59 protein-coding genes (2 of these 59 cut by a window edge) are annotated in these 56116 nt (G+C 65.7%); 33 read left to right on the top strand and 26 right to left on the bottom strand.

Translation table 11 applies throughout. From position 1 onward, the window contains the following. Together lnt and AWC12_RS04710 are read left to right on the top strand one after the other, a co-directional pair. Window positions 1-30 carry the final stretch of an apolipoprotein N-acyltransferase gene (gene lnt / locus AWC12_RS04705; protein WP_024445843.1) on the top strand. Its footprint begins 1644 nt before the window's first position, so only the last 30 of its 1674 coding nucleotides appear in the window; the start codon falls outside the window, past its left edge; the stop codon is at window positions 28-30. Continuing rightward, window positions 27-812, top strand: coding sequence for a polyprenol monophosphomannose synthase (locus AWC12_RS04710; protein ID WP_024445844.1), 786 nt, complete (start codon window positions 27-29; stop codon window positions 810-812). The genes lnt and AWC12_RS04710 overlap by 4 nt, the downstream gene beginning before the upstream one ends. 84 nt (window positions 813-896) lie before the next feature. Here the strand turns inward: AWC12_RS04710 and AWC12_RS04715 are convergent, their stop codons facing one another. Beyond that, complete coding sequence (locus AWC12_RS04715) at window positions 897-1232, bottom strand: RNA polymerase-binding protein RbpA (protein WP_024445845.1); 336 nt, start codon at window positions 1230-1232, stop codon at window positions 897-899. 149 nt (window positions 1233-1381) lie between these two features. Between AWC12_RS04715 and AWC12_RS04720 the strand changes: the two genes are divergently transcribed. From AWC12_RS04720 to AWC12_RS04735, 4 genes are all read left to right on the top strand, one after another. Continuing rightward, window positions 1382-1732, top strand: coding sequence for a hypothetical protein (locus tag AWC12_RS04720; protein ID WP_024445846.1), 351 nt, complete (start codon window positions 1382-1384; stop codon window positions 1730-1732). 38 nt (window positions 1733-1770) lie between these two features. After that, window positions 1771-3000: an alpha/beta hydrolase gene (locus tag AWC12_RS04725; RefSeq protein ID WP_024445847.1), complete on the top strand. Its 1230-nt coding sequence runs from the start codon at window positions 1771-1773 to the stop codon at window positions 2998-3000. 78 nt (window positions 3001-3078) lie between these two features. Continuing rightward, on the top strand, window positions 3079-3792 hold the full coding sequence (locus tag AWC12_RS04730) for a hypothetical protein (protein WP_024445848.1): 714 nt from the start codon (window positions 3079-3081) through the stop codon (window positions 3790-3792). 168 nt (window positions 3793-3960) lie between these two features. Further along, window positions 3961-4542 carry a DUF3159 domain-containing protein gene (locus AWC12_RS04735; RefSeq protein ID WP_024445849.1) on the top strand — a complete coding sequence of 194 codons (582 nt, stop codon included), beginning with the start codon at window positions 3961-3963 and terminating at the stop codon, window positions 4540-4542. Between the two features lie 6 nt (window positions 4543-4548). On the opposite strand, the gene AWC12_RS04740 is transcribed toward AWC12_RS04735, so the two are convergent. After that, complete coding sequence (locus AWC12_RS04740; RefSeq protein ID WP_024445850.1) at window positions 4549-5244, bottom strand: hypothetical protein; 696 nt, start codon at window positions 5242-5244, stop codon at window positions 4549-4551. Between the two features lie 73 nt (window positions 5245-5317). On the opposite strand from AWC12_RS04740, the gene AWC12_RS04745 reads away from it, so the two are divergent. The 3 genes from AWC12_RS04745 (at window position 5318) to AWC12_RS04755 (ending at window position 9309) form a co-directional block, all read left to right on the top strand. Then, a complete protein-coding gene (locus tag AWC12_RS04745; protein ID WP_024445851.1) occupies window positions 5318-6835 on the top strand; it encodes a carboxylesterase/lipase family protein in 1518 nt (505 codons plus the stop codon). 59 nt (window positions 6836-6894) lie between these two features. Continuing rightward, window positions 6895-8898, top strand: a complete 2004-nt coding sequence (locus tag AWC12_RS04750; protein ID WP_085172609.1) for a primary-amine oxidase — start codon at window positions 6895-6897, stop codon at window positions 8896-8898. Between the two features lie 84 nt (window positions 8899-8982). Further along, the gene (locus AWC12_RS04755) at window positions 8983-9309 is read left to right on the top strand and encodes a YnfA family protein (RefSeq protein ID WP_024445853.1); all 327 of its coding nucleotides are present in this window, start codon (window positions 8983-8985) and stop codon (window positions 9307-9309) included. A gap of 3 nt (window positions 9310-9312) precedes the next feature. Here the strand turns inward: AWC12_RS04755 and AWC12_RS04760 are convergent, their stop codons facing one another. Beyond that, window positions 9313-10197 carry an SCO6745 family protein gene (locus AWC12_RS04760; RefSeq protein ID WP_024445854.1) on the bottom strand — a complete coding sequence of 295 codons (885 nt, stop codon included), beginning with the start codon at window positions 10195-10197 and terminating at the stop codon, window positions 9313-9315. A gap of 76 nt (window positions 10198-10273) precedes the next feature. On the opposite strand from AWC12_RS04760, the gene AWC12_RS04765 reads away from it, so the two are divergent. Further along, entirely contained in the window at window positions 10274-11011 is a 738-nt protein-coding gene (locus AWC12_RS04765) for a DUF4333 domain-containing protein (RefSeq protein WP_024445855.1), read from the top strand. Window positions 11012-11063: 52 nt separating this feature from the next. Here AWC12_RS04765 and AWC12_RS04770 read toward each other — a convergent pair whose 3' ends face one another. Then, window positions 11064-12038, bottom strand: coding sequence for a DoxX family protein (locus AWC12_RS04770; RefSeq protein ID WP_024445856.1), 975 nt, complete (start codon window positions 12036-12038; stop codon window positions 11064-11066). A gap of 105 nt (window positions 12039-12143) precedes the next feature. Beyond that, the gene (locus AWC12_RS04775; RefSeq protein WP_085172611.1) at window positions 12144-13058 is read right to left on the bottom strand and encodes a LysR family transcriptional regulator; all 915 of its coding nucleotides are present in this window, start codon (window positions 13056-13058) and stop codon (window positions 12144-12146) included. 48 nt (window positions 13059-13106) lie between these two features. Between AWC12_RS04775 and AWC12_RS04780 the strand changes: the two genes are divergently transcribed. The 3 genes from AWC12_RS04780 (at window position 13107) to AWC12_RS04790 (ending at window position 15274) form a co-directional block, all read left to right on the top strand. Further along, a complete protein-coding gene (locus AWC12_RS04780) occupies window positions 13107-13922 on the top strand; it encodes an enoyl-CoA hydratase/isomerase family protein (RefSeq protein ID WP_085172613.1) in 816 nt (271 codons plus the stop codon). 105 nt (window positions 13923-14027) lie between these two features. Then, window positions 14028-14894 carry an EamA family transporter gene (locus tag AWC12_RS04785; protein ID WP_085172615.1) on the top strand — a complete coding sequence of 289 codons (867 nt, stop codon included), beginning with the start codon at window positions 14028-14030 and terminating at the stop codon, window positions 14892-14894. Window positions 14895-14923: 29 nt separating this feature from the next. Continuing rightward, window positions 14924-15274 (top strand): hypothetical protein, encoded by a 351-nt coding sequence (locus AWC12_RS04790; RefSeq protein WP_085172617.1) that lies wholly within the window; start codon window positions 14924-14926, stop codon window positions 15272-15274. Between the two features lie 72 nt (window positions 15275-15346). On the opposite strand, the gene AWC12_RS04795 is transcribed toward AWC12_RS04790, so the two are convergent. The 4 genes from AWC12_RS04795 to AWC12_RS04810 all read right to left on the bottom strand — a co-directional run bounded on the left by AWC12_RS04795 (window position 15347) and on the right by AWC12_RS04810 (window position 19474). Then, a complete protein-coding gene (locus tag AWC12_RS04795; RefSeq protein ID WP_085172619.1) occupies window positions 15347-16204 on the bottom strand; it encodes an ABC transporter permease in 858 nt (285 codons plus the stop codon). After that, window positions 16201-17076, bottom strand: coding sequence for an ABC transporter permease (locus AWC12_RS04800; RefSeq protein ID WP_024445862.1), 876 nt, complete (start codon window positions 17074-17076; stop codon window positions 16201-16203). The genes AWC12_RS04795 and AWC12_RS04800 overlap by 4 nt, the downstream gene beginning before the upstream one ends. A gap of 30 nt (window positions 17077-17106) precedes the next feature. After that, window positions 17107-18288, bottom strand: a complete 1182-nt coding sequence (locus AWC12_RS04805; protein WP_024445863.1) for a polyamine ABC transporter substrate-binding protein — start codon at window positions 18286-18288, stop codon at window positions 17107-17109. 73 nt (window positions 18289-18361) lie between these two features. Beyond that, window positions 18362-19474, bottom strand: coding sequence for an ABC transporter ATP-binding protein (locus tag AWC12_RS04810; protein ID WP_085172621.1), 1113 nt, complete (start codon window positions 19472-19474; stop codon window positions 18362-18364). A 364-nt stretch (window positions 19475-19838) separates the two neighbouring features. Between AWC12_RS04810 and AWC12_RS04815 the strand changes: the two genes are divergently transcribed. Further along, complete coding sequence (locus AWC12_RS04815; protein WP_024445865.1) at window positions 19839-20270, top strand: type II toxin-antitoxin system Rv0910 family toxin; 432 nt, start codon at window positions 19839-19841, stop codon at window positions 20268-20270. 7 nt (window positions 20271-20277) lie between these two features. On the opposite strand, the gene AWC12_RS04820 is transcribed toward AWC12_RS04815, so the two are convergent. Next, on the bottom strand, window positions 20278-21717 hold the full coding sequence (locus AWC12_RS04820) for an MFS transporter (RefSeq protein ID WP_085172623.1): 1440 nt from the start codon (window positions 21715-21717) through the stop codon (window positions 20278-20280). A 56-nt stretch (window positions 21718-21773) separates the two neighbouring features. After that, entirely contained in the window at window positions 21774-22958 is a 1185-nt protein-coding gene (locus tag AWC12_RS04825) for a DmpA family aminopeptidase (protein ID WP_085172625.1), read from the bottom strand. 46 nt (window positions 22959-23004) lie between these two features. On the opposite strand from AWC12_RS04825, the gene AWC12_RS04830 reads away from it, so the two are divergent. The 4 genes from AWC12_RS04830 (at window position 23005) to AWC12_RS04845 (ending at window position 26345) form a co-directional block, all read left to right on the top strand. Then, the gene (locus tag AWC12_RS04830) at window positions 23005-24393 is read left to right on the top strand and encodes a purine-cytosine permease family protein (RefSeq protein ID WP_085172727.1); all 1389 of its coding nucleotides are present in this window, start codon (window positions 23005-23007) and stop codon (window positions 24391-24393) included. Window positions 24394-24454: 61 nt separating this feature from the next. Further along, complete coding sequence (locus tag AWC12_RS04835) at window positions 24455-24937, top strand: TspO/MBR family protein (RefSeq protein ID WP_085172627.1); 483 nt, start codon at window positions 24455-24457, stop codon at window positions 24935-24937. Window positions 24938-24948: 11 nt separating this feature from the next. Continuing rightward, window positions 24949-25467, top strand: coding sequence for a phosphate-starvation-inducible PsiE family protein (locus tag AWC12_RS04840; RefSeq protein ID WP_085172729.1), 519 nt, complete (start codon window positions 24949-24951; stop codon window positions 25465-25467). A gap of 32 nt (window positions 25468-25499) precedes the next feature. Next, a complete protein-coding gene (locus AWC12_RS04845; protein ID WP_085172731.1) occupies window positions 25500-26345 on the top strand; it encodes an acyl-CoA thioesterase domain-containing protein in 846 nt (281 codons plus the stop codon). A gap of 19 nt (window positions 26346-26364) precedes the next feature. Here the strand turns inward: AWC12_RS04845 and AWC12_RS04850 are convergent, their stop codons facing one another. Both AWC12_RS04850 and AWC12_RS04855 read right to left on the bottom strand, forming a co-directional pair. After that, window positions 26365-27177 carry a siderophore-interacting protein gene (locus tag AWC12_RS04850; protein WP_085172629.1) on the bottom strand — a complete coding sequence of 271 codons (813 nt, stop codon included), beginning with the start codon at window positions 27175-27177 and terminating at the stop codon, window positions 26365-26367. 15 nt (window positions 27178-27192) lie between these two features. Beyond that, complete coding sequence (locus AWC12_RS04855) at window positions 27193-27492, bottom strand: hypothetical protein (protein ID WP_085172631.1); 300 nt, start codon at window positions 27490-27492, stop codon at window positions 27193-27195. Between the two features lie 216 nt (window positions 27493-27708). Between AWC12_RS04855 and AWC12_RS04860 the strand changes: the two genes are divergently transcribed. Then, window positions 27709-28923 (top strand): ankyrin repeat domain-containing protein, encoded by a 1215-nt coding sequence (locus tag AWC12_RS04860; protein WP_085172633.1) that lies wholly within the window; start codon window positions 27709-27711, stop codon window positions 28921-28923. Here the strand turns inward: AWC12_RS04860 and AWC12_RS04865 are convergent. Genes AWC12_RS04865 through AWC12_RS04875 form a run of 3 tightly spaced genes read right to left on the bottom strand, consistent with a single transcriptional unit; the run spans window position 28901 to window position 32386 of the window. Continuing rightward, the gene (locus AWC12_RS04865; protein WP_085172635.1) at window positions 28901-29875 is read right to left on the bottom strand and encodes an SIS domain-containing protein; all 975 of its coding nucleotides are present in this window, start codon (window positions 29873-29875) and stop codon (window positions 28901-28903) included. The genes AWC12_RS04860 and AWC12_RS04865 overlap by 23 nt on opposite strands. Beyond that, window positions 29872-31074, bottom strand: a complete 1203-nt coding sequence (locus AWC12_RS04870; protein ID WP_085172637.1) for a glucosamine kinase — start codon at window positions 31072-31074, stop codon at window positions 29872-29874. The genes AWC12_RS04865 and AWC12_RS04870 overlap by 4 nt, the downstream gene beginning before the upstream one ends. Beyond that, window positions 31067-32386 (bottom strand): glycosyltransferase, encoded by a 1320-nt coding sequence (locus AWC12_RS04875; protein WP_234813825.1) that lies wholly within the window; start codon window positions 32384-32386, stop codon window positions 31067-31069. Before AWC12_RS04875 ends, AWC12_RS04870 begins: the two co-directional genes overlap by 8 nt. A gap of 73 nt (window positions 32387-32459) precedes the next feature. Between AWC12_RS04875 and AWC12_RS04880 the strand changes: the two genes are divergently transcribed. From AWC12_RS04880 to AWC12_RS04890, 3 genes are all read left to right on the top strand, one after another. Next, window positions 32460-33284 carry an alpha/beta fold hydrolase gene (locus tag AWC12_RS04880; RefSeq protein WP_024447159.1) on the top strand — a complete coding sequence of 275 codons (825 nt, stop codon included), beginning with the start codon at window positions 32460-32462 and terminating at the stop codon, window positions 33282-33284. Window positions 33285-33403: 119 nt separating this feature from the next. Next, window positions 33404-34858, top strand: coding sequence for an HNH endonuclease signature motif containing protein (locus tag AWC12_RS04885; protein ID WP_085172639.1), 1455 nt, complete (start codon window positions 33404-33406; stop codon window positions 34856-34858). Between the two features lie 122 nt (window positions 34859-34980). Further along, complete coding sequence (locus AWC12_RS04890) at window positions 34981-36288, top strand: ICP22 family protein (protein ID WP_133057305.1); 1308 nt, start codon at window positions 34981-34983, stop codon at window positions 36286-36288. An 8-nt stretch (window positions 36289-36296) separates the two neighbouring features. Here the strand turns inward: AWC12_RS04890 and AWC12_RS04895 are convergent, their stop codons facing one another. Continuing rightward, window positions 36297-36695, bottom strand: coding sequence for a nuclear transport factor 2 family protein (locus AWC12_RS04895; protein WP_085172643.1), 399 nt, complete (start codon window positions 36693-36695; stop codon window positions 36297-36299). Between the two features lie 295 nt (window positions 36696-36990). Between AWC12_RS04895 and AWC12_RS04900 the strand changes: the two genes are divergently transcribed. From AWC12_RS04900 to AWC12_RS04910, 3 genes are all read left to right on the top strand, one after another. Beyond that, window positions 36991-37467: a DoxX family protein gene (locus AWC12_RS04900; protein ID WP_085172645.1), complete on the top strand. Its 477-nt coding sequence runs from the start codon at window positions 36991-36993 to the stop codon at window positions 37465-37467. 176 nt (window positions 37468-37643) lie between these two features. After that, window positions 37644-37895: a hypothetical protein gene (locus tag AWC12_RS04905; RefSeq protein WP_110808564.1), complete on the top strand. Its 252-nt coding sequence runs from the start codon at window positions 37644-37646 to the stop codon at window positions 37893-37895. 16 nt (window positions 37896-37911) lie between these two features. After that, window positions 37912-38247, top strand: a complete 336-nt coding sequence (locus AWC12_RS04910; RefSeq protein WP_024445181.1) for a DUF8129 domain-containing protein — start codon at window positions 37912-37914, stop codon at window positions 38245-38247. Window positions 38248-38293: 46 nt separating this feature from the next. On the opposite strand, the gene AWC12_RS04915 is transcribed toward AWC12_RS04910, so the two are convergent. Continuing rightward, a complete protein-coding gene (locus tag AWC12_RS04915; RefSeq protein WP_085172647.1) occupies window positions 38294-38779 on the bottom strand; it encodes an SRPBCC family protein in 486 nt (161 codons plus the stop codon). A 95-nt stretch (window positions 38780-38874) separates the two neighbouring features. Between AWC12_RS04915 and AWC12_RS04920 the strand changes: the two genes are divergently transcribed. Beyond that, the gene (locus AWC12_RS04920) at window positions 38875-39720 is read left to right on the top strand and encodes a peptidoglycan recognition protein family protein (RefSeq protein WP_085172649.1); all 846 of its coding nucleotides are present in this window, start codon (window positions 38875-38877) and stop codon (window positions 39718-39720) included. Here AWC12_RS04920 and AWC12_RS04925 read toward each other — a convergent pair. Then, window positions 39717-41975, bottom strand: a complete 2259-nt coding sequence (locus AWC12_RS04925) for a molybdopterin-dependent oxidoreductase (RefSeq protein ID WP_085172651.1) — start codon at window positions 41973-41975, stop codon at window positions 39717-39719. The genes AWC12_RS04920 and AWC12_RS04925 overlap by 4 nt on opposite strands. 84 nt (window positions 41976-42059) lie before the next feature. Between AWC12_RS04925 and AWC12_RS04930 the strand changes: the two genes are divergently transcribed. After that, the gene (locus AWC12_RS04930) at window positions 42060-42662 is read left to right on the top strand and encodes a TetR/AcrR family transcriptional regulator (protein ID WP_024445185.1); all 603 of its coding nucleotides are present in this window, start codon (window positions 42060-42062) and stop codon (window positions 42660-42662) included. On the opposite strand, the gene AWC12_RS04935 is transcribed toward AWC12_RS04930, so the two are convergent. Then, complete coding sequence (locus tag AWC12_RS04935; protein ID WP_085172653.1) at window positions 42659-43648, bottom strand: SDR family NAD(P)-dependent oxidoreductase; 990 nt, start codon at window positions 43646-43648, stop codon at window positions 42659-42661. The two genes, AWC12_RS04930 and AWC12_RS04935, sit on opposite strands and share 4 nt — an antisense overlap. A gap of 138 nt (window positions 43649-43786) precedes the next feature. Here AWC12_RS04935 and AWC12_RS04940 point away from each other — a divergent pair, with 138 nt between their 5' ends. The 4 genes from AWC12_RS04940 to AWC12_RS04955 all read left to right on the top strand — a co-directional run bounded on the left by AWC12_RS04940 (window position 43787) and on the right by AWC12_RS04955 (window position 47796). After that, window positions 43787-45784 (top strand): DUF7064 domain-containing protein, encoded by a 1998-nt coding sequence (locus AWC12_RS04940; protein ID WP_085172655.1) that lies wholly within the window; start codon window positions 43787-43789, stop codon window positions 45782-45784. Between the two features lie 150 nt (window positions 45785-45934). Beyond that, on the top strand, window positions 45935-46216 hold the full coding sequence (locus tag AWC12_RS04945; RefSeq protein WP_133057306.1) for a hypothetical protein: 282 nt from the start codon (window positions 45935-45937) through the stop codon (window positions 46214-46216). Between the two features lie 148 nt (window positions 46217-46364). Next, a complete protein-coding gene (locus AWC12_RS04950) occupies window positions 46365-46742 on the top strand; it encodes a hypothetical protein (protein WP_085172659.1) in 378 nt (125 codons plus the stop codon). 256 nt (window positions 46743-46998) lie between these two features. Continuing rightward, window positions 46999-47796, top strand: a complete 798-nt coding sequence (locus tag AWC12_RS04955; protein WP_085172661.1) for a lysophospholipid acyltransferase family protein — start codon at window positions 46999-47001, stop codon at window positions 47794-47796. A gap of 2 nt (window positions 47797-47798) precedes the next feature. Here the strand turns inward: AWC12_RS04955 and AWC12_RS04960 are convergent, their stop codons facing one another. The 5 genes from AWC12_RS04960 to AWC12_RS04980 all read right to left on the bottom strand — a co-directional run bounded on the left by AWC12_RS04960 (window position 47799) and on the right by AWC12_RS04980 (window position 53492). Beyond that, window positions 47799-49214: a WS/DGAT/MGAT family O-acyltransferase gene (locus AWC12_RS04960; RefSeq protein ID WP_085172663.1), complete on the bottom strand. Its 1416-nt coding sequence runs from the start codon at window positions 49212-49214 to the stop codon at window positions 47799-47801. 27 nt (window positions 49215-49241) lie between these two features. Next, complete coding sequence (locus AWC12_RS04965; protein ID WP_085172735.1) at window positions 49242-50405, bottom strand: NDMA-dependent alcohol dehydrogenase; 1164 nt, start codon at window positions 50403-50405, stop codon at window positions 49242-49244. After that, window positions 50402-51874, bottom strand: coding sequence for an aldehyde dehydrogenase family protein (locus AWC12_RS04970; protein ID WP_085172665.1), 1473 nt, complete (start codon window positions 51872-51874; stop codon window positions 50402-50404). Before AWC12_RS04970 ends, AWC12_RS04965 begins: the two co-directional genes overlap by 4 nt. Further along, on the bottom strand, window positions 51868-52656 hold the full coding sequence (locus tag AWC12_RS04975) for an SDR family oxidoreductase (protein WP_085172667.1): 789 nt from the start codon (window positions 52654-52656) through the stop codon (window positions 51868-51870). The genes AWC12_RS04970 and AWC12_RS04975 overlap by 7 nt, the downstream gene beginning before the upstream one ends. Window positions 52657-52859: 203 nt before the next feature. After that, the gene (locus AWC12_RS04980; protein WP_085172669.1) at window positions 52860-53492 is read right to left on the bottom strand and encodes a TetR/AcrR family transcriptional regulator; all 633 of its coding nucleotides are present in this window, start codon (window positions 53490-53492) and stop codon (window positions 52860-52862) included. Between the two features lie 39 nt (window positions 53493-53531). Here AWC12_RS04980 and AWC12_RS04985 point away from each other — a divergent pair, with 39 nt between their 5' ends. Continuing rightward, window positions 53532-54677 carry an ABC transporter substrate-binding protein gene (locus AWC12_RS04985; RefSeq protein ID WP_085172670.1) on the top strand — a complete coding sequence of 382 codons (1146 nt, stop codon included), beginning with the start codon at window positions 53532-53534 and terminating at the stop codon, window positions 54675-54677. Here the strand turns inward: AWC12_RS04985 and AWC12_RS04990 are convergent. Beyond that, window positions 54669-55742, bottom strand: coding sequence for an NAD(P)H-dependent amine dehydrogenase family protein (locus AWC12_RS04990; RefSeq protein WP_085172672.1), 1074 nt, complete (start codon window positions 55740-55742; stop codon window positions 54669-54671). The two genes, AWC12_RS04985 and AWC12_RS04990, sit on opposite strands and share 9 nt — an antisense overlap. Before the next feature lie 194 nt (window positions 55743-55936). Here AWC12_RS04990 and AWC12_RS04995 point away from each other — a divergent pair, with 194 nt between their 5' ends. Then, window positions 55937-56116, top strand: partial view of a cytochrome P450 gene (locus AWC12_RS04995; RefSeq protein ID WP_420087682.1) — the beginning only. 987 nt of this gene lie beyond the right edge of the window; only the first 180 of its 1167 coding nucleotides appear in the window; the start codon lies at window positions 55937-55939; the stop codon falls past the right edge of the window.

The following is a 56116-nucleotide window of genomic DNA, read 5'->3' on the forward strand; positions in this document are numbered from 1 at the left end:
ACCGCCGACGACGACAAAGGAGCCAGATGAGCGTCCCCGGTGGCATCGACGACGGCGCCAAATCGGCTGACCGTCCCAGTGCGCGAACCCTCGTCATCATCCCGACGTACAACGAGCGCGACAACCTGATGACGATCGTGTCGAGGGTCAACGACTCGGCGCCCGACGTACACGTGCTGATCGTCGACGACGGCAGCCCCGACGGCACCGGTGAGCTGGCCGATGAACTCGCGATGGCCGACCCGGACCGCGTCCACGTCATGCATCGCACCTCCAAGGACGGGCTTGGCGCCGCGTATCTCGCCGGTTTTGCGTGGGGACTCAGCCGCCAGTACACCGTGCTGGTGGAGATGGACGCCGACGGCAGCCACGCGCCCGAGGAGCTGTACCGCCTCCTGGACAAGATCGACGCGGGAGCGGACCTGGTGATCGGGTCGCGCTATGTCGATGGAGGTCGGGTGCGCAACTGGCCCCGGCGCCGCCTGGTGCTCTCGCGCACCGCGAACACGTACTCGCGACTGCTGCTCGGGGTGGACATCCACGACATCACCGCCGGCTACCGGGCCTACCGGCGGGAGGTGCTCGAGAAGATCGACCTCGCCGCCGTCGACTCGAAGGGCTACGGCTTCCAGGTGGACCTCACGTGGCGCTCCATCAACGCCGGGTTCAGGGTCGTCGAGGTGCCGATCACCTTCACCGAGCGCGAGCACGGCGTGTCCAAGATGGACGGGTCGACCATCAGGGAGGCCATCGTCAAAGTGGCGCAGTGGGGCGTCCGCGCACGCATCGACCGCGCGCGCGGAAACGCCTGACCTTCGCAGTTGCCGCCCGAGCGTGGGGCCTGTGTACGGAAAGTTCGTCTCGACCGTGCACGAGGCCCACGGTCGAGGCTGTTGCTAGCCGCGGCGCCGCGTCTTGACGATCTCGAGGCGCTCCTTGAGCAGTTCTTCGAGCTCCTCGATCGAGCGACGCTCCAGCAGCATGTCCCAGTGTGTACGCGGCGGCTTGACCTTCTTGGGCTCCGGCACGTCACCTTCGACGAGCGTGCCCTCCAGGCCGTTGCGGCACAGCCACGTGCCGGGGATCTCGGCATCGTCGGCGAACGGAACGTCGAATTCCTCGCCGTTGTCGGTGCGATAGCGGGCGACCTGACGCGGCGCCAGGTCGTGGTTGCGGTCCGTCTCGTAGCTCACAGCTCCGAGGCGGCTACCCCTCAATACACGATCAGCCATCGTCAACTCCTCTGCTAGTGCTCTTGTTCCGGGACTTCGCCGGAGGCGAATCGGCAACCTAAGTTCAACGCAGATACCCGGCGTAGAGTTCCCGACTCGACCGACGATGATACCGGGATTTCGAGTTCGTCCCGTCTACAGTCGGGCTCGTGACCTCGCTGAGCCCCGCGACCACCACCCGTCGGCGTCCTGCGACCTGCCGGTGGTGCGGGCGGGAAGTGGCCGACGCCGGCATGGGGAGGCGCCGCCAATACTGCCGTCAGTCCTGCCGTCAGCGGGCGTACGAGCAGCGGGCCCTGGTCAAGGGCACTTCGGTGCCTGCCGACGCGGTGGTGCTGTCGGCCGAAGAGGCCTCTGTGCTCTCCGATCGCGTCTATGAGGTGCGATGCGCCGCCGAGGACATGGCGACGGCCCTGGAGGAAGGTGCGGGCGTCGCGGAACTGCGCGAGTTGTGCGACGCCGTCATGAGGGCGGCGCGCGCCGCCGACGGCTGGCGCTAGACCCCACCGCGGCGCCTGATCGCCGGTACCCTTAGCGCGTGACCAGCGCCGATCCTGCGATTACCCCGCCTCCGCGGGTGTGGCGCTTCGACGAATTCGTGCTCGACGCGGGCCGCTACGAGCTTCGCTCCGGTGAGTCGGTGATCAAGGTCGAACCGCAGGTGTTCGACGTGCTCACCCAACTGGTGAGCAACCACGAACGCTTCGTCACCAAAGAAGAACTCTTCGACAGCGTCTGGGGCGGGCGATTCGTCGGCGAGGCCGCGCTGACAAGTCGCATCAAGGCCGCGCGGCGTGCCCTGGGCGACGACGGCGAATCGCAGCGCTACATCCGCACCGTGCGAGGGCGCGGCTACCAGTTCGTCGGCCGGTTGCGCGTCGAGGCGCCCGTGGCCGCCCCGAACGCAGAGCCCGAACCGGAGGTGCCGCGCCAGCACATCGCGTTCACCCGAGCCGCCGACGGGGTCAGGCTTGCCTATGCGGTCTCCGGTGACGGGCCGCCGCTGGTGCGCGCTGCGAACTGGATGACCCACCTTGGCTATGACATCGAAAGCCCGGTATGGCGGCATTGGGTGCGCGATATGTCGTTGCGGCACAAGTTCATCCGCTACGACGAGCGTGGTTGCGGGTTGTCGGACTGGGAGGTCGACGGTTTCACCTTCGACGACTGGGTGACCGATCTGGAGTCGGTTGTCGAAGCGCTCGGGCTGGAACGCTTCCCCCTGCTGGGGGTGTCACAAGGGGGAGCGGTGGCCGTCGCTTACGCGGCGCGCCATCCCGACAAGGTGAGCAAGCTGGTGCTGTGCGGCGCTTACGCGCGGGGCCGTGCCGTGCGCGCCCTGAGTGAGGATGAAAAGCGCGCTGCCGCATTGGATCTCGACCTCGCCAGGGTGGGCTGGGGACGTGACGATCCGGCTTTTCGTCAGGTCTTCGCGGCGCAGTTCCTGCCGGACGGGACACGAGCGGACTGGGCCGCGTTTGACCAGCTGCAACGCCGCACGACCTCACCGGAAAACGCCGTGCACTTTCTGGAGGAATTCGCCCGCATCGATGTCCGAGACCTTTGCACCCAGGTGCAATGCCCGACGCTGATCCTGCACTCGCGCGACGACCACAGGGTGCCGATGCGTTACGGCGAGGAGCTCGCGGCCCTGATCCCGGACTCCCGGCTGGTCGCTCTGTCGAGCAACAACCATCTGCTCACCGGACCGGAGCCGGCCTGGCGGGTCTTTTGTGACGAAGTGCAGGCCTTCCTCGCCGCCGCCTGACCGCCGGCCGCCCAGATCTCCACGTGATCTCCACACAATCTTCATGTACGCGGTCCGGCTGCCGACCATGCTGAGGACATGAGAAAACACACCCGCACACTGCTCGCCGGGGTCAGCGCGCTCATCGCCTTTGGGACTTTGTCGGCGTGCTCGAGCTCTTCGAACACCGCCGAGGCGACGTCGCCGTCGCAGCCCGCGCCCGAGACCTCCACCGCGGCCCCGTTCCCTGCATCGGCCCGCTACATGGCCGACATGACCGCCGCCGACGGCAAGACGATGACCATCGGCATCAGTGTCGACGGGTCCTCCGTCGCGGCCTACGCCTGCAACGGAACCGACGACGAGGCATGGTTCTTCGGCAATCAGACCGACGGCGCCATCGATCTCAAGTCCCGCTTTCGTGACACCCTCACCGCCGACTTCGACGGCACCGATGTCACCGGGGAAGTGACGATGAACGGCGTCGAATACACCTTCAGCGCCGCGTCGGTCTCCGGCGTGGCCGGCATGTACACCGCCGAGTCCGACGGCGTGCGGGCCTCATGGGTGGTGCGTCCCGACCGGTCCGCGGTCGGCGTGCAGTTCAGCGGTTTCCAGGAGGGCGACCGCAACTTCGATGTCTTCAACCTCGACGAGCTCAGCGATTTCGACGTCCGCAACGACGTCCGCAACAAGCGCAAACTGAGCCCGGCAGGTCCGATCGAGTTTCCGCCGGGTGCCAATCCACGCGCGACGATCAACGGAGTCAGCGTGTCGCCGACCCTGGTCACCGGCACCTTCCGCTTGAACTGACCGAACCTGCGCCGTCTCACGCAGAGTCACACCCTTGCCGCCGGGTCGGCGGGACGTCATGTCGCCTCACCGTGACGCGTCCCACCGACCCCGCGGCTGCGCGTGTGCAGGCCGATCCTGGCGCGCCGAGGTGTTGCCTGACGGCCTCACTCTGGTATCTCTGACCTCGTGGACGAATGGTTCGAACGCAGTCCGTTCATCGGATTCGTCCCGTGGATCATCTACTGGGTAGTGGCCGACGGCCCGAGCACCTGGATGTTCGGCGCAATTTGCGCGGTCATCGCGGCGCTGATCATGGGAATGTCGGCAGGCTTCGCAGGGGTACGGCTACTCGACATCGTCACCGTGCTGTTCTTCACGGGCGTGACCGTTGCCGGACTGATTCTCGGGGCCGAGGACCGCGACTGGATGGACACGTACGCGACGGCGCTCTCCAGCGGAGTGCTCGCGGTGATGGCATTGGGTTCGTTGGCCTTCGAGCCGTTCACCGCCCAGTACGCTCCTCCCACCGCGGCACGTCAGGACTGGGAGGAGGCCGCCTTTCGCCGCACCAATCAGGTGCTGACGCTGATGTGGGCGCTGGTTTTCGCGCTGATCGCGGTCCTGGGTTATCTGGCGGTGATGGCGCCGGCGACGGTTCACCTGACCAAGGCCGTCATCCCGGTCGTCGTAATCGTCGGTGCTACAGGGATGACGTTGACCTATCCCGCCAAGGCAAGGGCCAAAGCCCGTCAGGACGCCGCTGAGTAGCCGTGCTCAGCAGCTGTACAGCGCCGCCGACTCTGGAGGCGGCGGTACCTCGGCCAGGCATCCGAACGGCAGCACCCCATCTGAGGCGATCCGCGCCGCCGCGCGGTGGGCGTAGTTGACGCAGTACAGCCCTGAGGCGTCGCTGCGGCAGCGGGTGTCGCCGAAGGTCAGCGACTGGCCGGGCGCCAGCTCGGTGCCTGTGCCGTTGACGAACGGCCCCGGATCGCCACGCAGCGCCCCGACCGCGAGCCTGGTACCGGAGAATTCGATCCAGCCTGGCTTCCACACCCCCTCGGCCTGCGCGGGGGGCGGTGGGGGGGACGTGAGGTCCAGTAGGCACGTCAGTGCCCCGTTTGCAGCCCCGGTGATGCACTGGGTGGTGCTGTAGGAGGATCCCGACGGGGCAACGAAAGCGATGTCATCGCCCAGGCGCGTGGTCACCCCGTCACGGAACGCGACGTGGAATTCGCCCTCATCCACCGGCGTGCCCGCCTCGATCCAGCCGATCACGTCGCCGATCGGGGCGTTCGCAGCAGGTGCTTCCGGCACGTTTGACGGCGCCGTCGATGTCGGGTTCGTCGCAGGTGACGGGACTGTCGTGGGTGTCGGGGCGGGCGGCTGGGACGACTCGGCCTGGCCGCCCACCGATTGGGAACAGGCCGCCACCAGGGCGCTCATCGCGATCACAGCAGCCAGGCGCATTCGGCCAGGTTAGCGAGTGGACACGGATCCGATGATCAGGCAGGCCGGGCCAAGGTTCGATACCGTCGGCAGAATGCATGAACACACCGTCCGTGTGAAGACCGCCACGGGCACCGTCGAAGGCTTCACCCGCGACGGCGTCAATCGCTGGCGGGCCATTCCGTACGCCAAACCTCCCGTGGGTTCTTTGCGGTTTCGGGCACCCCAGCCGGTCCAACCGTGGCGGGGAGTGCGTCACTGCCACGGATACGGCTACTGCGCGCCTCAGCAGCGGATGTATACCCTTCTGGCGCCGGGCCGGTATCAGCCGACCAGTGAGGACTGCCTGACGCTCAACGTCGTCGCGCCCGAGGACGCCGAGGCGCGGTCGGACGAATCGTTGCCTGTCATGGTCTTCATCCACGGCGGTGGTTACCTGCTGGGCAGCTCGGCAACGCCCATCTACGACGGCGCATCGTTGGCCCGCAAAGGGTGTGTGTACGTTTCGGTGAACTACCGGCTCGGAGCGCTGGGTTGCCTTGAGCTGTCGTCGCTGTCGACACCCGAGATCACCATCGACGACAATCTTTTCCTGCGTGACCTGGTGATGGCGCTGCGCTGGGTGCAAGACAACATCGCGGCGTTCGGTGGCGACCCTAACAACGTCACCATCTTCGGCGAAAGCGCCGGAGCCCACGCCGTCACCACGCTGATGGCCACTCCGGAAGCGAAAGGCCTTTTCGCGCGGGCTATTTCGCAAAGTCCCGCGAGCGGAATGATCAGCGATGCCGAAATCGCCCAGGACTATGCGGCACGATTTGCGCGCCAGCTAGGGGCGTCGGAGAGCGACGGCGCGCGTGCGCTCCTGACGGCGCGACCGGCCGATCTGGTCGATGCGCTGGACCGTCTCGTCGTCGAGGGTCAGCGAGACCTCTTGGGCGCGTTCGCAATCGGGCCCACCTTCGGAACCGAGTTCCTGCCGGAAGATCCCGTCCAGTCGATGCGCTCCGGCACTGCCCACCGGGTGCCGCTCATCATCGGGACCAACGCCGACGAAGGCCGGCTTTTCACCCGTTTCCTCAAGTTGCTGCCGACCAGCGAGCCAGCTATCGAGCGGCTGCTCAAACATATGGAACCCGATGCGCGCCAGAGCATTCTATCGGCGTATCCAGGGTATCCCGGCACATCTGCGTGTGTGCAGTTCGGCGGGGACTTCATTTTCGGCTCCGCGGTGTGGCAGATGGCCCAGGCGCATTCGGCGTACGCGCCCACCTATGTGTACCGCTACGACTACGCGACCGCCGCGCTGCGACTGGCCGGGATGGGTGCCACCCACGCGACCGAACTCCTCGCCGTGTTCGATGTGTACCGGTCGAAGTTCGGCAGGCTGCTGGCTGCAGGTGTCGATTCGCGCAGCGCGCGCAAAGTCACCGACGACGTTCAGAAGCGGTGGTTGTCGTTCGCAGACCGCGGTGCCCCCGGCCACGACTGGCCGCTGTACACCAGCGATGAACGGGCGGTCCTGGTCCTCGACCGGCGCAGACGCGTCGAGCTGGACCCGCATTCGGAGCGGCGGCTGGCCTGGGAACGGTTCTTTCTCGCCACCCGCTGAGGCGGTCGACTTGTGCGATTCGGCATGCCGGGACACCCCGGATGTGATTGCGTTGGTGGGTGTCTGCGTCCCGTGATTCATCCCCCGCGGTTCGGCATCCCCTCGACCCGCTGACCGCTGACGAATTCGTGGCCGTGGCCGCGATCCTGCGTCGCGACCAAGGAGTCGAGCCCGCTTCCGGCGCACCCGGATCGGCGTCAGGATGGCGCTTCGCCGCCATCGAGATGATCGAGCCGTCCAAAGCTGACCTGGTGGCCTTCGAGGACGGTGGACCCCCGCCGCCGCGCCGCGCCGAGGTGACCTGTTTCGACCGATCGGCCAACGCCACCTACAAGAGCGTGGTGTCGCTGACCGAGGGGCGCGTCGAGACGTTCGACCATGTCCCCGGCGTGCAGGCCAACTTCACCGTCGACGAGTTCGCGGAATGCGATCAGATGCTTCGTGCCCACCCCGATGTCATCGCCGCGCTGCGCAGTCGCGGCGTCACCGACATGGATCTGGTGTTCTTCGACACCTGGACCTACGGCGACGCGGTGGCTCCGCCGGAATATCGGGATCGCCGCATCGGCTGGTCGGACAGCTGGGTCAAGGCCGCGCCCGGAGCGAACCCCTACGCGAGGCTGATCAGCGGCCTGCATTGCGTCATCGACCTCAATGCGATGCAACTGTTGAGGATTGAGGACGAGGGGCCGTTCGCCGGCGGCCAGCCGACTCCGGAAGTGATGGGCGAATACGTTCCTGCCCACATTCCGGAGCGAATCCTCAACGCCTCGACCCGGGAACGCATCACACCACTCCACATCACGCAGCCCGAGGGCCCCTCGTTCACCCTCGACGGCAACCTTCTGCGATGGCAGAACTGGTCTCTGCGAGTGGGTTTCAACCACCGCGAGGGGATGACGCTGCACACGGTGCGCTACCGCGACGGTGACCGCGAACGCTCGATCGCACACCGCATGTCGTTCGCGGAGATGATCGTGCCCTATCGGGACCCGTCGCCGGATCACTACCGCCGCACCGCATTCGACATCGGCGAATGGGGCCTCGGCTTCATGACGACCTCGCTCGAGCTGGGCTGCGACTGCCTCGGCGAGATCCGGTATCTGGACGCGGTGCTGCACAACAGCAAGGGCGAGCCGTACACGATCACGAACGCGATCTGCATCCACGAGGAAGACAACGCCGTGCTCTGGAAGCACGTCGACCACGACATCGGTGCCGAAGTGCGCCGGATGCGAAGGCTCACCATCTCGTTCCACGTGACCGTCGCAAACTACGAATACCTGGTGTACTGGCGGCTTTATCAGGACGGCAACATCGAGTGCGAGGTCCGTGCGACCGGCATCATGGTGACCACGCCGCTGCCTCCGGACGCCCCGAACCCCAACGGCACGTTGGTCGACGAACGCACGTACGCGCCGTTCCACCAGCACTTCCTGGTCGCCCGCTTGGACATGGACATCGACGGCTCCGGCAACACCGTTGTGATGTCGGAGTCGTTCGCCGAGCCGATCGGCCCGGACAATCCGCACGGGTTGTCGCTGGTGGTCCGCAACACCCCGCTGCGCACCGAGGGGGGGGCCAGGCAGGACGTTAACTTCGGCACGCAGCGAGCGTGGAAGGTGGTCAATCCGAACGTGGTGACGGGACTGGGCGCCCACCCGGCCTACAAGCTCGTCCCCAGCGGTGCGATCCCGCCCATGTTCGAGCCCGGCTCACCTGTGCTGGAACGCGCGGGTGTCATCGCCCACACACTGTGGGTCACGCCGAATCATCCCGACGAGCGTTGGCCCGCAGGGGAATTCGTGAACCAGTCGGTGCGCGACGCCGGACTGTCCCTCTGGACGGCCGCCGACCGTCCGATCGAGAACACCGATGTCGTGCTGTGGTATGTGTTCGGCATCCACCACATCACCCGTGCCGAGGACTGGCCGGTGATGCCGGTCGACGTGGTGTCGTTCTGGCTCAAGCCTTTTGGCTTCTTCGATCGCAACCCCGCCCTCGATGTGGTCGGGACACCGCCGGACGCCTGTCACACGTCGACCACCAGCGTCCACCACTGACTCGGCTCCGCGACCGCGCGGGTCTGTACGCCGACACGCCGCATGCAGCGGGCATTTTGTGCTCGCTCGCGGCAAGGTGGGAGCGTGGTCATGAAGTCCGTCCTGCTGTTCATTCTCGCCGCCGTCCTGGAGATCGGCGGTGCCTGGCTGGTCTGGCAGGGCTTACGCGAACACCGCGGGTGGCTGTGGATCGGCGCGGGGATCATCGCGCTCGGCGCCTACGGTTTCGTCGCGGCCTTCCAGCCCGACGCGCACTTCGGCCGCGTCCTGGCCGCCTACGGTGGCGTGTTCGTCGCCGGATCGCTGATCTGGGGCATGGTCGCCGACGGCTTCCGGCCGGACCGCTGGGACGTGGCGGGCGCGGCGGTGTGCCTGGTCGGTGTCGGCCTGATCATGTACGCACCGCGCTGATCCTCAGCCCAGGTGGGCGCTGCCGTCGTCGAGATCGTCGCGGTTGAGCCCCATCGGGGTACCCGCAGGTACGTCACCCGCAGCCACGACCTTCCGCGTGATCGGTGTCAGCGCTTGGAACAATGTCTCGACCTCGTCGTCGTCGAGGGCCGCAAGAGCCGGCAGCGCCACCGCGTCAGTGCGGTCCTCGATCTCGGCTTTGAGATCGCGGCCCGCAGCGGTCAATTCGCCGGCGGCGTCGAGCACACCCCGCCGCTGCAGGTGTCCCTGCAGGTGCGACCACTGCGCCTCGTCATAATCTCGCGACCGCATGATCATCTCCGCGGGCACCTTGCCCGCCGCCGCATGCAGGACGTTGCATTCGCGCCCCGAAACGCCGTGCGCGGTGAGCACCGCGACGTGGCCGTCGCCCCGGTGTTCACGCAGCAGCGTGGCGGCGTGCCACAGCCGGGCCACCGGTTCCTTCGGCCAGGGCAGGCCTTGGTTGGCGGCAAAAAGGACGCGCCCTCCCACCTCGAGATTCTCAGTCGCTTTGGCCAAGAGCTCGGCGACGACGGTTGCTTCGTCCTCGGTGACTCCGCACCGGGTGAGGGCTGCGACGGCCGATTCTTCGCGGGCTTTGAGCGCGGCGGCGGGCGGTGCGACTTCCCAGGCGGCGGGCAGAGCCTTGGCCACGCGCGTCGGGGCAAAGTTGTAGAACGCCGCCGTCACGACGTCGGCGGTCACCGTTCCGAGCGGGGCCGACCGGGCGGCGAAGTACCCCATCCAGAAGCCGCGATAGCCCAACGCATCGAGCGCAGATCTCGCTTCCGGCGCAAAGTATGTGACGGCGTGCAGGGGTTCGATGCGGTCGTGCAGACGGCGGGCAAGCGATGAAGGTCTGGGCACCTTGGCAGTTAATCACCACCCCCGCCGCGGTCTGCTAGGGTGCTGCAAACTTCCGACCTGTGACAGGACTGCACACATGAGGAAGGTCGCCGCCCAACTGGCCGTGCTCGCAGCGATGACCGCGTCGGCGACCGGTTGCGGCCCCACCGGCTCCGCGGGCATCCCGGCAGTGGCCACCGCGGACCTGCAGTCGGACATCGCCGCCCGCTTCGCCGAGGCGGGCAACGATCCGCAATCGGTGTCGTGCCGGGACCCCCTCGTCGGTGAGGTCGGCCAGACGGCGCGGTGCGACGTCGTGATGAGCCCCACCAACAGTTTCGAACCCATCGTCACCGTCACCAGCGTCAACGGCGACAGCATCGACTACGAGCTGGTGCCGGCGTTGTCCGAGGAACAACTCGAACGGGCGGTGGTCCGTCTCGTCGAGGAGGCCGGAGGCCCGTCCGCCGCGCGGGTGGCATGCCTGGACGGACTGCTCGGGGTGATGGGGGAGTCCGCACAGTGCGACGTCACCGCCGACGGGGCGACGTTGCGGCGCACAGCCGAGGTGACGAGCGTCGAGGGGCTGATGATGAACTTCGATCTCGTCCCGATCTTGACGAAGAGCGAGGTGGAGGCCTCACTGCTCGGCGATCTGACTCGTCACCTCGGACGACGGCCGGACTCGGCGTCGTGCTCGGGAAACCTGGAGGGCAAACCGGGCAACACGGTCGATTGTGCGGTGACCGCCGGCCCGGAGAGCGCCGCATTTATCGTGACAGTCACCACCGTCGACGGGGCCAACATCGACTTCAGCTACGCGCCGCGTGGCTGACAGCCGATGGCGCCCCGTCTGGTGATGCGAGCGGGTCGCCCTCGGCGCGACGTCAGCTGACGCGGCGCTTCTGCCGCTTGGCCTGCTTCTTCGCTTCCTTGCTCACGCGCTTGGCTTCTTTGCCTGCCGTGTCAGCCAAGTCGGCAGCACGGTCGAGCGCCAATTCCGCGCGGCTGCGGGCAACATCAGCCCAGTCAGCGCTGCGATCGCGCGCAACCTCAGCGAGGGCGGGTGCGCGGTCGCGTGCCCGCTCGGCGAAGTCACCGCCACGGTCGCGTGCCAGTTCGGCGAACTCGCCGCCGCGTTCGCGGGCGATCTCGGCTAGCTCGCCGCCGCGTTCCCGTGCGATCTCGGCCAGCTCGCCACCGCGCTCGCGGGCGATCTCGGCCAGCTTCCCGCCGCGGTCGCGAGCGACCTCGGCGAATTCGGAACCCCGCTCGCCGGCCACATGGGCGAGTTCGCGCCCACGTTCGGCGCCGACGTGCAGGCCGTGCCCGACCTTCTCGGCGAACGCGCTGTCGGTCAGGGATCCACCCGCGGCCGCGCCGGCTGGCAACGCCGACGCGACGGCTTCGGACACCTTCCGCGCCGCACGGCGCCCCCGCCACCCGAGCGACGGTTTGCCCTCGGTGTCGACGGCCGCGATGATCAGGCCGCCGATCAAGCTGATGTCGGTGATGAACGCCCGGCGCTCGTCGGTCTTGCGCTGCGGGTCTACTTCGTTCCAGAAGGCATGGCCGCCAAGCGAACTGGGCACGACTGACAGCGCCAAGGCCGCTGAGGCGACGCGGGGAAGTCGACCCGTAGCCAGCAGGAGACCGCCGCCGATCTGGACGGCGGCGGTGACCTTCGCGACGGTCTCGGCGTTGGACGGCACGTTGGTGCCGACAGGGTCGGGCAACTTGCTCAGTCCCTCGAGAGTCTGCCGGGTGGCATCTGTCGCTGGTTTGGGGCTGCGCAGGGCCTCGACACCCCGCGAGATGAACACTGCAGACAGCATGGGGCGCGCAACACGTCGGATCAACATGGGGCCTGTGTTCCCCCGGTTACTCGGCTGCAAACCCCACGTCAGCGCACGTGCAGAGCCTTTTCGGCAACACTGGGCCGACGCGGCCTCTGCGCGAGAGCAGTCTCAGCGGCTCGCCTCCGGGCGTGGCCACTGAGGGCGTTGCAAGTCTCCCGGCGGTGGACGCATCCGGTCGAGGATCGCGCGCAGCGGTGACCACGCTGAACGCCCGGTCCGCGTCACGGCATAGGCGGTCAGCATCACCTCCGGATTCCGCAGGGGCAGGATGCTGACCCCGGGACCCGTCGGCCTACCCAAGGGCAGCAGACCGACGCCGAACCCGCCCACGATGAGGTCCTCGACCAGATCGAGGCTGTCAATCTGATGGGCGATTGTCGGACTGAACCCTGCCAGCGACGCCAGCGTGCGCACCGCAGTTTCGTCAGCAGTGTTGCGCGAGTTGACGATCCACGTCGACTCCGCGAAGGCCCTGAGATCGGACTCGGCGGGCGTGCCCGACGGCACTCCGACGCCCCACCCGATCGACCACAGCGGCGTGGGCTCAAGGCTCGCGGCCGGCGAGGCCGGGGCAAGGTTGTAGTCATAGGTCAGCGCCAGGTCGAGGTCGTCGCTGACCAGCAGCGTGAACGCCTCCATGGGTTCGTATTCGCTGATCACTACATCGACGTTCGGGTAGCGGATCCGCAGGTCAGCGATGATGGGCAGCAGCGAGACGCGGATGCCCGTGGCGAAGCCGCCGACGCGCACGGTACCGGCCGGTTCGGCGTCCGGATCGAGATCAAGCCGGGCACTGTCGACGGCGGCCAGGATCGTGACGGCGTGGTCGGCGAGCCGCCTGCCCGCAGGGGTCAGGCGCACCCGGCGGCCTTCCGGCTCGATCAACTGCGCGCCGGTGTCGCGCGCCAGGGCCGCGATCTGCTGGGACACCGTCGACGTGGTGAGGTGATGCTCGTCGGCCACTGCGCGCATCGAGCCGAGCCGCGACAGCGCGAGGAGCAGTTCCAGACGGCGGGTGTCCATGGAGGAATTGTCCCCAGGCGGACGGTGCGCGGTCGGTAAGTTCGCCACATGACCGACCTGACCGTCTCTGTCGGCGACGGTGTCGCGGTGCTCACGCTGAACAGTCCGCAGCGGCGAAACGCCTACACCGGCGAGATGGGCGCACTGCTCAACGCTGCCTACCGCGACTGCGACGACGACGACGAGGTACGGGTGATCGTGGTGACCGGCGCAGGAGACGCCTTCTGTGCCGGGGCGGATTTCTCGGCGTCTGCCAGTGCGTTCGCGTCCACCACCGATTCGTTCACAGCGTCGCCCACCGACCCTGCGGCGTTCGAGCTCCGCACCCCGGTGGTCGCGGCGGTGAACGGCCACGCGATCGGCATCGGGTTGACCATCGCACTGCAGGCCGATATCAGGATCATGGCCACCGACGCCAAATACGCTGTCGCGCAATCCCGGCGGGGCGTTATCGGGGACTGCATGTCGCACTGGACGCTGCCGCACCTTGCCGGCGGCACGGTGGCCGCGGATCTGTTGTTGACGGGCCGCACGTTCGACGGTGCGGAGGCACTCGCGATGGGGATCGCCACGCGCACAGTCCCTGCCGCCGAGGTGTTGGACGATGCGATGTCGGTTGCCCGCGACATCGCGATCAATGTCGCGCCGATGTCCGCGGCGCTGAGCAAGCGCCTGCTGTGGGACACGATGACAAACGGGTACCGGCCGCGGCAGGTCGCGCGACTGGAAACCGAGGCGCATCGACGCGTGATGGGCAGCGCCGATGCACGCGAGGGCGTGGCCGCATTCCTCGAGCGCCGTAGCCCGCGGTGGACTGCGTCGGTGTCCCGGGAGTGGGAAGTGTTGCCCGACTTAGGGTCCTAGGGGCGGGAAGGGCAGGGGCGGCGCGACAATCGTTCACGATTTATGAACGGTATGTCGTGGAAAATGAGGTGGACCGCAACGGTTCGTATCCCGTTCAATGCAGACATGGAGACGACTCACGGCCGTACGGGTGCCCTCATGGCGGTCGGGTCGATGATCAGCGTGCAGCTCGGGCTCGCGATCGCCGTCACCCTGATCGAGGACGTCGGCGTCGAAGGCGTGGCATGGCTGCGATTGGCATGGGCGGGAATCCTGTTTCTGATCATTGTTCGTCCCCGTCGAACGGCGTTCACCCGCAGAAGCTTTCTGATGTGCGTCCTTCTTGGCATCGTGACCGCGGGGATCACGATGTTGTTCATGGCCGCGCTGGATCGCATTCCGCTGGGGACGGCGAGCGCGCTGGAGTTCCTCGGCCCGCTCGCTGTGGCGGTCGCCCGCGGCCGCGGTCAGGGCCGATGGGTGTGGCCGGGGATCGCCGCGGTAGGCGTGGTGATGCTCACCGAACCCTGGAGTGGTGCCGTGGATCCCGTCGGCGTCGCCTACGCGCTCGCCGCTGCGGCGTGCTGGGGTGGGTACATTCTGCTCACCCAGAAGGTCGGCGACCAGGTCACGGGGATCACCGGTCTGGCCGTCTCGATGCCCGTCGCCGGACTTTTTGCGACCATTGTCGTCGGTCCCGGGGTCGTCGGGCACCTGACTCCGCACATTCTGCTGATCGGTCTCGGGCTGGCCGTACTTCTGCCGGTAGTGCCCTTCGCGCTGGAACTGCTGGCTCTTCGGCGGCTCACCACCGCTGCGTTCGGGACCTTGATGGCGCTGGAACCGGGCTTTGCGATGCTGCTCGGCTTCGTGGTGCTGCATCAGGTGCCCGGCCCGTTGGGCATCGTCGGTATCTGCCTGGTCGTGGCTGCCGGAGTCGGCGCCGCGCGCACCGGCGCCAGAGCCGCCCCGGTGCCGCTCGAGGTGGGCTAGTGGTGATGTCCGGGGCTAACGTAGACCGCATGGCGAGCGGACTTTACGGAACCCGCGCAGTGGATCTCGTCAACTCGGCGGTGGCCCGGCTCATCGACGCTCCCGTCGTCGGTCCGCTGGTGCGCCGGGGCATGGTCGAGATCCGGTATGAGGGCAGACGGTCGGGCCGGACATTCCAGACACCCATCTATTACAAGCGCACGCCAGAGGGCGTCCTCATCCGCGTCATGGCTCCGGAGTCGAAGATGTGGTGGCGCAACTTCACCAGCGAAGGCGGTCCGCTGACGCTGATGAACTTCGACGGCGCCGACCGCACGGGGCATGCCGTCGCTCACCGCGACGCGAAAGGGCACGTCACCGTGGCGGTGACGCTTAACTGACTGCGCGCCCGCCGAGACTGAATCCTCGCAGCGAAACATCGAGTGGCGCACTGCAAGGTTTCAGTTTCGGCGTCAGCCGTCGAACTTCTTGCGCCGCCACAGGGTTCCCGCGGCGAGAAGGATGAGGCTGACCACGAGGATTGCGGTCGCGAGCACATTGATTTGCGGCGGCACCGCCGCCTTCACCGCCGCGTTGACATACAGCGGATAGGTGACCTCCGAGCCGCTGACGAAGTAGGTGATGATGAAGTCGTCCAGCGACAGCGCGAATGACAACATCGCCGCGGCGACGATTCCCGGCACGATGAGCGGCAGGGTGACCTTGAAGAATGTCCGAGCCGGACCCGCGCCGAGATCCAGTGACGCGTCCTCCAGCGTCCAGTCGAAACCGCGTACCCGGGCCCGCACTGTCATCGCGATGAAGCTGACCTCGAAGGCGATGTGGGACAACAGGATCGTGACATAGCCGGCCGGCTGCTCGAAGTCCAGAAACAACGTCAGCAGTGCCGCGCCCATGACGACCTCTGGTGCGGTCAGTGGAAGCACCAGGAATGTGTCGACCGCTCTCTGGCCCCGCCACCGCTGCCGGACCAATGCGATCGCGACCAGCGTGCCGAGCACAATCGCGACCGCTGTCGACACCGCCGCGACGTTGAGGCTCAGCTTGAGCGCGTCGGTGAGTGGCGGGTACTTGAACGGGTCGAGCCAGTTCTCAAGCGTGAAGCCCTGCCAGGTGTAATTGAACTTGCCTGCGGGTTTGTTGAAGGAGAACAGCACGATCACAAAGATCGGCAGGAACAGATACAGCAGCACCAGGCCGGCCACGATTCGCAGGAGAACATCGCCAACATTGCGCCGATTGCGAACCTTGTTCGGTGCCGGATCCTGTTGCGCGGCGCTGGCGATCGCGGCGCCGGCCTGTGTGGTCATACGAGGTCCTCCGAGCCCAGCGCGCGGGTGTAGAGCAGCACCCCGATCAGGATCAGCACCATCAATCCGAGGCTGAGTGCGGCCGCCGCCGGATAGTCCTTCACGACGAGGAACTGTTTCTGGATGACGTTGCCGATCATCGTCGTCTGCGTACTACCCAGATAGTCGGCGTTGATGAAATCGCCGACAGCAGGGATGAATACGAGCATGCTGCCCGCTAGCACACCGGGCATCGACAGCGGCAGAATCACCTTGCCGAAGGCACGTGGGGTCGACGAGTAGAGGTCCTTCGACGCTTCGAGCAGGCGAGGATCGATCTTCTCCAGGCTGACGTACAGCGGCAGGATCATGAAGATGATCCAGTTGTAGGTCAGCCCGCCGATCACCGCCCAACTGGTGGACAGCAGCCTGCCTTCGTCGGGAAGCAGCCCGATCGCGCCCAGCGCGGTGACCACCCAGCCCTCGTCGGCGAGGATCGTCTTCCACGCGATGGTGCGAATCAGGAACGTCACGAAGAACGGCAGGATCACCAGGCCGAGGATGAGGTTCTTGAAGCGCCCGGCCTTGAAGGCGATGACGTAGGCGAGTGGGAAAGCCAGCACCAGGCACAACACCGTGGCTGCGAGCGCGTAGCCGAACGACCGGAAAATCTGTTCCCGGTAGAGCGTGAACGCCTCGGCGTAATTGCCGAAATCCCACGCGAACGTCAGCGTCGGCATGAAGACCGAACCCGCTGTCTCCGACAGTGAGGTGCGCGCCAGCGAGAAGAACGGTACGACGAAGAAGATCGCGAGGTACGCGAGCGCCGGCAGCACCATCAGGTACGGGGCGATCTTGCTCCGCTGACGGCTACTGGAGGCAACGCCTGCCATTTATGCTCCTCGCGTGCGCAGTGCCATCGGTCAGCCGCCGGTGACGGCGGCGTACGCGGTGTTGTACTCCTGCGTCTGCTCGTCGGTCAGCGGGGCCCAGCCCTTGGACTTCGCCAACACGTCGGCGGGCGGATTGATCAGCGGGTTGCCGGCCGACTCCGGATCGATCTTCTCCAGCTCCTCGGTCATGTCCGACAGCACGGGGATGTACTGCACGTAGGACACCAGCTTGGCGTAGTTCGCGCGATCGTAGACATAGTCGATCCACGATTCGGCGGCCTTCTGATTCTGCGTCGTGTACGGGATCACCATGGTGTCGACGAACGTGGTCGCACCTGACTCCGGCACCACGAACTGCAGGTCCGGGTTGTCGGCCTGCAGCTGCACGATGTCACCCGAATAGGCCTGCGCCACAGCGATATTGCCGGCCGCCAGATCGTCGGCATAGTCGTTGCCGGTGAAGCGGCGGATCTGGCCGGCGTCGTTCTGCTCGCGAACCAGATCGATCGCCTGCTGGACCGTCTCGGTGGTCGGGCTCTCCGGCGAGTTGCCTTGGGACAGCATGATCATGCCGAGGCCGTCCTGGGCGTCGGAGAACAAGCTGACACGACCCTTGAACGCCGGGTCCCACAGGTCGTCGATGGTTCTGATGTCACGGCCGGTTGCCGTTCGGTTGTAGGCTAGCCCGACCAGGCCGGACATGTAGGGGGCGCTGAATTCCCGGCCCGGGTCCACACTCGCCTCGAGGAGGTCCGGGCGGAGGTTCTTCATGTTGGGGACGGCGTCTTTGTTGATCTTGTTGAGCCAGCCGAGCTGATTGAGTCGAACGGCGAGGAAGGTGGTGGGTACGGCCAGGTCGGCACCGATGTCCTGCTTGCGCGCCAGCGGCTCTTTGACCTTCGCGAACCACTGCTCGTTGTCGTTGAAGTCTTCCTTGTAGTCGACCGTGATCCCTGACGCCGTCTGGAATGCGGCGATGAAGCCGTCGGCCATGTAGAGGGGCCAGTTCGAGATCCGCAGCGTGCCGCTCGCGGGACCGCTGTCCTCGGAGCTGCTGCTTGACGATTCGCTACCCGAGCCGCAGGCCGCCAGGAACGACGAGCCGAGCGTAAGGCCGGCGGCTGCCGCGGCGCTGCCACCGAGGAAGCGCCGACGGGACGTGCGGCTGGCGGCCATCCGGGCCAACTGTTGGGGATTGAACTCAGGGGACATGGCGATGCAGACCTTTCGTCAGCTCCGGGGAGGGGGTTGGGTCGCGCGGGGCGTGCGGCCCCAGCAGGGCAGGTCAGGAGTCGTCGAGCATTTCTTCGAGATCTTCGGTTGTCGGTATGTCGTCGCCGGGCAGCACCAGCGACGCATCGGGACTCCAGCTGACGAACACCTCGTCGCCGGGGCGCAGCAGCGGCAGATCCTGTTCAGGCCCCACATGGGCGATGACCGTCGACTCGTCGGGCGCAGCGAGCGAGAGCCGCACGACGGGGCCCTGGAACGTCAGGTCGACGACCTTGGCGGGCACGCCCGCGACGTCGCCGGGTGGAACGTCCTGCGACGACGGAGTCACCCGTATGCGCTCGGGTCGCACCATCAAGGTGGCGTGCCCGCCCGGTTCGATCGTGGTCTCACCGGCGCGCGCCTTCAATGTCGATCCGAGCACGTCGATCTCGACGAAGTCACGGTTGGCACGTCCGGTCTGACGACCTGCCCAGAGGTTGGCCTGGCCGATGAAGCTCGCGACGAAAACCGTCGCCGGCCGGTCGTAGATCTCGGTGGGGCTGCCGATCTGCTCGACGTTGCCTGCGTTCATGACGGCGATGCGATCGCTCATCGTCAACGCTTCCTCCTGGTCGTGGGTCACGTAGATGAACGTGATCCCGACCTCACGCTGGATGCGCTTGAGTTCGAACTGCATGACGTGGCGCAGCTTGAGATCGAGCGCGCCGAGCGGTTCGTCGAGCAGCAGGGCGCTGGGGTAGTTCACCAGCGCACGAGCCAGCGCGACGCGCTGCTGCTGTCCGCCGGAGAGTTGGGCGGGCTTGCGTTCGGCGAAGTCGGTCAGGCGGACGATCTCGAGAAGTTCGTCGACGCGCTTGCGGGTCTCGCCCTTGTCCAGCTTTCTGCTGCGGGGGCCGTAGGCCACGTTGTCCCACACCGTCATGTGCGGAAACAGGGCGTAGTGCTGAAATACCGTATTGACGTTGCGCTTGTTCGGCGGCGTCCGAGAGACGTCCGCGCCTTCGAGGCGGATGGCGCCTTCGGTCGGCGTTTCGAAGCCGGCGATCATCCGCAAGGTCGTGGTCTTGCCGCATCCTGAGGGGCCGAGCATCGAGAAGAACTCGCCGGAGGCGATCGAGAAATCGGCGTCGGCGACGGCGACGTAATCGCCGAAGCGCTTCGTCACGTGGTCGATCTCGATGACGGGACCACCCTTGGCTCGAGTGGCGCCGTGCTGTCCCGTCGGTGCGTCAGCGGTCGTGCGTGCGCGGGTCAGAGCGCATCCTCCTCATTACTGCCCCCCGGCTGTCAATAAACCTTCGCGGATCCCGCGGTTACGCGCAAGCGAATCCGCAACGAATTTACATCTCCACAATGGAATCCGCTGTCTAACGGACGATGTACAGAGAGATTCCGTGCATGAGGGCGCGCTGGACCGCCGCCGGACCTGTGCCGCCCGGCCTGCCGCGCGTCGCGGTCTCAAGTTTGGCAGCCAAACCGTCGCCAGCGGCGCTGTTTACGCGCGCGCATGCCCTGGGTAGGGAGGGGGCATGGCGACTGTCGATGTGTCCGTGACGTCCGATCTCACACCAGAGCGAGCTTGGACGCTGGCCTCAGACCTCCAGCGGTTCGACGAATGGCTGACGATCTTCGGCGGCTGGAAGAGTACGGTGCCCGCCGAGATCGATGTCGACACGCAGGTGTCGTCGCTCATCCGGGTGAAGGGCTTCCGCAACGTCATCCACTGGCAGGTGACCCGCTACGACGAACCCAAGGAGATCGAACTGGTGGGCAGGGGGCGCGGCGGTGTGTGCATTGCGCTGACGCTCCAGGTCGAGCCCGCGGAGCGCGACGGATCCTCGTTCCGCGTCATCGCCGAGCTGACCGGCGGTCTGCTGAACACGCCTGTCGGCAACGTGGTCGCCAAGGTCATCAAGGGCGACGTGCGCCGGTCGGTCTGCAATCTGGCCGAACTCCGCTGACAGGCGTTCAGCCCCACTCGTGGTTCATCGCGCGTGATTCGTAGCGCGCCTCATCGGATTCCGTGGCCCGTACGCGCGGCCGGGACACCGCGATCAGCACCATCGCCAGCATCGCGGTGGCGGCACCTCCGACGAAGATGGCGGTGAAGCTGCTCTCAGCCGGCGTGCCCGCTGCAGACGTGCGGCTCAGCAGCACTGCCACGATCGCAGCCGCCGTAGAGCTGCCGATCGTTCGGGCGATGGCGTTCATGCCCGTCGCGACTCCCGTCTCGCCTGCGTCACTGTCGGCGACCACCAGTGCGGGCAGCGCTCCGTAGCCGAGGCTGATGTAGGCGTTGGCGAGGATGCTCGCGATGATCACCTGCCACGGCGCTGCGTGTGCGAAGGCGATGAACAGGAAGCCCGCGATGCCGGCCACCGCGGCCGCGACGAGCACCGGTCTGGCGCCGAAGCGGTCGATGAAGCGGCCACTGACCAGCGCGATGAGGAATCCTGTCAGCGCACCGGGCAGCAGGTAAACGACGCTTGCCTCCAGCACAGACGCGTCGAAGCCGTATCCGGCGACGTCGTCGTCGATCTGGACGAACTGCGTCAGGCCGAGGAACGCGAAGTAGAGACCCATTCCGACGAAGATCGTCGCGAGATTGGTGAACAGCATCGACCGCTGGGCCAGCATCCGAGTCGACACGAGAGGCCTCGCGGCCCGACGCTCCCAGAACCACCACCCGATCAATACCGCCACACCGCCCGCCGCGGTGGCGAGGGTGCGCGGCGACACCCAGCCCCACGAGGTGCCCTGGGTGATCGCCAGTAGCAGCGCCGATAGACCGACAGCCAAGCCCATTGCGCCCAGCCAGTCGATGGACCCCGTTGCGGCGCGGGGCCGGTCGGGCACCACGGTGAGCACGATGACGATGACGAGCACGGTGAACGCTGTGGTCAGCCAGAACACCCGGTGATAGCCGGCGTCTCCGCTCATCAGCAGGCCGACGACGACCAGACCTGTGCCGCCGCCGAAACCCAAGGTGCCCGACAGCACCGCCATGGCCGACACCATCCGGTCGGGACTGAGCTCCTCGCGCAGGATCGCGATGCAGATCGGGTACAGCGCGAAGGACGCAGCCTGCAGGACCCGCGCGGCGATCAGCAGCGCCAGCGAGGACGTCGCGGCGGCGAGAATCGAACCGGCCAGCACGACTGCGAGGACGACCAGCAACACCTGCTTCTTGCGATAGAGGTCGGCCAGCCGCCCAATCAGCGGTGTGGCTGCGGCGGCGGCCAGCAGATTGGCGGTCACGGCCCAGCTGACCGCGACGGTCGAGGCTTGCAACTGATCGGCGATGACGCCGAGCACCGGCACCACGGCGGTCTGCAGCACCGCCACCGTCAAGACCACGATGCTGAGTCCGACAACCAGAAGACGGGGGCGCGCGACTGTCTGCCCCACCTCACGCTCCGCTCGTCGAGAACCCAGTTCGTTAGCTGATCTTCAGTTCTGGTCGATTATGGCGCGTGACCGAGGAGCGCTGCCAATCGGTCGAGCGGCAGGCGCGGGGAGCGGTGACCATCGCGGCCGACCATGTCGGCGTTGACGACCAGCGCGTTGAGCACCGCCTCCTCGACGCACTGCACCACGGCGGTGTACAGAAGGTCCATCCGGCCCCACGGCAGGAAAGCGATCGACCCGATCTCGTCGTCGACAGGCGGACCGAGAGGAAAGGTGCTGGCCAGATCCGGCACGTCCGCGGTGGAGAAAGCCAGGAAGATGTCGCCGGAAAAGTGACTGCCGGTGGTTCCCGTCCTGGCCAGTCCCAACGGAACCCGGCGGGCCAGCGCCTTGCACTGACCTGGGAGCAGGGGGGCGTCCGTCGCGACGATCGCGATGACGGAGCCGGCGCCCGGCGGCGGTGAGCCCGCGAGGTCGCGGGCGAACCAGTCGCCGTCGAGCGGGTTGTCGTCCAGCAGCGATGGACCGACGTGATGACCGGCGATCGTCAGTTCGGCGCGCGAACCGAAGTTGGCCTGGACGAACGCCGCGACGGTGTAGGTCCGGGATCCGTAGGGGACCAGCCGCGACGCCGTCCCGTTGCCGCCCTTGAAGTCGTAGCAGTTCATCCCGGTCCCGCCGCCGACCGACCCCTCGGTGACCGGCCCGCCGTCGGCGCTGTCGAGAGCCGCCACGGCATGTTCGGGCCGGACGTGTCCGCCGTTGATGTCGTTGAGGTAGCCGTCCCAGGTTTCCGCACAGACCGGCAGTAGCCACTGGCGGGCCACGTGCGGGGCGACGCGGTTGACCCACTGCACAACGCCGGTGTGGCAAGCCCCGATTGCGTGCGTATTCGACAGCACCACAGGGACATTGAATGAGCCGACCTCATCGATCCATGTGGTTCCGGTCATCTCTCCGTTGCCGTTGAGCGAGTACCACCCGGCGGCGCACGGCTGCCCGACGCCGGCGACTCCACGGGGCAGGATGGCCGTCACCCCGGTGCGTACCGGACCTTTCCCGACGACAAGCGGTCCGTCGCCGTCGATGAGTGTTGTCACCCCGACCTCGACGCCTGCGACGTCGGTGAGCGCGTTGAGCGGTCCGGGGCTGCCCGGCAGGACGATGCCGGCGCCGCGGGCGCGGGGCCTGCCGTCGGGGGAGTGGGTCGCGAAGTCTCGTCCGGTCACCTGGTGAATCATGGTCGCCGAGGGCGGTCAGGTCGAGCCCAGCGCCGCGTGGTCGAATATGGCCATGTCGCAACGAACCTCGAACGACGTGTTCAGCGGGCACCGACCGTCGGGTGCGGGTGACCTGTCGGTCGAGACGCAGGGCATCGCGCCGATTCCCGGGTCGCACCGGTACGGAGGCGCAAGTCGGCTCTTCACCGTGTGGTTCGCCCCGCAGGTGAACATGACGGGCATCTTCACGGGCACGCTGGCGATCGTCCTGGGCCTCGGATTCTGGCTGGGCATGCTCGCCATGGTGATCGGTACGGTGCTCGGCGCGCTCGTGGTCGGTTACCTGTCGACCTTCGGCCCACGCACCGGCGTCGGGCAGCTGCCGAACGCGCGGATGCCTTTTGGCAGCGCCGTGGTGGTTCCCGCTGCGTTGCAATGGCTTTCGTCGATCGCCTGGGATGCGCTGGTGGGCTTGTTCGGCGGCGAGGCACTGTCGGCGCTGCTTGGCATCCCGTTCTGGTCGGCGGTGCTGATCGTTCTCGGGGTGCAGGGCGTGGTGGGGTTCTTCGGTTACGAGCTCATTCATCGGCTGCAGGCGGTGCTGACCGTGGTGCTGTTCGCGACGTTCCTGGTCTTCGCCGCCAAGCTCGTCGGCGGCCACGAGATCGTCGTTCCCGCCACGGTGACGGGTGCCGACCTGGTCGGCGCCTTCGTGCTGGAGGTGACGATCGCGTTCAGTCTGTCGATCTCGTGGGCGACCTATGCCGCCGATTTCAGCCGCTACCTTCCCGCCCAGGTTTCCGTCGGCCGCGTATTCGCCTTCACTGCAGCGGGATTGGCCGCGGGTTACGTGTTCGTTCAGGGGGTGGGTATCGCCGCGGCCAGCGCGGTGGGGGAGCACACCGTCGAGGGCGTGCGCACGGTGATGGGCGGCGGGCTCATCGGCGGACTTGCACTGCTCGTCATCGCTGTGGCGTCGATCGGCTCGGGAATCATGAACGACTACAGCGGGTCGCTGGCGCTACAGACGATGGGCGTTCGGATTCGGCGCCCGATCTCCGCGGTCATCGTCACCGTGCTGGCCTTCATCTTGATCCTGTGGTTGCACGCCGCCGACACGGCCACACGGTTCACCGACGTGTTGCTGCTGGTGAGCTATTGGATCCCGGCCTTCGTGGCGATCGTGGTGATCGACTGGCGCACGCGCATCGCCGGCCGGCGCACGCTCGATCCGTCGCTTGAGGAAACGAGCCGCCGCGACGGTATCGCCGCGCTGATCGTGTTCGCCCTCGCCTACGCCGCGGCGATCCCGTTCATGAACACCTCGTTGATCCAGGGTCCGGTCGCCGTGGCGTGGCACGGCGCCGATGTCGCGTACTTCGTCAACGGGCTGGTTGCCGCCGGACTCTATGGTGGATATCGGCTGCTCACCCGGAGCGAGCCCGTCGCAACCTGATTCGTCGGGCCGCGATCGGGGTATTGACACTGGCGGAAATCCCGCCGGAGAAAGGACTCGGATGCGTCTCTCGACTCTTGCGAAAACGGCGGGCGGATCTTTCGCCGCGGCCGCAGCCGGCGCGTTGGCCACCCGGCCCGCCGTGCAGTCGTCGTGGTACGACCGGCTGAAGAAACCCAGCTTCCAGCCGCCGCGGCAGGCGTTCCCGATCGCTTGGAACATCCTGTACTCCGACATCGCGGCGGTCTCCGCCTCGACGCTCGACACCCTCAACGACCGTGGTGACACCGAGCAGGCCCGTCAGTACACCAGAGCCCTCGCCGCCAACCTGGTGCTGAATGCCGGCTGGAGCTGGGTGTTCTTCAACCAACGTAAGCTCGGTCCCGCTGCGCTGTTGTCCGGGCTGCTGACGGTCAGCAGCGCCGACCTCGCCCGCCGGGCGGGCTCGGTCAACCCGTCTGCTGGGGCGGCGCTGGCCGCCTATCCGCTGTGGTGTGGGTTCGCGACCGCGTTGTCGACGCGGATCTGGCAGTTGAACCGCTGAAGGGCACCGCGGTGCCCGACAACACGGACGCGCATCCCGAGGAGCGTCAGCGCCTTGCCGACCGCGTCCTGAGCGTCGTCGAAGACGCCATCTACTGGGCCATCGCGGTGATGCTGGTGATTGGCTCGGGAGCCTTGCTGGTCAGTCAGTTCAACACGATGCTGCGGTTGCGCAGTACACCGGCAAACACCATCATGCTGGAGATTCTCGACGGTCTGCTGCTCATCTTCATTTTCGTCGAGTTGCTCTACGCGGTGCGAACGTCGCTGCGCTCCCACGAGATCGCCGTCGAGCCGTTTCTGATCGTCGGCATGCTGGCGGGCATCAAGGAGATCGTCGTGCTGTCTGTCGAGGCCGCCACTCTCCTCGACAACGGGCCGAACTTCGCGCGAGCCGTCGTCGAGATCGGCGTGCTGGGCGGCGTCGTGCTGATTCTGGCGTTGGCGGCGTTCATCTTGCGGGGACGCCGTCCGGGGCGCGACGATCCCGGCACCAAAGCGGTCGAGGAGCAATCGCCGGCCCCGGCGTGATCATCCGCGCGGCGGCACGATCTACTGAGTCGGTGAAGCAGAGCAGCGACGCCGCCGCGATTGCGGCGCACTTCATCCAGGCCGGTGCGGGCTTCCTGCCCACCCGGTATGCGCAGAGTCATTGGGGCGAGGACCATCTGAACGGTCCCGCGATCGTAGGCCTGGCCGCTCGCGCTCTGGAGACTCAGTGCGGATCTCCGGAGTTCCGTCCGACCCGGTTGACAGTGGACCTGTTCCGCGCCGCCCGCAACATGCAGACCACTGTGGATGTCAGAGTAGTTCGGGACGGCCGCCGAGTTCGTAGCGCGGAATGCGACGTGATGCAGGACGGACGGTCGGTCGCGAGGGCCACCCTGGTCCAGTATCGGCCGTCCTCTCCGCCACCGGGAGCGCTGTGGCAGGCGGTGCAGACTTTCGCTGACGCCTCCGCGATGCCCGTCCCCGACGGCACGATTCTGCCGTTCGTCGGCAGCGACGACGTCGGGTGGACCCGTTCGCCGGCCGAGCACCAGAACGCCTCGCGCAAGCGGTTCTTCAACGACGGCATCAGAGTGATTGCCAGCGAGCAGAATTCGCCGTTCGTGCGCGCTGCGATGCTCGCCGAAGCGACGAGCCTGGTGACCAATCTCGGCACCGCCGGCGTCGGGTACATCAACGGCGATTTGACGGTTGCGTTGTCACGGCTGCCTGTCGACGACTGGATCGGCATCCAGGCGGATTCTCATCACGCCGCCGACGGACTGGCGGTGGGCACTGCGACGCTGTTCGACAGCCGCGGTGCGTTCGGGGCGGGTTTGACGACGGCGATCGCCAATCCTGCGGCTCAGATTGACTTTTCGACACGTGAGTTTCGCGTGGGCGACATCAACTACGAGTAGCGCCTGTGGCGTCACGAGGTCAGAGGCCGATCCGCTCGCAGGCCTCGTCGAATTCCTCGAATGCCCGTTTGTCGCCTTTGCCGTCGGTGAGGGCCTTCCGGTAGACGGCGAGCACGTCGTCCTCGACTTCGGCGAATTTGTTGTCCCAGTTTTCGGAGTCGAAACGCCAGTAGCCGGTGATGTCGTAGCGATCGATCGTCCATCCCAGGCTGCGCACGTACTTGCGGACGGCGCGCGATTCGGCGGCCTCCCCGGCGAACCAGCAGTAACCGCGCCCGGGCGGCATGTCGAATGCGCGGACGGCATCGGCGAGAGTGCTTGGCGTGCAACCATTCCCCGTGCCGATGGTGGAGACGACTGTCAGGTTGGGGCGTTGCGGAAGATAGCCGAGGTCCTCAGCTGCGGCGACTTCGATGATCAAGGTCGCACGCGTATGCTCGGCCAGCTCTTCGACGATGCGCGCAGCGGCGGGTAGTCCCGAGAGGTCGCTGACCAGAAGCTGCCAATCGGCGTCGGGTGGGGGCCGGTACCAGGATCTCGCGTGGTCGAGGACGACGCGGTCGCCCGCGGACGCCGACGACGCCCACTCGGTTCCTGGTCCGCGGGAGTGGAGGACGACGTCGAGGGTGATCCGTCCACCGTCGTGGTAGCGCACCGAGTAGTTTCTGCCTTCGCCATGGGGATGCTCGGAAGGAGTGAAGTAGACGCCTACGGCGGAATCGCCGGTGTGTTTGACGTCCAGCGCCTGGGTGTCGTCGACCTGCAGCACGATCCGCCGCAGATGACTGCTCAGGCGGGCGGTCTCGACGACCCAGGCATGCGAGAACGACACCTAGGGAAGGCTAGCCTAAATGCACCCGCTGACGGAGATCCGCCGTCCGACGTTCGCGCAGACGCTCACGTTCGGCGGTGGTGGTGGCGGAGGAGGAGGGGGCGGCGCGGCGCTGTAGTCCTCGGGAAGTGGCGCGTAGGCCGCGGGCGGCGGCACCCAGGGTGCGATCGCATCCGCGATGTTGCCGCACGCGTTCACCGAGACGTGGCGTCCTCCGACCGAACCGCAGACGTCCGCCGACGCCGTCGGCGTCTGCGGCAGTACCGCCAGCCCCAGCGTCATCAGCGACATACTGATCGCCCGCGCGGTCCTCATCGTCGGGATCCTACCGGTGGGCCCAAGACTGACCGCCGGAAACGCCGGGACTGGGCCGCAAAGGTTACACTCGCGGCGGCGTGCAGGAACGCCCGACGTCCGCTCAAAGAGGCTCGATGCTCTTGAACCCGGATACCCCCCTGTACATAGAATGATCGCCGCCGACCTCTTCTCGGCCCGACCTCGCGGATGCCGGGCATGTGAGAGGAGGCCGCTATGGCCAGCATGTTGCCCGACAATCCGTCGCTGAATCACCTTCGCGCAGAGGCGCGCACCCTACAGCGGCAGGTCGCCGCCGGCTTAGGCGACGCCGTCGACACAGTGGGCCGCCATCACCCGCGAGCCGACATCGCCCTGGCCGCAGACACGTTCGCGCTCCACGACGCACACCTGACGGTCGCCCGTCGCTACGGCTTCTCTGGATGGCCGGCACTGGTGCACTTCCTTGAGGCAGCAGCGGACCTCAGTGTCGACCCTGCCCGCATCGATGAGGACGACCTGTCGGCCGCAGACAGATTCTGCAGCCTCTCGGTACTTCACTACACCGACGCCGACGCGCCACCGCGGTGGGCGGCGGCCGCGGACACGCTCGGCGCCGCGCCTGAGTTGGTGAATGCCCACATCTGGGCCGCCGCCGCGGCGGCCGATCCAAATGCGTTGGCACGTCACCTCAGTGCCGGCGCCGACGTTACCGAGAAGGGCGGACCGCTCGGTTGGGAGCCGCTGCTGTACCTCTGCTACACACGCAGCCCCACCTCCCGGGAACAGACGCTTGCCGCTGCCACGCTGTTGCTCGACGCCGGCGCCGATCCCAACGCCGGCTATCTGTGGCGAGGGATGTCGACACCGTTCACCGCGCTGACAGGGGTGTTCGGTGAAGGTGAGCAGGGGCCCCGACGTCAGCCCCGCCATCCCTTCGCCGCCGATCTCGCGTCCCTGCTCCTGGACCGGGGTGCACATCCGGTTGATCACCAGACCCTCTACAACCGGATGCTCCGTCGTGACAATTCCCATCTGGAGTTGCTGTTCGCGCACGGTCTGGCCGACGCCGGACCCAGCCCGTGGGAGCAGCGGCTCGGTGAGGCGATGGAAACCCGAGCGCAGATGTGGCAACGGCAGATCCACTGGGCCGCCAAACACGGATTCTTCGAACGGCTTTCACTTTTGGCCCGACACGGTATCGACACCGCAGGAGTGGCAGTGGTTGTCCCAGTACTGCCCGCTCATCCCAACGCTCTCGACGACAACGGCGCGACAGCGTTACACCACGCCGCGTGGGACGGTGACCTGGAGCTGATCGGCCGCTTGCTCGACGCGGGGGCCGATCCGACGATCACCGACGCGAGATTCGACGCCACCCCGCTGGGCTGGGCTGAACACGCCTACCAGGCCGAGGCGGCAGATCTTCTCAGATCTGCGACGCGGCGTTAAGCCAGGCCCGGGCCGCGATCAGTTCCGGTACAAGGACTTCGGTGAGTAGCGCGACATCGTCATCCGAGTCGTGGGGATAGCGCAGGGTGTGTCCCGCGCCCGGCACCTCGCCGCCGACCCCGACCACAGTGCTCCCGCGTGCCTCGGTCCATTCGGCCATCTGCGGTTCCCACGGGGATCCGGCGAACACCAGGAGGCGGTAATCGGTTGTCTTGGTCAGATAGACGTCGACGTGGCTCCAATCGCCGGTCTCGCAGCCGACCGCCGGCCGACGCGGGCCCTCCCGCAGCATGAGCGCACCCTGTCGCGCCGAGCTCAGCCGGTGCGCGGGCGCCGCCAGATGAGTACCCGAGGGGCCCAGTAGAAGATCGGAGACCAGGGGGCCCCAATCGGATTCGGTGTCGAGCAGGTTTGCCGACGCTTCGGCTGCAGCCCGCACCGTCGCGGCCAGCGCGTCAGTGTCTGCGCCGGTGAGGTGACATTCGAGGGCGAGCATCAGCGCGAGAGTGTGCTGGTAGCTGCGGCACGCGACACCGCCGACTTCGGGTTCGGCGTCCAGCGTGACGACCGCCTCGGCACGTGTGGTGATCGTCGAACCCGGGGTGTTGGTCAGGGCAACGGTCCGAACTCCGGCGGGCAGCCGCGACATCGCGTCAAGAGTCTCCACCGAGCCGCCGCTGGCCGACGTCGCCACCACCAACGTCCCTGTGCCCCAGTCGGGAAGCAACCGAGACGAGGCGAGTTCGGACGTCGCAGTCAGCCCTCGTGCTCGCATCCTCGCCGCTGCCACGTCCGCGGCGTACGCCGAGGAACCCATGCCGACGAAGACCACACGCGCCGTGTCGGAGGTTACGACATCAGACCACGGGTTACCTGCTGACAGTGTCTGCGCCAGCCGCTGCAGCAGCTCCGGCTTGCGGCGTAAATCCTCCAAATACCCCTGGGGCTTCACCTGTCGGTTCCTTCCTCCAACAACGCGGGCAAAGCGGCGTCGGGAACATACATCCACCGGGGCAGATGCTCTGCTGCATAGATCATTTCGCGCATCACCTGCTGGAGACGCAACGCTCGCAGAGGACGGGGATCATATAAGTCGGCGTGGCCCAGAGAACTAAGTCGATGTGCGTACGCGTCGAGGAAGGAGCTGCGCGCCGCCGTGTCGACCGCAGCCAACTCTTCGGGCTCGAGAACTGTGTACTTGGCCGCCACGACCGCTACGTGGGCGAGCGACTGGGCCATGCCGGCAACGTCGACCACGGCGGGGATCGGAAGCACCCGCTGCGATGAAGGCAGCACCGGGTTACCGTCGAAGTCGGTGACGACAAACCGACCGCTACTGCGCAGCACCTGCCCGACATGAAGATCGCCGTGGCCGTCGATCACCGACACGTCGGACATGTCCTTGAGGCACCCGAGTTCGGCAGACACTTCATCACGGTGCGACCGCAGAATCTGGCCACTCCGGGAATCCGTCAGAGCGCAGGCCTTTTCGAGAATGTGAAGTGCGCTCCGGTGCCACCGGCAGGCAGCTTCTGTCGAGGACGTCGATTGTGTCGATGACAACGCCACGTGCAGTTGGGCAATCAACGCGCCGACGTCGGCGGCCGCTGCGGCGACCGGTGCGTGATCGCCGGAGGATGCCGCGGCTGTCATCAATTCGACCGCCCAGGTCCAACCGTCGATGGCGCCGGGGAGATACTCGTCGACATAGACGGCGAGGGTGGCCTCACGGTCAGGCGGATGCCACGTGACCAAACCCCACGGAGCGGGCATACCGGTGAATCCCGCGTCGCGCAGCACTGCGATGCGGGACGGTGCCGGGTGTGGGCCATCCTGCAGATGAGTCGCCCATTTCACCACCGCGGTGTCGCCGACGATCACCGATTCGTTGGTCTGGTCGACGCCGATGGCCCGCTCGCCGACAGCCCTACGCGCAGTCCATGAGCGCACCGTAAAACTCCCGCTGGTCCAGGAACCGGATTGCTGCGCAAGCACATCCAGCAGCGCCTCCGACGTGCCGTCATGCGGCGCGGCGCGGCGCCAGCGCCCCCCGTCGCGGACCATCGGGAGGGCGGACAGTGCGGTGCCCTCGCTCGTGATCGACAGCCGGTGGCCGTCGCCGAGATCGAGCGCGTCGACGACGTCAGGCAAGTGAGGTCCGGTGTTGCAACCCGGCCCGCTCGATCACGTCAGCGCCCACTCGGAGTCCGTCGCGGGCGCGTATCGCTTCGCCGATTCGGTTCAGCCGGTCGCGCATATCGCCGTCGGAGAGAATCCGCTCCACCGCCCCGGTGAGGTCGTCATCGGTGAACGCGTAGGTGTCGAGGCGGATGCCGAATCCGAGTTCGTCGACACGCTGGGCGTTTTCATACTGGTCCCAGAACAGTGGCAGCACGATCAGTGGCTTGCCGAAATGCAGCGTCTCGGTCACCGTGTTGTTGCCGCCGTGCGAGATGACCAGGTCGACCTGGGGGATGACCTTAGTCTGCGGAAGCATCTGTGCGCCGACCATGTTGTCGGTCAGCGTGATTCGGTCGGCCTGCGGCCCCTTGCTGACGATGAACCTATGTCGTGTCGTCCCGAGCACGTCGACGAGCCGCTGCATCAGCTCAACGTCCGCGCCGCCCAGGGAGCCGAGCGACAGATAGATCAGTGCGCTGCTGTCAGGGCGGTCGGCGACTTCGGTCGGCACGACATAATCCTCGTCGGTTTCGCGGACGCTCGAGTCCATCCTCGTCCAGCTTCCATCAAGCGGCCGCGACTGCAGGTAATCCGCCTCGGCCGGGTAGACGTAGAGGTTGGCCGCGGTGGCGCGCGGCATGAACTCGAGATCCGGGAGAGCGTCGGCCCCTTGAGCCTGCACCCACCCGTTGAAGTCTTCCCACATCGCTCGGTGGCTGCGCTCGAACTCGGCCCGGTAGGAGTCCCACTGGGTGCGATCTGCGCTCGGCAGTCCCGAAAATGGCGGCGGCACATCAGGTCCGGGTATCTCCAGCGGACTGCATGAGACGATGCGAACGAAAGGGACGCCGGCGGTCGCAAGAGCGGGAAAGAGCACGACGTTGTCCTCGACGATGACGTCGGGTCGGTGCATCGAAATGATCTCACGCAAGCGAGGTTCGCAGTACTTCGCACCGTCGATCAGCGCTTGATATGTGGGCTGAATGAAGGTGGACAGCTGCTCGATCGTCGGCTTGCGGAACTCGGGGGCGGTCTCGGCGATGAAGTCGGTCCAGAACTTTCCCGGGTCTTCGTCTTGCGCACCCTCCTCGGGCTCGGCGAGATCGACGAGTTCCTCGGTGAAGCCGAGCGCGGAAAGTTTGCCCGCCCACGAGCTCTCGGCCGCGAAGATGATGGAATGCCCGCGCTCACGCAGGATCGAGGCCAGGCCGATGCACTGATTGGTCGGCCCATACGCCGACTCTGGCCAGAACATCACCGTGAGGGGTTGCGCCGCCGCCACATTGTTCCCTTCTGTTCGATGGCTGTGTGTGCGAAGGTACCCTTCCGTCGCAGTTCAGGCGTACTGTCCCCGTATGCCCACGATCACTACCCGCGACGGTGTCGACATCTTCTACAAGGACTGGGGATCGGGGCAGCCGATCGTCTTCAGCCACGGATGGCCGCTGTCCGGTGACGATTGGGACGCCCAGATGATGTTCTTCCTCGGTGAGGGGTTCCGGGTCATCGCCCACGATCGGCGCGGCCATGGACGCTCCAGTCAGGGAGCCGAGGGTCACGACATGGACCACTACGCCGATGACCTCCTGGCCGTCGTCGAGCATCTCGACCTTCGCGACGCCGTCCACGTCGGGCATTCCACAGGGGGAGGCGAGGTGGTTCGGTACCTCGCGCGGCACGGTGAGGGCCGGGCCGCGAAAGCGGCCATTATCGCAGCGGTGCCTCCGCTGATGGTGCAGACCGAGGCCAACCCCGGCGGTCTGCCGAAGTCGGTGTTCGACGATTTCCAGGTGCAGGTCGCGACCAACCGGGCGGGCTTCTACCGCGCCGTGCCCGAGGGCCCGTTCTACGGATTCAACCGAGAGGGCATCGAACCCGTCGAGGGCATCATCGCCAACTGGTGGCGGCAGGGCATGCAGGGCGGCGCCAAAGCGCATTACGACGGGATCGTCGCGTTTTCGCAGACCGACTTCACCGAGGACCTCAAGAAGATCCAGATTCCGGTGTTGGTGATGCACGGTGACGACGACCAGATCGTGCCCTATGCCGACGCCGGTCCGCTGTCGGCGGAGCTGCTGCCGAACGGAATACTCAAGACCTACAAGGGCTTTCCGCACGGTATGCCGACAACGCATGCCGATGTGATCAACGCGGACCTGCTCGAGTTCATCCGCTCCTGAGAGCGGAAGCGCCCGGCGACGCCGGTCACTTCGGTCTCTTGACTTTCTTCTGCCACTTGGGTTTCGGTGGTCACCTCCATGGCCGATATTTGTCGGTGGTTCGAACTAGAGTTCGATACATGGATGTGGTGTCGGAGGCAGTGGCGGTGATGGGCGAGCAGATCGCCATCCTGTCGAAGGCCTGCGACGAGTTGTCCCATCGGGAGTTGATTCGGCTGATGGCCGAGGTGAACGCGGTCATGCGCAGCGTGCCGGCCGTCGAGCATCGGGCGCTGGGGCGGCTGGTGGCTGAGACCGAGCCGCATCATCTCGGGGAGGCGTCATGGAAGAAGGTCCTGACGACGGCGTTGCGGGTATCGGGTCGCGAGGCGGCCCGGCGGCTCGTGCGGGCCAAGACGTTGGGACCGCGCCGCGCTGTGGGCGGAGAGCCGTTGGCGCCGCTCTGGGAAGCCACCGCAACCGCCCAAGCCCAAGGGTTGCTCGATGATGAGCACGTGAGCGTGATTGCGACGTTTCACAAGAATCTGCCGACATGGGTTGATGCCGGGACCCGGGAGCAGGCCGATGCCGAATTGGCCCGCCAGGGTGCGGGATTGGATCCAGAGAATTTGGCGGCGGTCGCGCGGTATCTGTTGGCCAAGATCGATCAGGATGGGCCTGCGCCCTCGGATCAAGAGCGGATCCGCAAGCGGGGTTTGCGGATCGGGGCTCAACAAGCTGATGGCTATAGTCGGGTTAGTGGGTGGATGACCGCCAAGTGTCGGGCGGCGTGGGATGCGATCCTGGCCAAAGAGGCCGCGCCCGGGCGCAACATCCCCGATGCTGAACGCGACGGCAGCGGAAATGCCGACAAGGTCACATATACCGGTGGATCCGCCGACACGTCGGACGCCACCACTCAGTCGCAGGATCACGACCCTCGGCCCGAACCGCGCGGATCTGACCCGCGGACCCAGGAGCAGCGCAACCACGACGCCCTCGAAGCGGTGGCGTTCCGGGCGCTGGAATCTGGTGATCTGGGCAGCCACAATGGGTTGCCGGTCACCGTCGTCGTCTCGACCACGCTTCAAGAACTGGAGAGGGGCGCAGGGGTAGCGGTGACCGGCGGCGGTTCGCTGCTGCCGATGCGCGATCTGATCGGCATGGCGGCCAAAGCGTTTCATTACCTATACGTGTTCGACAAGCACACCGAACAGTCGCTATATCTGGGTCGGGCCAAGCGGTTGGCCAACGCTGCACAGCGGCTTGTGTTGCACGGCAAAGAACGGGGCTGCACCCGCCCCGGCTGTAGCACCTCCGGCTACCTGGCGCAGGTTCATCACGCGGTCGCGGACTGGAAAGACGACGGGCAGACCAACATCGATCAGCTGACTTTCGCCTGCCCCGCCGATCACCGAATGCTCGACAAGACCGGTTGGCGCACCCGCAAGAACACCAAAGGACAGACGGAATGGCTGCCACCGCCGGATCTCGACACCGGCCAACACCGCGTCAATGGTTATCACCACCCCGAACGCTATCTGCTCCCCGCAGACGAGGACCTCCCTGCAGACGAAGACGGCGACGAGCCATAGTCAGACTCGCCGCGTCGAGTGCTACCACCAATCAAGCTGCGGCGGTTCCAAGCTGATCTTGAATCCGCCCCATGGTGATCTTCGGGCGAGTAAATTTATGCGCGACCAGTGGGAGGTGGGGCATGGGGGCCAACTTTATGCGCCGAGTCTTTGCGGCGGGCTTGGCGACGGTCACAGTGGGCGCATCGGCCTTGTCGATGCCGCCCACGACGGCAGGCCAGGATCGCGAGAACACCTCCGCGACAACGGCATTGTCGTTGGCCGCGCTGTCGTCCCCGCTGATACCGACCTCGTCGGCCCCCATTGATCTCGGTGCTCTGGAACCTCAGGTACGTGAGTTTCTGGAATCCAGCAGCATCAACAGTGCCATCAAGAACATCTACAACGCTGTCGAGCCATGGGTCTATTGGGGTTTCGAGGTAGCCCAATATGTAGTCGGCTGGATCCCCGTCGCCGGTTACTTCGCGCCTCAGATCACCATTCTGTACAACTTCGGCGAGCAGATCGTTCAAAGCGTCGTCTTCAACCTCGACGATTGGATCTTCGGCCCGCTGCCGTTTTTCGACGGTCTGCGCAACGTCATCTCCGATACCTGGGATGCGGGCTGGAATCTGCTTTACAACGAGCTGGCGTGGTTGCTTCCTCCGTTGCCTCCGCTGCCGCCTATCCCGCCGTGCCCGTCGTGGTTGTGTGGAAGCGCTGTCGCGGAGGCGACGCTTACGGCGGTGCCTGAGGCTGATATAGCCCAGCGCCATGGTGATTCACTGGCTGAGTTGCTGAAGTTCCAGGCCGATGCTGCCAAGGACCTGGCGCAGTCTGTGGGCGAAGCCTTGGCGCTGTTCACCAAGGATCTGCTGACCACCGGCGGCCAGGCAGTCGCCGATCTCTTCCAGCACGGGCTGGTCACCGCTGCGGTCAACGCGCTCACAGCCACTTGGGAGTCGATCGTTGTTCGAGGTGGACAGGCAGCCGATGGTTTCGCTGAATACTTGGACGCGCAGCGTGACTACTTCGGCGGAGGTTCGGTGACCGATGAGGACACCCCTTCAGCAGACAGCCGCGATTCTGCAGAGCAGGCCGTGCCGACGGCCGACGAAGACGGGGATTCTGCTGTCGCCGTGGGTGTTTCGTCGGATACGAACAACGACGGTGCGCCTGCGGGCGACACGCCACCCGCCGAGGGTCTGTACGAGGAATCCGAAATGGGGGAGCAGCCAAACGACGCGGACAGCCCCGGTGCGGCGGCCGACGAGACAGCTGAACCGGCACCCGACCTCGCCGACGAAATCACCGAACCGGCACTCGACCCCGCCGACGAGGAAACGGAGCAGGACGCGACCGAAGCGCCCTCACCTGCCGACGCCGACGAAGCAGCAGGCGAGGACGCAGCGGATATTGACACCGCGGATTCGGGCGACACCGAATCGTGATCTGCGGGTCAGCTGCTGCGCTCCGCCGCCTCCTGCTGAATACGTTCGAATTGTGCGCCCATCGCCTCGGCCAGCGCGGTGGCCGCTGACAGTGGTCGCACCATCACGACGAAGTCGTCGATCAGTCCGTCATCGTCGATATGCAGGAAATCGCAGCCGGTGACCTTCTTTCCCGACACAGTGGCTTCGAATACCAGGGCGTGGTCGCGACCATTGCTGTCGGCGATCTCGCGCACATAGTGGAAGTCCTCGAACACCCGCATCACGCCGCGCAGGATTGCTGCGGTGATCGGCTTGCCCGGATACGGCTTGAATGCCACAGGGCTGGTGAACACAACATCGTCCGCCAAGAGCGCTTCGATCGCAGCCTCGTCACGCGCCTCGACGGCCTGTCTGAATGCATGCATGGCACACCTCGTCTCGACTGTCAGTCCAGGCGCCGTCGCCTGGCTGCTGCACAGACGGTACCTCTTCGTACCGCGGCTATCGCAGCAGGCTCGGTCGAGGGGGCTTCGATGTGCGCCCGAAAGAGTGGCGATGCCGTGTCTGTGATCCGATGCGGGCACCTGTGGTCAACTGCAGTGATCCACGTAATGCATTGCCGCATTGACTCTTACGGCAATTTTCTGTGGCGGTGAGCTTGGCAATCTGCGCCGTGAACGTAAGCCCCCGTTCCATGTCCCGGTCACCTAGCGTGGCGCTATGACACGTAATGCAGCGACTCCCGCGATCGATGCATCGTGGGGTCTGTTCATCTTCCGCGTTGTCGTCGGCTTGTTGTTCACCGTGCACGGAACGGTAAAGATCTTCGGCGTGCCTGCCGACGCCGGCAAGGTCGCCGAGTTCGGGGCATGGCCGTCGTGGTGGGCGGGCCTCATCGAGTTGATAGCAGGACTGCTCGTGATGTCCGGGTTGTTCACTCGCGCAGCGGCTTTCCTCGCGTCGGGCACGATGGCCGTCGCATACTTCTGGATGCATCAACCCGCGGGACTGCTTCCCATTCAGAATGACGGCGAGACGGCAGCGCTGTACAGCTTTGCCTTCTTGCTGCTGGTCTTCACTGGCGGGGGAGCATGGGCGCTGGACAACGTTCGCATCCGGCGGCGGTCCTCCGACGCTCGACCGACCGGAGAAGTGAAAGGTCCCGCCTCCGCAGGCGCGGGCGTGCCGGGCGGCTGACTCGGTGGGCCCGTGGCCAGTAGCCGTGGTCATCCGGCTGGTACGCCGTGGGCGCTGATCGGTTTAGCGATGGCCACTTCGGCTATGTCTCGGGTGAACCGCGCAGTGAGGAGACCGACGTGAGCACAGACGATGCTGGTGGCACCACGACCAACGACGTGGGTGGAGCCGACGACATGCTGAGCCCCATGGAAGCCACCGATTCCGACGAGGTCCACAATGCTGACGGCGACGAGGTCGTGGATGCGCCCGATGACTGGACCGGTGCGGACAAATTCGGCATGTCCGCGGAGGAAGAGCGTCAGGGCGAAACCCTCGACCAGCGTCTCGCTGAAGAAGAGCCTGATGTCACGGTCAACGAGATCGACCCCCATCCCGCGGGCGGCGCGCCGGAGGACGGCGACTCGCTGTTCCCAGTAGTCGAGTGAAGAGAGGCGCGAAGCGATGACCGAGTCCAGTGACCTCCCTTTGACCGACTACGACCAATTGACCCTCGGTGATCTGCGGCACCGCGTGCGGTCCCTCGATGCCGAACAGTTGGATGCGGTGCTCACCTACGAGGCCGGGCACGCCGCCAGGGTTCCCGTGCTGGAAGTCCTCGAAGCGAGAGCCCGCGAGCTCGACAGCGGAGCGACACCCTCACCGGGGGATCCGCGACGGGCGCCGGGCGTGGAGCCGACGCCGGGCGGATCGCCGGTGCAGGAGTCCACCGCGGCAGAAACGAACACGCCTCTGCGCCATGGTGTCGCGAACCAGACACCGAACCGCGGTCTTCCGTGATTCTGGTGTAAGCCAAGCAGAGCCTCAGGCCTGTGACGACCGCGGCTTATCCCGTGTCAGTCTGCTCGGAGGTGCGGCGCTCGGCGATCGCGGCCAGCCGCCACGTGGTCTCCCGGTTGCGAGGGAAGACCCCGGCTAAGGCGACGGAATCGGGCAGCCACTTCATCGGCGCTGACACAGGTACCTCTGCCATCTCGATGACGCACCCCCCACCGTCGGCGTCGTGCAATCGGAGCGTGATTCGCGCTTTGCCGAAGGGGCGCCCGTTGGCGATCAGCACGAGTTCTTCTTCGGGAGTGCATGATTCGACGACAGTGCTGTCGTTGATGACCGCAGGCCACACCCCGATCGAGTGGTGAATGGTGCTTCCGGGCTGCGGCCAGTCGGGATCTACCGCCCGCATCCGGCTGTTGCCGACCACCCACTGGGAGTAGGTCCAGCCGTCGGCCAGCACCTCCCATACCTGGTGTCTCGACGCGGCGGTCTCGCGTCGCACAATCGGTGAGCTGGTGATTTCGTCAGGTTCGGCCACTCGATTCGGCTACCCGGCCGCGCCGCGTACAAACACGGGAAGCCGTCGCCGCCCGATAAATGCAAAAGGGCGGGCCGTCGTGTTTTCATGGGGGCATGCCACAGCCCGTCCGGTGGCGCGGCGACCCCGTCTGGCTGGCCGACGTCCTACGTGCCGAGGGCCTTGACGTCGTCGAATTTGCAGGTTGGCGCGATCGGGGCCACGGCGACTTCAAAGACATCCGCGGCGTGATGGCACACCACACGGGCTCCGACACCGCGAGCGCAGCGTCGATCGCTTACGGTCGTCCAGACCTTGCCGGGCCTCTCTCCCAGCTGCACATCGCGCGCAGCGGCACCGTGACGGTCGTCGCCGCCGGGGTGGCCTGGCACGCCGGCGTCGGAATGTATCCGTGGCTGCCCGCCAACATGGGCAATTGGCACACGATCGGCATCGAGTGTGCCAACTCGGGCACCAATCCTTCTGCGCCGCACCGACGTAACTGGCCGGATGCGCAGTACTTCGCCCTGGTCGGCAGCTGCGCGGCAATCTGTCGCAGGCTCGGACAACCGGCCGCGCGCACGATCGGCCACAAGGAGTATGCAGGTCGAGCGCAGGGCAAATGGGACCCCGGCGCCATCGATATGGATCGTCTGCGAAGCGACATCGCCGAGCAGATCGGCGTTGTACCTGGCGCATCGTCGCCGCGCCCGCCGGTTCCCGTCGGTGAATACACCGATGTCCTGCTCTATCGAGGCTCGCGAGGGGCACAGGTCGCCGAGTTGCAGCGGCGGCTCAAGCGTGCCTATGCCGCCTACGCGGGTGACCTGGCGATCGACGGCATCTTCGGACCCGAGACCGAAGCGGCGGTACGCGAATTCCAACGTCGGACAAAGGGATTGAGGGTGGACGGAATCGTCGGTCCGGCTACTGCGGCGGCGCTTCGATTGCAGCTTGTCTAGCTTACGGCAGTGACCTCGACCGGGATGCCGTTGAGTGCGCCGTTACCGGACGGCTCGTCGAGGAAATCCGGCGGCGACAGGACGTTGGTGTTGACCCCCGGCGAAGCGTTGGCGATGGTGAGTCGGGTTCCGGGCTTGCCGTGGCCCCATCCATGCGGCATCGACACCACACCGGGTTTGATGGCCTCGGTGAGTTCGAGAGGCACCTTGATGCACCCGCCGGCCGACCGGACGGCCACCAGGTCGCCGTCGCTCAGATCCCGGCGCGCCGCGTCGTCTTTGTGCATCAGCAGCGTGCATCGGTCCCGGCCTTTCATCAGCGGCCCGACGTTGTGCAGCCAGGAGTTGTTGGAGCGCAAGTGCCGTCGGCTCACGAGCACCAGATCGTCGGGCTCGCGGATGATGCGGCGTGCCAGCCGGGGCAGATCGTCGAGCAGGTACGCCGGCGGGAGCCGTATCTTTCCGTCCGATGTGCCGAGAACCTCGGGTATCCGCGGCACCATGGGACCGTAGTTGATGCCGTTTGGCGCGGCCTTGAGCTTCTCCAGCGTCAGTCCGCCGGGGTTCTGCCCGTAGCGGTCGCCGAAGGGGCCGGTGCGCAAGGTCAGATCCAGTGTGCGCTCGGGTCCGCCCGTCAGATCGGTTCCGGCGTAGTGCGCCCGGATCTCGGCGCCGTCGAGACCCTGGGTGAAGCACATGTAGTCGAAGAAACCGTCATCGATCGCCGCGACGTCGACGTCTTCGGCGGGCGTGCCCGTGCACAACCCGGTCAGGCGGATCAAGATCTCCCATTCGTCGGGCGCGTCCGGGTCGGGTTTGGCGAACACAGGCGGTGAATAGTTCGCGATGCTGTTGATCGCGAAGTTGAGGATCAGGTCGTCATGGTGGGGCTGCTCGAGAGGCGAGCAACCCGGCAGGATGACGTCGGCGTGTCTCGTTGTCTCGTTGAGCCACAGGTCGATCGAGATCATGGCCGCCAGGCTGGGCAGCGCCTCATCGAGCTTGTGCCCGGCAGGCGTGGACAGCACGGGATTGCCGGCCACGGTGATCAGCGCCTTGATCTGTCCTTCGCCCGGGGTGGCGATCTCCTCGGCCAAGCACGACACCGGTACCTGACCGAGAACCTCCTTCGCGCCGCGCACCCGCGTGCGGTAGCGGCCGAATACCGGTGCGCCGTCCTCAAGTCCGGGGAGTGGTTGCAGCGTGATCGACCAGGCGGCCGGGGTGGGGAACATCGACCCACCCGGCACGTCGAAGTGACCCGTGAGAATGTTCACGACATCGACCAGCCAGCTCGCGAGGCTGCCGAACTCCTGGTTACACGTGCCGATGCGCCCGTACACGACGGCGCGCGGCGTGCCTGCCAGCTCACGCGCCAGCGCCCGGATCCGTTCGGCGCCGACGCCGGTCGCATCGGCTACGCGCTCGGGCGACCAGTCGGCCACGACGTCGCGCACCACGTCGACGCCGTCGAGGTGTGGTTCCAGCCCGCCGAGGTTCACCAGGCCCTCGTCGAACAGAGTGTGCGAAATGGCAAGCAGCAGAGCGGCGTCGGTGCCCGGGGTGATCGGTAACCACTCGTCGGCGCGATCGGCGGTCGCGGTCTTCACGGGGTCGATGACGATGACCCTCCCGCGCTTGCGGATTGCGCCGATCAGTCCCATCACGTCGGGCGCGGCGAGCAGCGACCCCTGCGATGCGGCCGGGTTGGCGCCCATCACCACCAGAAGATCCGTGCGCTCGATGTCGGGGACGGGGAAGCTCCACCAGCCGCCGTACATCAGATGAGAGGAAAGGTTTTTCGGCCACTGATCGACGGTGCCGGGGGAGTAGGTGACCGGCATCCCTGACAAGCCGAGAAGGATGCCGCTGTAGCGGGCCAGTGAGAACGAATGCGCCAGAGGGTTGCCCGTGTAGGCGGTCACCGCGCTGATCCCGTACTCGGCGATGACGGGTTGGAGTAGTTCGGTGCAGCGACGAAATGCGGTGTCCCAATCGACTTCGTGCCATTCGCCGTCAACCTTGATCATGGGACGGCGGATACGATCCGGATCTTCGTGGAGCTCGCCGAGCGACGCGCCTTTCGGACAGATGTGTCCGTGGCTCCATGCGTCGTCCTTGTTGGGACGGATCCCTGCGACGTGTCCGTCCTCCACTCTGATCTCAAGGCCGCACATCGCCTCGCAGAGCGGGCACGTGTACAGGTGTAGGCCGTCCTCGCCCACCGCCGCCAGCTGCCTGGTGTTTTCTGTCATCTGACCACCTTGCAGTTACTCGCTGTATCGACAATTTGCTATGCCACACTGTAACGACGGTTTGCGAAGAAGGGAACGGCATCGGTGAACAATGCAGGCCAGGCGTCGCCGGCCCGCAGACACCACGGATCGCGTCGCGATCCGGCGATCAACGACGCCGTTCTCGAAGCCACCCGCAAGCTGTTGGTGACGCGCGGATACTCGGCCACCTCTATCGACTTGATCGCCGCTACCGCGAAGGTGAGTCGTCCGGCCATCTACCGGCGCTGGCGCTCAAAGGCCCACCTCGTCCACGAGGCCGCGTTCCCCGATCTGGGCCCGACGCCGTGTGAGGATGACATCGTCGCCGAGATCACCCGATTGTGTCACGGGGCGTTGGTCATGTACGGCGATCCTGTTGTCCGCGAAGCGGTTCCAGGCCTGCTGCACGATCTGAGGTTGGAGCCTGCCATGCGCAAGCTCATCAATGACCGGCTAGAGGCGGCCGCGCGGCGCCGGTTGGCCGACCAACTGACCAACGGGGTCGAGGACGGTACTGTACGCCCCTCGGTCGATGCGGACACCGTCATGGATGTTGTCGCCGGCGCTGCCTGGTACGCGGTGTGTGTCCGCAAGGTGACCGACGTCGAGACCGCCGCGCGTCAACTCACCGATCTCGTGCTGCGGGGTGTGCTCACCGGCTCCTAGAGTCGGCCGACCTGGCGTAAACCCTCCAGCGTGTCGGCGATCGTCTCCGCTGGATCGCGCTGAGTGAGACCGAAATCGCGCTGGCTCGGCGCGTCGTCGGAGGCGGGCATCTGCGTGTAGTACTGCATCGCCGCCGAATTGATCGGCGTCTCGAACGGCATGAACGGACCGACCACGTCGAGTAGTCGGCCGGCGCTGCGCAGCGCTACATCGGGGACGGGGATGACGACCAACGTCTGTCCGGCAGCGCTACCGATCATCGACGCCAACTCCGCCACCGGAACCCGGCGGCCGCCGGCCATGTAGCGACGCGGTCCGCGGCCAGGCTCGAGCAGCGCGACGTGCAGCTGCGCCAGGTCGCGGACGTCGATGACGATCCACGCCGCGCTGCGGCCCGGCACACTGTGCATTTTCACCGCGGCCTCCACACCTTCGGCGGCTTCACCGAACTGGTCACCGGCTGGCGGACCCAGCACCATGCCGGGGTAGGTGATGTTAACGGGGGCGCCGCCGTCCTGGAGGCCGCGCGCGTAGGCCTCTACGGCCGCCTTCGACCTGCCGTAGCCGTCGCTGCCGCCCACAACAGGCAGATCAGCATGGAGGACGTCGAGATCCGGGCGGAACAACGCCGTGAAGCTCGAGACATGAACGATGGGGTCGATGCCTGCGTGCGCGGCACCGCCGAGGATGTTGCGGGCTCCCTCGAGGTTGGTGTGCAGCATCTCGTCGGCACGATCCGGATCAGTGGACACCATTGCCGCGCAATGGATGACGGCGTCGCATCCATCGAGCGCGGTACGGGTCGCCTCGCCGTCGGCGATGTCGCCGACCACGTAGTCACTGATGTCTGCGCCGATCTCGGCGGCGCTGGTCGTGAGGCGGTCCGGGTTGCGGACCAGGAATCGGACCTGGTGTCCGGCGTCCTGGGTCGCCTTCGCCGTCCACGCGCCGACGAAACCTGTGCCGCCGGTAATCAGTACCTTCATGTGCCCTCCGCTCGACGCCGAGACGCAGGCTACCCGCAGCGGGCCGTGTCGACACCCCGGTCCGAGGCGAGTTGACGGCTGTCAAGTATTTCCGCCGATGTGACTGTAAGCCGCGGTCGCCTGCTATACGTTGGCCGGGTGTGCCCTTCGACGCGTCCACAGTTGATTGAACGTCCCACCGATCTGACCGCTGATTGGCTGACCGAGGCGATCGGCCAGGGGGCCGTCGCGGATTTCACCGTCGACCGCATCGGGACGGGGCAGATGAGTGAGTGCTACCGCATCACACCCCGCTATGCCGACGGCGAATCCGGTCCCAGTTCGGTCGTGCTGAAGGTCGCCGCGGCTGATCCGAGCAGTCGGCAGACCGGCCTGGCGATGGGACTCTACGAGCGAGAGGTGAGCTTCTACGCCGACGTCGCGCCGGGCCTGGGTGGGCCCGTCGCTCCCTGCTATCACTGCGCCTATGATCCCGATACCGGTGCCTTCGACATCCTGCTCGCCGATGCGGCGCCAGCCACCGTGGGCGACGAAATCCGCGGCGCGACAATAGAAGAGGCCATATTGGTGATGAGCCAGCTCGGCCTCGTGCACGGGCCGCTGCTGGGGGAGCGGGCGCCGGGGAACGCGTCGTCACTCGACCGGGATTCTCCGGTGAACCAGGGACTGATCACCGCCTTGTACGCCGGCTACATCGAGCGGTATCGCGAGCAGATCACTCCCGAACATCGGCACGTGTGCGAGCGGCTCGTCGAGTCGTTCGATGCCTATATGGCCGCCGAGAACGAGGCCGGGCGGCAGCGCGGCCTGATCCATGGCGATTTCAGGCTCGACAACATGCTCTTCGGTCAGGCGGGTGCGGATCGCCCGTTGACCGTCGTGGACTGGCAGACCGTCACATGGGGTCCGGCCTTCACCGACGTCGCCTACTTCCTCGGCGGTTCGTTGCCGGTCGAGCGGCGTCGCGACCACTACGACGCATTGCTCGCCGCCTACCACGAGGCGCTGGGGCCCGACTCTGGTGTCACGGTCGACGACGTTCGCGACGGGGTCCGTCACCAAAGCTTCTTCGGGGTGCTCATGGCGATCGTGTCGCCGATGCTCGTCGCACGTACCGACCGCGGCGACGAGATGTTCATGGCGATGATCTCGCGACATTGCCAGCATGTCCTTGACACCGATGCCCTGGCGGTTCTGCCTGCTGCCACTACGCCGGAACCGTTGCAGCCCAAAGCCGATGACGAATACCGCCACGAAGCCACCGACGAGCCGCTGTGGAGTGAAAGTTGGTACTTCGACTTCGCTGATCCGGCACAGGGCGTCGGCGGCTGGATCCGGCTCGGCCTGATCCCCAATCGGGGGCACGCCTGGATCAATGCGCTCGTGTGCGGCCCCGGCCTGTCGACGATCGCTGTCCTGGACTTCGCGGCTCCGCTGCCCGCCGACCACACGCGGGTCCGGACCGACGGAATCGAGTTGAATCAAGATGTGGCCGAGCCACTGCGGACGTATCGGGTGTCCCTGCGCGGGCGCGGCCAGGCCCACGACGTCCCCGCGCAGCTTCTCCAGGAGGAGACGGGCAGACCCGTCGAACTCGTCCTTGACCTGACGTGGTCGAGCGTCGGCCAGCCCTACCAGTACCGCGTCTCGCCACGCTACGAGATTCCCTGCACGGTATCGGGAACGGTGAGCGCAGACGGTCGCACCTACACGTTCACCGATGTCGACGGGCAACGTGACCACTCTTGGGCGTCGCGCGACTGGTGGGGAATGGACTGGGTGTGGAGTGCCTTTCACCTCGAGGACGGCACCCACATCCACGGGGTCGAGATCAGGATTCCCGGTATGGCACCGCTGTCGGCCGGCTACATTCAGCGGGCCGGTGACCAGCTCGTCGAATTGTCCACGGTGACAGCGCAGACGACGTTTGGTGGCGACGGGCTGCCGGTATCGGCTGAATTGCACTATGCCCCAGGCGATATTGCTGCGACTATCAATGTCCAAGGACACGCGCCGGTCTTGTTGAATGCCACCGACGGTCGTGTGAGCCGTTTTCCGCGAGCGTGGGGCACCGTCACCACTGTCGACCGCCGAACCGGCGTGGGTTGGATCGAGTGGAACCGCAGTCAGTCCTGAGCAGTCGATAGGCCGCCAGCGTATGGCCAGCAATGACACAGCGAACTCCCAGTGACTTGTCCGGGCGCCGCAGCGGGTGCCGTGGTTACTGTTAGCCCACAGTTGTCGGCTTCGGTCACGGTCCCGATATCGCTGGCGAAAGGATCGATCATGGCGCGCACGCGACGGATTCTGACTGCACTGTCCTTGGCAGGGGGGAGCGCAGTGATGGCGTTCGCTCCGCTTGCGCACGCCGCCTCGCCAGAAGGGTTGGCGGGGACGCCGATCGGCGAGATCTACACGCTCGTGGGCGAGGGGTACGACGTTCAGATGCACTGGGATGCCGGGCAACCCGCAGACGTGCCGTTGGCGCTGTGCACGGTGACCGGGGTCGACGAATCGGCGAAGCCGACCGCGACGATCTCGGTGAGCTGCCCCGCCAAGGTCTCGTAGCAAGGTCTGGCCTCGCCCGAAACCCCAGCGCAAATAGCGACGCCTCGCTACCATTCCCAAACTTGGGATCGGTAGTGCACAGGTCGGGGTGTACTTCCGTTCGATGACGCCGCACACGGTGCGGCGTACCAGTTGAAGGGAAGTACGTATGCGCGTCAAGGATGTGGTCGCCGTGACCATGATGACTGCGGGCCTCACCACTGCTGGCCTGGGCCTGGCGGCCGGCAGCGCGCAAGCGCTGCCGTCCGAGCCGCACACATGGTGCCCCGGGCAGTCGATGTACCCGCCGTCAGGGCCCGGGGCCAATTACGTCTGGGACATGAACGTGTGCCACACCTGGCAGTACGCCAAGGGCGGAATGGGCAACGTCGGAGTCAGGGTTCCGTCGGGCTATGACCCGGTGACCTATCAGCCGACGGGCTGGACCGTCGAACCTAACGGCAACGTCTGGGACGGTCCGAATATGCCGCCGGATGCGGCATTCGAATGCGGCATGGGCTTGTTCGGCGTGCCCATCCGTTGCTAGCGGCAAATCCAGCCGCGGGGACGAACCGATGGGTACAGCCGCGATTGTCGCGGCCGTGGTTGCAGCGATAGTCGCGGGGCAGCTTGTCGTGATGCGGGTCGTGTTTCCGCGCCGACACTCTTTCTCTTGGTCGGCATCTCCTACGGGTGGGCCACGGTGGCGGCTCGCCATCGAAGAACCTCCGATATTGAAATTTGCAAATAGGCGTTCTCCTCGCGCAGACTGGAGTGGGCAACCTCCAGTTCAAGGGACGGTAATGGATAGCGTGAGCACGGCCGAGATAGCTCGATGGGATCCACAGTTCACTGAGCAGGCCATGCGGTGGGTGCGGTTGTTTCTGAAGGCATATCACCGGGCCGAAGCCAGCGGTCTGGAAAGCTTTCCCGACGGCGGGGTTTTGGTGGTGTCGAATCATTCCGGTGGTCTGTTCGCACTCGATGTACCCGTTCTGGCTGCCGCCTTCTACGAGCGGTTCGGTTACACGCGGCCCATCTTCACCCTCAGTCACGACATGCTGGTCACTGGTGCAGTCGGACGACTGCTCTCGCGTGCCGGCTTCATCTCCGCAACACATGAAAGTGCCGCCGCTGCATTGGGTTCCGGAGGCATCGTAGTCGTCTTCCCCGGCGGCGATTACGATGCCTATCGGCCGACCTCGGCCCGCAACACCATCGACTTCGGCGGCCGCACCGGCTACGTCAGGGCGGCAATCGCCTCCAAGGTACCCATTGTTCCGATGGTGTCTATCGGCGGGCAGGAGAACCAGATCTACCTGACCAGGGGCGCGGGTTTGGCACGTGCGCTGCGGGTGGACAAGCTGATGCGGGTAAAGATTGTGCCGATCTCTCTGGGAGCGCCGTTCGGCTTGTCGGTACTGCCCGTCAACGTGCCGCTTCCCACCAAGATCGTCACGAAAGTCCTGCCTCCCATCGATATTCAGGAGACCTTCGGTTCAGAACCGGACATCGCCGAGGTCGACGAGCACGTTCGTAAGGTGATGCAGGCGGCGCTCGACGAGCTGGCCGCCGCGCGACGGTTCCCGGTCCTGGGATGAGCTCAGGGAGCCATGACTCCTTCGGGCACGACAAGTTGCGGTGAAAGTTTCGCCGCACGCCGTACCGCGACGAAATCATCGATCATGGCCTCGGTGAGGTCATGGGGGTCTCCAGCTGTGAGCCCGTCTGACAGTACCGAGATGCTGATTTGGTCGACGTAACTCCAGACAGTGATGTTGAGGCCGCTGCCGACTGTGAGCGGGCCCACCGAATAGAGTTCGGAGACGATCCGCCCGTTGACGCGTCCTCGCTCACGCGGACCCATGACATTCGAGATCGGCAGCGTGAAGATCTTGTTGCGGCTGTCGCGGTTGCCGAGGTACCTGAATAGCGCCTCAGCCGGTGCCGGTGGCAGGTACTCAGACCATCGACAGATCAGTTCCGGTCCGAGCAGCTGGTGGTTCTCCTTGGCAGTTCTTGCCGCAGCACTTGCGGCTCTCATCCGCTCGACCGGGTCGGCGATATCGCTGGGCAACGGCACGAGCATGCCGCTGAACCGGTTGCCGTAGAGGCGGTCTGACGCAGTGTCGAAACTCACTGGGACGGAGGCCAGTAGCGGGTCGTCGGCGTTGTTGTCGTGACGCAGGCGCAGCGTCCGCAGGCCGCCCGCCGAAATTCCCAGAACGAGATCGTTGATTGTCAAACCCAGTGCGGATGCGGTCTGCTTGACATCAGACAACGACAACGTCGCGGTAGCGAAACGCCGTGTCGCATCGAGCTTATGGTTGATGAACGACGGTGGCGGTGTGAACGGCCACGCGAGCTCGGGAGACAGGACGCGGTTGCTTGCGCGCACGCGCCGAATCCCGTCGGCGGTGTATCGCACGGTCGACGGAATCCGAGAGATCTGCCTGAAGTGGTCCCGCAACGCCGATCCCACGAGTCGGGTGGCCGGCGGGACAGGTTCGGCGCGGTATCCGTCGGGATCGTCGTCATTGCCCAGCCGTAGGTCCATACCCTTGGCCAGCAGATTCGCGGCTGCGACGCCGTCGGCGAGGGCGTGGTGGATCTTGCCGACCACAGCGACTCGGTTGCCCGCCAAGCCTTCCAGTAGGTAGAGCTCCCAGAGCGGTCGTGTGCGATCCAGCGGTGTACCGGCAATCTCACCCACGGCCTCGTCGAGCTGCCGGCGGCCGCCGGGTGCGGCGACCCGGACGGATCGCACGTGGTAGTCGAGGTCGATTCGCGCGTTCTCGCGCCACATCGGATGGTGAAACCGCAACGGGATGTCGACGAGCTCGAAGCGAAACGGGTCGAGTTTGTACAGTCTTCCGGCGACCACGTGCCGGAACTCCTCGATCCCGTAATGCTCGCCAATACCCTCGAGGTCGATGATCGCGACCTTGAGCGTATGCATGTGAACAGTCGGCGTTTCGGAGTAGAGCATCGACGCGTCCCACCCGCTGAGTCGGATCACAATCCCCCTGTCGCCCGATCGCCGTCGCTATTCGAACGCGATGACTCCGCGGATATTGTTGCCTGCCCGAAGATCTCGCATCGCCTCGTTGATGTCGTCCAGTTTGTACTTCTGAGTGATCAGCTCATCGAGCTTGAGGGTGCCGGCCTCGTACATCGACAACAGCTTGGGCATCGCATCCCGTGGATTCATCTCCCCGTACAGCACTCCTTTGAGTGTCTTACAGGAACTGACCATATCGGGTAGAACCAGCGGCACCATCATGTCGCTGACCTTCGCCATCCCGGTGATCACACAGGTACCGCCCTTGCGCAGCATCATCATCGCGACGAACACCATGTCTGTGGGCACGACGCCAGGAGTGAGCACCACGCGATCGGCCATCACACCCCAGGTGATCTCCTTGACGAGGTCCACGGCGCTCGCTGCATCGGCGACGGTGTGGGTGGCGCCGAACGTCGGCGCGATTTGGCGTTTGAACTCGTTGGGGTCGACAGCGACGATGTGTTTCGCACCGGACGCCTTCGCCCCCTGCACCGCGTTCATGCCGATGCCGCCGACGCCGATCACAACGACGGTGTCGCCGGGTTGGGTACCGGCCGCCACCGATCCAGAGCCGAACCCCGTCGTGACACCACAGGACACCAGAGATGCCGCTTCCAGCGGAATCCAGTCGTTGATTCTCACCAGTGAACGTTCTGATGCGACCACATACTCGGAGAACGTCCCTACCTGCATCATGGCCATGAGGTCTTCGTTTCCGAGGTGACGCCGCCGGGTACCGTCGGTGGTCATCGCCTTGCTGTAGATATCCGCCCCGACATCGCAGAGGTAGGTGTGACCGGTCGCGCACCAGCGGCAGTTCCCACACGCCGGGAAAAACGAGACGGCAACGTGATCACCGGGTTTGAGCGTTTTGACCTCGGGTCCGACCTCCTCGACGATTCCAGACCCCTCGTGACCTCCGAGCATCGGAAACCACTCAGGCACAGGAACACCGGAGGCCCGCATCAGGTCTTCCATGTCTTTACTCGGAACGCTGTCACCGGTGTAGAAGTGCTCGTCGGAGTGGCAGATGCCGGCATAGGCCATCTTGACCAGCACTTCGCCGGCGTGGGGCGGATCCAGGTCGATGTCGGTGACTTCCCAGTCGATGCCTACGCCGCGCAACACTGCGGCCCGGGATTTCATGACGCGGGCCACCCCACAGTCTTGGTTTCGGTGAAGATCTCGAGTCCTTCGAGGCCGCACTGGCGACCGATTCCCGATTGCTTGTAGCCGCCGAACGGAGCGTCGGCGCCGTACCACAATCCGCCGTTGATACCGAGCGTGCCGGTACGAATGCGGCTGGCGACACCCTTGGCGCGTTCCAGGTCGTTGGCGAACACGACGCCAGAGAGCCCGTAGATGGAATCGTTGGCGATGCGCACCGCGTCGTCGTCGTCGTCGAAACCGATGACGGACAGCACAGGTCCGAAGATCTCTTCCTGCGCAATGGTCATGCCGTTGTCGACGTCGGCGAAGACGGTGGGTTCGACAAAGTAGCCCTTGGGCAGATGCTTGGGGATCCTGCCTCCGGTGACGAGCCGGGCACCTTCCTGCTTGCCCTTCTCTATGTATCCCATGACGCGGTCTTGCTGCCGCTTGGATACCTGCGGACCTTGCAGTACCGAAGCGTCGGTGGGGTCCCCGTACTTGTTCTTCTCCATGGCGACTTTCACGATCTCGACAGCCTCCTCGTACCGGGAGTTCGGTACGAGGAGCCGGGTCGGCATCGCACATCCCTGCCCGGCGTGCATCGAGATGAATGCGCTCCCGCCCACCGAAGCCTTCATATCGCCGTCGTCTTCCAGGACGAGGTAGACCGATTTGCCGCCCAGCTCCAGGAAGGTCGGTTTCACGGTCTCGGCTGCGGCCGCCATCACACGGCGTCCGGTTGCCGTCGAGCCGGTGAACGCCACCATGTCGACCAGGGGAGAGGTCGAGAGCACCTCCCCGACAAGGTGATCGGAGGAGGTGACGATATTGATGACGCCAGGGGGTATGTCTGTCTGCTCCGCGATGATCCGGCCGATCCGGGTGGCGTTCCAGGGCGTGTCCGGTGCGGGCTTGAGGACACACGTGTTGCCCATGGCCAGGATCGGCCCGATCTTGTTGAGGATGATCTCGAACGGGAAGTTCCATGGCGCGATGACGCCGACGACACCGATAGGCTCTTTCCACACCTCGCGTGCGGCCATGGTGCCCATGCCGAATGCATCTTTGTCGGGAAGCGAACGCTTCCAGGGAAACTGGTCGATCATGTCGGCCGGCCAGCTCAGCGCCTCTTTGAGCGGAACGTCGAGTTGGGGACCGAACGTGCTCAGCAATGGGCATCCGACCTCGGCGATCAACTCGCGGCGCAGGTCCTCCTTCTCTGCCTCGAGCGCGGCTTGCAGTTGCCGCAGGCCCGCTGCTCTGGCCGCACCATTGCGCGACCAGTCGGTGTGGTCGAATGCGTGCCGTGCCGCCGCCACCGCGCGCTCCATGTCGGCGCGCGTCCCGTCGGCCGTGCCGCCCATCACCTCTTCGGTGGCGGGGTTGACGTTGTCGAACTGCCGGCCCGTCTCGGAGTCGACGAGCTTGCCGTCGATCAGCATGCGGGATTCATGGTTCACCATTTGCGAAGCTCTTTCACCGAGTCGGAGGCGCGGGGGGCCAGGGTCAGGTAGGGGATGAAACTGCTTTTACCGCAGCCGATCACGGACTCCACGACGTCGGTGAGGTGGTCGACGTCGACGAGACCGCCGAGCATGTAGCGGTTGTCCATCCAGAATCTGATTGCGGATTCGAGCGCGTCGGGGTCCCAGCCCTTGTTGAACTCCGTCTGGGCGTCGCCCTTGCCGCCCAGGCTGTCGCCGACGGCCAGGCGGGTGAAACCGATGTTCGGATGCTCGATGCGCCACGCCTCGACCAATTTGTCGAGCGCAGCCTTTGTGACGGCGTACGACCCGAGTAGCGGCCATGGCGTCGAGTACGACGCGCTGAGCGAGGAGAGGTACACGGCTGACCCTTGGGATTGCGCCAGATGTGGTGCGGCGGCCGCGGTGACCAGCGAGGCGCCCGTGACGTTGGTGGCGAACAACTGCGCCCACTGTTCTGCCGTGACATCGGTCAGCGGCGAGAGAACACCCATGCCTGTCGTGTAGACGAGTGCGTCGAGGCCCCCGAGGCCGGCAACAACTTCCGCGATGGACTGTTGGCAGCCTCCACCGTCGGTGACATCGCAGGCAACGGCGAGAGCGCCGTTGCCCGCTTCCTTGGCGGCCTCGACGAGCCGGTCGTATCGGCGTGCAAGCAGAGCGACGTGTGCGCCCTTTTGGGCCAGGCCCACTCCGATGCATCGTCCGAGTCCTGCGGACGCGCCAATGACCGCAACCTTGCGGCCCGTGATGTCAGACATCGCGCCCGGCCCGGAGGGGTCCGAGGGTGCTCGGTGCGACGAGGTGATCGTCGGCGCGGGCGAGGATCGAGGGGTGGGGCTGCATGTGTCTCCTTGCACAGAGGTCGAGAGTGACGCTACCAGTAAGTTAGAGGAACTGTATGCAAATGTGTAAATGACTATTTCCAGTAATTAGACGCGCGTCGTCACGTGCATTGAAAAGCCTATTGAGGCAACGAATTTAACGCCTGCGAGGCGAAGCTCAGCAGCATCCGATCAAGGATTCTGGCTGCGCGTTTGCGGGCGGCTATCGGGTCGTCGGCGTGCGCCACGAGGAGGGCGGCCTCCTCTAACGCCGCGACGATCATGTGTGTCAGTTCGCCCACCGGTTGCTCGTCGATGGCGCCCTCGGCGATGGCTTCGCGAATGACCTCGTCGATCATGGCGAAACTGTCGTTCAGCTGAATAGCGCGTAGTGTCTGCCAACCCAGCACCACGGGCCCGTCGAGCAGCATCACTCTCTGGACTTCGGGGTCTAGTGCGGCTTCGAGAAATCCGTGCAGGCCCCGGGTGAGGCGCTCCCACGCATGCGCACCTCTCGGCGGGGCCGCAATGGAGCGCAGCGTGAGGTCGTGCTCGACTTCCTCGAAGACCGCCCGAAAGAGCTCTGCCTTGTCTTTGAAGTGGTGGTAGAAGGCTCCGCGAGTCCCCACGCCGGACGCCGAGACTAGATCGCCGATGCTGGTGTCGAAAAAGCCTTGCTCCACAAAAAGAGAACGACCTGCGTCGATAAGGTCGCGCCGAGTCTGGTCTCCCCGTGCTCGACGCTCATCGTCAGTGCCACCGCGCTTGGCCATGAGTGCATCGTATCAACATTCATATTGTATGTTGCGGGTATGGCAGACGACGACGTTCGCGCATACGGCTCAGTGGCGCCCCTGAAAGTGGGCCTGCTCAATGACTATCCAACGAAAGGCGACACCGACAACGACACCGTGGCTGCTCTGAAGCTGGTTATCGCCGATGCTTTGGCATCGGGCCTGATCGATCGCCCGGTCGAACTGGTCCAGCGCAATGTGGTCGGACTTCCCAATGGGACATACAAGGCTGTAGAGCATGCGTTCGACGAGCTGATCGAAGAAGGCTGCCTCGCCATCTTCGGACCGTGGGTGTCCGACAACGTCGTTCCGCTACGCCCGCACGTCGACGCCACGGCGCAGGCGCCGATCATCACGCTCTCGGGATCCGAGGGCGCACTCGGCGAATGGTGTTTTGCCCTCAACAACGGTTCGATGGCCGAGGAGCCGGTGATGCTGGCCGCGGTCATGATCGGTGACGGGCGATCACGCATCGCCATCGCCTACGAGTCGTCTCTGATTGGCAAGGAATACCTGTCCTTCGCGGAGAAAGCCTATTCGACAGCGGGCCTCACGGTGGTCTCGACGGTGGCGATTCCGCAGGTTGAAGCCGACAAAGCGCAAGCGGTCGAGCTGTTGCGCGCTGCAGAGCCGGACGCGCTGGTCCACGTCGGATTCGGGCACGGGCTGTGGGGGTTCTCGGACGCGCTACTGGCCGCAGGATGGGATCCGCCGCGATACACCACCACCGCGTTCGAGATGGCGCACATCAGCGCGGAATGGATGAGGCACCTCTCAGGTTGGATCGGCCTCGACAGCTACGACGAGCGCAACGCCGTCGGCCAGGAGTTCCTTGATCGCTTCGAGTCGGAGTACGGAAGGCGTCCCGGACACTCGATGCCTGGTCTCGCCCGCGACGCGGCCACCGTGATCGTGCGGGCACTGTCTATGGCCCGCCCGCTAACAGGGGAGGGTGTCAAGAACGGCATCGAACAGGTGAAACTCATTCCCTCGGCCAGCGGGGCGCCCGGAACGTTCCTGCGGTTCGGTCGCTGCATCCGACAGGGTTGGTTGGGCTCTGACTATCTGATCGCCCGCCGCATTGCACCGGACGGCTCGGCCCATGTCTTCCATGCCGCCCCGAGTGAGAACATCGCGCGCGCCGTCAGTGCGGGCTCACGCTAGCTGGATCGCGCCGAACACAGGCGCGGTGACAATGCCGGGTGGCTCGGCGAGCACATAGGGAATCGCGCGGACGGCGCCCATGGCGATCATCAGGTGCCCGGGCATCGCGTGTGTGCCGTCCGAATGGCCGTCCTCAGGCCCGACGTCGAGTTGCAGTTCAAAGCTCGGATTGCCGGCGATGACGGCGCGGATCAGCGGTGCGCGGTCGCCCGGCGCAAGAGGTTTGAGCCCCCACTGCGGCAAATCCCGAGTCAAAACCCACTCCTCGTGAATCGCCAGCAACGGTCTACCGGACCAGTGACCAACCCACGAGAAGCGCTGTCCCACTACCGTTCCCGCCTGAATTGTGCCGGCCTTGACCTTGATGTCGTGAGGCAGCGTAGTCGCGTCGACGGCGATATCGATGTGCGAAAGAGTCACGCCGAGCACATCGGCGGTCGCGTTGAGCGCCTGGCGGTAGGCCATGTCGAGCTTGGCGATGATCGGCGAGTTGACAGAGACGTCCTCGGGTGGCCTGCCCATGCCCATCAGGTCCACGAGCATCGGCCTGCTGTCGACAGCGGAGACATCGGTGGCCTCGTAGAGATCGATGCGATCGATGCTCTTGCTGAGCCCGGTCACCGTCGCGACGAGCCGCTCGAACATGAAGCCCGGATTCTCGCCGGCGGCGTGGAAACGCGATCCGCCGCGGCGGCACGCCTCGACGAAGGCGGCGTGGGTGGCTTCTCCGTACGTCGGCAGGTGGTTGTACGACGTGGTGGAGATGACGTTGATGCCGGCCGCGAGGAGTCGGCAAATGTCCTCTGCATTGGTTTCTACGGCGTGAGCCTTACTGGCGGTGTGAACGACCACATCAGGCTTGCGCGCAATGATCTCGTCTTTCGAAGCAGTCGCATGGACGCCTGTTGGCGACGCTAAGCCGCATAGCTCGGCCGCGTCTCTGTTCGCCTTCGCCGGATCGTAGACCAACACGCCGACAAGTTGAAAATCAGGATTCTCGATGAGCTCGCGGAGAGCGGCCCGGCCGACGGCACCTGTTGCCCATTGAGCTACGCGAGTCGTCAATCGAATTCTCCTGGTTGCGCTTTCGCGATATTCCGTCTGATGACGGCTTTCAAGCTACATGATGGAAGTTCCAACCGACAGGGTGTATGTTGGACCGGCGTCGTGCAGTGAGGAGCGTTTGGGTGTTGAAACCGGCATCAGTCGACGAGCTCGAACGGAGCATCCGCGAGGCGCAGGACAGATTCAACAAGGGCATGGGTGCCGACGGCGACGCGACTCCATACCCGTTGTTGAAGGAACTGCGCGCTCAAGCTCCGGTGCATCCTGGTTGGCCCGAAATGGGTGTGGTCGGCAATTCTGGCGATGGCCCACCGACGTTCACCGCGTACTCTTTCAACGCGGTCAAAGCTGTGTTCACCGACAACATCACCTTC

Source organism: Mycolicibacterium iranicum, assembly GCF_002101705.1.
In the GTDB taxonomy this organism is placed as follows: Bacteria; Actinomycetota; Actinomycetes; order Mycobacteriales; family Mycobacteriaceae; genus Mycobacterium; species Mycobacterium iranicum.

Coding starts and splice junctions, on each gene's coding strand:
- AWC12_RS04935 (WP_085172653.1), bottom strand. CDS start 43,648: ATGAAGGTACTGATTACCGGCGGCACAGGTTTCGTCGGCGCGTGGACG.
- AWC12_RS04860 (WP_085172633.1), top strand. CDS start 27,709: ATGGCCAGCATGTTGCCCGACAATCCGTCGCTGAATCACCTTCGCGCA.
- AWC12_RS04825 (WP_085172625.1), bottom strand. CDS start 22,958: ATGATTCACCAGGTGACCGGACGAGACTTCGCGACCCACTCCCCCGAC.
- AWC12_RS04815 (WP_024445865.1), top strand. CDS start 19,839: ATGGCGACTGTCGATGTGTCCGTGACGTCCGATCTCACACCAGAGCGA.
- AWC12_RS04770 (WP_024445856.1), bottom strand. CDS start 12,038: ATGTTGATCCGACGTGTTGCGCGCCCCATGCTGTCTGCAGTGTTCATC.
- AWC12_RS04895 (WP_085172643.1), bottom strand. CDS start 36,695: ATGCATGCATTCAGACAGGCCGTCGAGGCGCGTGACGAGGCTGCGATC.
- AWC12_RS04780 (WP_085172613.1), top strand. CDS start 13,107: ATGACCGACCTGACCGTCTCTGTCGGCGACGGTGTCGCGGTGCTCACG.
- AWC12_RS04785 (WP_085172615.1), top strand. CDS start 14,028: ATGGAGACGACTCACGGCCGTACGGGTGCCCTCATGGCGGTCGGGTCG.
- AWC12_RS04885 (WP_085172639.1), top strand. CDS start 33,404: ATGGATGTGGTGTCGGAGGCAGTGGCGGTGATGGGCGAGCAGATCGCC.
- AWC12_RS04890 (WP_133057305.1), top strand. CDS start 34,981: ATGGGGGCCAACTTTATGCGCCGAGTCTTTGCGGCGGGCTTGGCGACG.
- AWC12_RS04950 (WP_085172659.1), top strand. CDS start 46,365: ATGCGCGTCAAGGATGTGGTCGCCGTGACCATGATGACTGCGGGCCTC.
- AWC12_RS04795 (WP_085172619.1), bottom strand. CDS start 16,204: ATGACCACACAGGCCGGCGCCGCGATCGCCAGCGCCGCGCAACAGGAT.
- AWC12_RS04855 (WP_085172631.1), bottom strand. CDS start 27,492: ATGAGGACCGCGCGGGCGATCAGTATGTCGCTGATGACGCTGGGGCTG.
- AWC12_RS04880 (WP_024447159.1), top strand. CDS start 32,460: ATGCCCACGATCACTACCCGCGACGGTGTCGACATCTTCTACAAGGAC.
- AWC12_RS04945 (WP_133057306.1), top strand. CDS start 45,935: ATGGCGCGCACGCGACGGATTCTGACTGCACTGTCCTTGGCAGGGGGG.
- AWC12_RS04955 (WP_085172661.1), top strand. CDS start 46,999: ATGGATAGCGTGAGCACGGCCGAGATAGCTCGATGGGATCCACAGTTC.
- AWC12_RS04965 (WP_085172735.1), bottom strand. CDS start 50,405: ATGAAATCCCGGGCCGCAGTGTTGCGCGGCGTAGGCATCGACTGGGAA.
- AWC12_RS04805 (WP_024445863.1), bottom strand. CDS start 18,288: ATGTCCCCTGAGTTCAATCCCCAACAGTTGGCCCGGATGGCCGCCAGC.
- AWC12_RS04905 (WP_110808564.1), top strand. CDS start 37,644: ATGCTGAGCCCCATGGAAGCCACCGATTCCGACGAGGTCCACAATGCT.
- AWC12_RS04835 (WP_085172627.1), top strand. CDS start 24,455: ATGCGTCTCTCGACTCTTGCGAAAACGGCGGGCGGATCTTTCGCCGCG.
- AWC12_RS04765 (WP_024445855.1), top strand. CDS start 10,274: ATGAGGAAGGTCGCCGCCCAACTGGCCGTGCTCGCAGCGATGACCGCG.
- AWC12_RS04745 (WP_024445851.1), top strand. CDS start 5,318: ATGCATGAACACACCGTCCGTGTGAAGACCGCCACGGGCACCGTCGAA.
- AWC12_RS04920 (WP_085172649.1), top strand. CDS start 38,875: ATGCCACAGCCCGTCCGGTGGCGCGGCGACCCCGTCTGGCTGGCCGAC.
- AWC12_RS04730 (WP_024445848.1), top strand. CDS start 3,079: ATGAGAAAACACACCCGCACACTGCTCGCCGGGGTCAGCGCGCTCATC.
- AWC12_RS04900 (WP_085172645.1), top strand. CDS start 36,991: ATGACACGTAATGCAGCGACTCCCGCGATCGATGCATCGTGGGGTCTG.
- AWC12_RS04925 (WP_085172651.1), bottom strand. CDS start 41,975: ATGACAGAAAACACCAGGCAGCTGGCGGCGGTGGGCGAGGACGGCCTA.
- AWC12_RS04910 (WP_024445181.1), top strand. CDS start 37,912: ATGACCGAGTCCAGTGACCTCCCTTTGACCGACTACGACCAATTGACC.
- AWC12_RS04975 (WP_085172667.1), bottom strand. CDS start 52,656: ATGTCTGACATCACGGGCCGCAAGGTTGCGGTCATTGGCGCGTCCGCA.
- AWC12_RS04830 (WP_085172727.1), top strand. CDS start 23,005: ATGGCCATGTCGCAACGAACCTCGAACGACGTGTTCAGCGGGCACCGA.
- AWC12_RS04800 (WP_024445862.1), bottom strand. CDS start 17,076: ATGGCAGGCGTTGCCTCCAGTAGCCGTCAGCGGAGCAAGATCGCCCCG.
- AWC12_RS04980 (WP_085172669.1), bottom strand. CDS start 53,492: ATGGCCAAGCGCGGTGGCACTGACGATGAGCGTCGAGCACGGGGAGAC.
- AWC12_RS04970 (WP_085172665.1), bottom strand. CDS start 51,874: ATGGTGAACCATGAATCCCGCATGCTGATCGACGGCAAGCTCGTCGAC.
- AWC12_RS04710 (WP_024445844.1), top strand. CDS start 27: ATGAGCGTCCCCGGTGGCATCGACGACGGCGCCAAATCGGCTGACCGT.
- AWC12_RS04740 (WP_024445850.1), bottom strand. CDS start 5,244: ATGCGCCTGGCTGCTGTGATCGCGATGAGCGCCCTGGTGGCGGCCTGT.
- AWC12_RS04715 (WP_024445845.1), bottom strand. CDS start 1,232: ATGGCTGATCGTGTATTGAGGGGTAGCCGCCTCGGAGCTGTGAGCTAC.
- AWC12_RS04985 (WP_085172670.1), top strand. CDS start 53,532: ATGGCAGACGACGACGTTCGCGCATACGGCTCAGTGGCGCCCCTGAAA.
- AWC12_RS04775 (WP_085172611.1), bottom strand. CDS start 13,058: ATGGACACCCGCCGTCTGGAACTGCTCCTCGCGCTGTCGCGGCTCGGC.
- AWC12_RS04790 (WP_085172617.1), top strand. CDS start 14,924: ATGGCGAGCGGACTTTACGGAACCCGCGCAGTGGATCTCGTCAACTCG.